This window comes from Rothia nasimurium (assembly GCF_042660305.1).
GTDB classification, from domain to species: Bacteria; Actinomycetota; Actinomycetes; order Actinomycetales; family Micrococcaceae; genus Rothia; species Rothia nasimurium.
Genome location: NZ_JBHSTW010000010.1, coordinates 57,672 through 115,342 on the forward strand (window position 1 = coordinate 57,672; position 57,671 = coordinate 115,342).

At 59.9% G+C, this 57,671-nt stretch carries 45 protein-coding genes and 1 pseudogene (2 of these 46 cut by a window edge); 13 read left to right on the forward strand and 33 right to left on the reverse strand.

Features of this window, described 5'->3' with window-relative positions:
* Positions 1-754: the 5' portion of an alpha/beta hydrolase gene (locus ACFP6B_RS04025; RefSeq protein WP_377127133.1), read on the reverse strand. 230 nt of this gene lie to the left of the window's left edge; the window shows 754 of its 984 coding nt (coding positions 1-754); it begins with the start codon at positions 752-754; its stop codon lies off the left edge, out of view.
* A 129-nt stretch (positions 755-883) separates the two neighbouring features.
* On the opposite strand from ACFP6B_RS04025, the gene ACFP6B_RS04030 reads away from it, so the two are divergent.
* Entirely contained in the window at positions 884-2,539 is a 1,656-nt protein-coding gene (locus ACFP6B_RS04030) for an alpha-keto acid decarboxylase family protein (protein ID WP_377127136.1), read from the forward strand.
* 171 nt (positions 2,540-2,710) lie between these two features.
* A complete protein-coding gene (locus ACFP6B_RS04035; RefSeq protein WP_377127139.1) occupies positions 2,711-3,985 on the forward strand; it encodes an ATP-binding protein in 1,275 nt (424 codons plus the stop codon).
* 105 nt (positions 3,986-4,090) lie between these two features.
* Here the strand turns inward: ACFP6B_RS04035 and ACFP6B_RS04040 are convergent, their stop codons facing one another.
* The 7 genes and pseudogenes from ACFP6B_RS04040 to ACFP6B_RS04070 form a co-directional block, all read right to left on the reverse strand.
* Positions 4,091-5,548 carry an amino acid permease gene (locus ACFP6B_RS04040; RefSeq protein ID WP_237186538.1) on the reverse strand — a complete coding sequence of 486 codons (1,458 nt, stop codon included), beginning with the start codon at positions 5,546-5,548 and terminating at the stop codon, positions 4,091-4,093.
* A 124-nt stretch (positions 5,549-5,672) separates the two neighbouring features.
* A complete protein-coding gene (locus ACFP6B_RS04045) occupies positions 5,673-7,049 on the reverse strand; it encodes an NAD-dependent succinate-semialdehyde dehydrogenase (RefSeq protein WP_377127143.1) in 1,377 nt (458 codons plus the stop codon).
* Between the two features lie 12 nt (positions 7,050-7,061).
* On the reverse strand, positions 7,062-8,408 hold the full coding sequence (gene gabT / locus ACFP6B_RS04050; protein WP_377127146.1) for a 4-aminobutyrate--2-oxoglutarate transaminase: 1,347 nt from the start codon (positions 8,406-8,408) through the stop codon (positions 7,062-7,064).
* A gap of 100 nt (positions 8,409-8,508) precedes the next feature.
* On the reverse strand, positions 8,509-9,996 hold the full coding sequence (locus tag ACFP6B_RS04055; protein WP_377127149.1) for an NAD-dependent succinate-semialdehyde dehydrogenase: 1,488 nt from the start codon (positions 9,994-9,996) through the stop codon (positions 8,509-8,511).
* A 140-nt stretch (positions 9,997-10,136) separates the two neighbouring features.
* Entirely contained in the window at positions 10,137-11,693 is a 1,557-nt protein-coding gene (locus ACFP6B_RS04060; RefSeq protein ID WP_377127152.1) for an APC family permease, read from the reverse strand.
* A 147-nt stretch (positions 11,694-11,840) separates the two neighbouring features.
* Positions 11,841-12,209 (reverse strand): annotated as a pseudogene (locus tag ACFP6B_RS04065) (helix-turn-helix domain-containing protein); the annotation flags it as partial.
* A gap of 69 nt (positions 12,210-12,278) precedes the next feature.
* Positions 12,279-12,644 (reverse strand): VOC family protein, encoded by a 366-nt coding sequence (locus ACFP6B_RS04070; RefSeq protein ID WP_237224429.1) that lies wholly within the window; start codon positions 12,642-12,644, stop codon positions 12,279-12,281.
* 89 nt (positions 12,645-12,733) lie between these two features.
* Between ACFP6B_RS04070 and ACFP6B_RS04075 the strand changes: the two genes are divergently transcribed.
* The gene (locus ACFP6B_RS04075) at positions 12,734-13,717 is read left to right on the forward strand and encodes a helix-turn-helix transcriptional regulator (protein ID WP_377127155.1); all 984 of its coding nucleotides are present in this window, start codon (positions 12,734-12,736) and stop codon (positions 13,715-13,717) included.
* Here the strand turns inward: ACFP6B_RS04075 and ACFP6B_RS04080 are convergent.
* Positions 13,714-14,613 carry a universal stress protein gene (locus ACFP6B_RS04080; protein ID WP_377127158.1) on the reverse strand — a complete coding sequence of 300 codons (900 nt, stop codon included), beginning with the start codon at positions 14,611-14,613 and terminating at the stop codon, positions 13,714-13,716. The genes ACFP6B_RS04075 and ACFP6B_RS04080 overlap by 4 nt on opposite strands.
* 3 nt (positions 14,614-14,616) lie before the next feature.
* Positions 14,617-16,047, reverse strand: a complete 1,431-nt coding sequence (locus tag ACFP6B_RS04085) for a flavin monoamine oxidase family protein (RefSeq protein ID WP_377127161.1) — start codon at positions 16,045-16,047, stop codon at positions 14,617-14,619.
* Between the two features lie 162 nt (positions 16,048-16,209).
* Here ACFP6B_RS04085 and ACFP6B_RS04090 point away from each other — a divergent pair, with 162 nt between their 5' ends.
* On the forward strand, positions 16,210-16,902 hold the full coding sequence (locus tag ACFP6B_RS04090) for a TetR/AcrR family transcriptional regulator (RefSeq protein ID WP_377127164.1): 693 nt from the start codon (positions 16,210-16,212) through the stop codon (positions 16,900-16,902).
* 128 nt (positions 16,903-17,030) lie between these two features.
* Here ACFP6B_RS04090 and ACFP6B_RS04095 read toward each other — a convergent pair whose 3' ends face one another.
* The gene (locus ACFP6B_RS04095) at positions 17,031-17,420 is read right to left on the reverse strand and encodes a hypothetical protein (protein ID WP_377127167.1); all 390 of its coding nucleotides are present in this window, start codon (positions 17,418-17,420) and stop codon (positions 17,031-17,033) included.
* Positions 17,421-18,041: 621 nt separating this feature from the next.
* Between ACFP6B_RS04095 and ACFP6B_RS04100 the strand changes: the two genes are divergently transcribed.
* The 3 genes from ACFP6B_RS04100 to ACFP6B_RS04110 all read left to right on the forward strand — a co-directional run bounded on the left by ACFP6B_RS04100 (position 18,042) and on the right by ACFP6B_RS04110 (position 20,715).
* Positions 18,042-19,523: a hypothetical protein gene (locus ACFP6B_RS04100; protein WP_377127170.1), complete on the forward strand. Its 1,482-nt coding sequence runs from the start codon at positions 18,042-18,044 to the stop codon at positions 19,521-19,523.
* Positions 19,524-19,653: 130 nt separating this feature from the next.
* Positions 19,654-20,217 (forward strand): arsenic metallochaperone ArsD family protein, encoded by a 564-nt coding sequence (locus tag ACFP6B_RS04105; RefSeq protein WP_377127173.1) that lies wholly within the window; start codon positions 19,654-19,656, stop codon positions 20,215-20,217.
* Between the two features lie 36 nt (positions 20,218-20,253).
* Positions 20,254-20,715 carry a GyrI-like domain-containing protein gene (locus ACFP6B_RS04110; RefSeq protein ID WP_237196057.1) on the forward strand — a complete coding sequence of 154 codons (462 nt, stop codon included), beginning with the start codon at positions 20,254-20,256 and terminating at the stop codon, positions 20,713-20,715.
* On the opposite strand, the gene ACFP6B_RS04115 is transcribed toward ACFP6B_RS04110, so the two are convergent.
* The 3 genes from ACFP6B_RS04115 to ACFP6B_RS04125 form a co-directional block, all read right to left on the reverse strand.
* On the reverse strand, positions 20,712-21,917 hold the full coding sequence (locus tag ACFP6B_RS04115) for a type II toxin-antitoxin system HipA family toxin (protein ID WP_377127176.1): 1,206 nt from the start codon (positions 21,915-21,917) through the stop codon (positions 20,712-20,714). The genes ACFP6B_RS04110 and ACFP6B_RS04115 overlap by 4 nt on opposite strands.
* Positions 21,914-22,105 carry a helix-turn-helix transcriptional regulator gene (locus ACFP6B_RS04120; RefSeq protein WP_237196053.1) on the reverse strand — a complete coding sequence of 64 codons (192 nt, stop codon included), beginning with the start codon at positions 22,103-22,105 and terminating at the stop codon, positions 21,914-21,916. Before ACFP6B_RS04120 ends, ACFP6B_RS04115 begins: the two co-directional genes overlap by 4 nt.
* A 215-nt stretch (positions 22,106-22,320) precedes the next feature.
* Positions 22,321-27,222, reverse strand: a complete 4,902-nt coding sequence (locus ACFP6B_RS04125; protein ID WP_377127179.1) for an NAD-glutamate dehydrogenase — start codon at positions 27,220-27,222, stop codon at positions 22,321-22,323.
* Positions 27,223-27,625: 403 nt separating this feature from the next.
* On the opposite strand from ACFP6B_RS04125, the gene ACFP6B_RS04130 reads away from it, so the two are divergent.
* On the forward strand, positions 27,626-29,899 hold the full coding sequence (locus ACFP6B_RS04130) for an NAD-glutamate dehydrogenase domain-containing protein (RefSeq protein WP_377127183.1): 2,274 nt from the start codon (positions 27,626-27,628) through the stop codon (positions 29,897-29,899).
* A gap of 124 nt (positions 29,900-30,023) precedes the next feature.
* Here the strand turns inward: ACFP6B_RS04130 and ACFP6B_RS04135 are convergent, their stop codons facing one another.
* The 5 genes from ACFP6B_RS04135 to ACFP6B_RS04155 form a co-directional block, all read right to left on the reverse strand.
* Positions 30,024-31,346 carry an MFS transporter gene (locus ACFP6B_RS04135; protein ID WP_377127186.1) on the reverse strand — a complete coding sequence of 441 codons (1,323 nt, stop codon included), beginning with the start codon at positions 31,344-31,346 and terminating at the stop codon, positions 30,024-30,026.
* A 148-nt stretch (positions 31,347-31,494) separates the two neighbouring features.
* Positions 31,495-33,612 carry an acyltransferase family protein gene (locus ACFP6B_RS04140; protein WP_377127189.1) on the reverse strand — a complete coding sequence of 706 codons (2,118 nt, stop codon included), beginning with the start codon at positions 33,610-33,612 and terminating at the stop codon, positions 31,495-31,497.
* Between the two features lie 88 nt (positions 33,613-33,700).
* Positions 33,701-35,188 (reverse strand): DUF6056 family protein, encoded by a 1,488-nt coding sequence (locus ACFP6B_RS04145; protein ID WP_377127192.1) that lies wholly within the window; start codon positions 35,186-35,188, stop codon positions 33,701-33,703.
* Positions 35,181-35,588 (reverse strand): GtrA family protein, encoded by a 408-nt coding sequence (locus tag ACFP6B_RS04150; RefSeq protein ID WP_377127195.1) that lies wholly within the window; start codon positions 35,586-35,588, stop codon positions 35,181-35,183. The genes ACFP6B_RS04145 and ACFP6B_RS04150 overlap by 8 nt, the downstream gene beginning before the upstream one ends.
* 3 nt (positions 35,589-35,591) lie before the next feature.
* Positions 35,592-36,602, reverse strand: coding sequence for a glycosyltransferase family 2 protein (locus tag ACFP6B_RS04155; RefSeq protein WP_377127198.1), 1,011 nt, complete (start codon positions 36,600-36,602; stop codon positions 35,592-35,594).
* 95 nt (positions 36,603-36,697) lie between these two features.
* Here ACFP6B_RS04155 and ACFP6B_RS04160 point away from each other — a divergent pair, with 95 nt between their 5' ends.
* A complete protein-coding gene (locus ACFP6B_RS04160; protein ID WP_377127201.1) occupies positions 36,698-37,990 on the forward strand; it encodes a hypothetical protein in 1,293 nt (430 codons plus the stop codon).
* A gap of 44 nt (positions 37,991-38,034) precedes the next feature.
* Here ACFP6B_RS04160 and ACFP6B_RS04165 read toward each other — a convergent pair whose 3' ends face one another.
* The 5 genes from ACFP6B_RS04165 to ACFP6B_RS04185 all read right to left on the reverse strand — a co-directional run bounded on the left by ACFP6B_RS04165 (position 38,035) and on the right by ACFP6B_RS04185 (position 43,254).
* Positions 38,035-38,835, reverse strand: coding sequence for a glycosyltransferase (locus tag ACFP6B_RS04165; RefSeq protein ID WP_377127204.1), 801 nt, complete (start codon positions 38,833-38,835; stop codon positions 38,035-38,037).
* Positions 38,836-38,882: 47 nt separating this feature from the next.
* Entirely contained in the window at positions 38,883-39,995 is a 1,113-nt protein-coding gene (locus ACFP6B_RS04170) for a glycosyltransferase family 4 protein (protein WP_377127207.1), read from the reverse strand.
* Positions 39,996-40,000: 5 nt separating this feature from the next.
* Positions 40,001-40,396 (reverse strand): DUF2304 domain-containing protein, encoded by a 396-nt coding sequence (locus ACFP6B_RS04175; RefSeq protein ID WP_237187425.1) that lies wholly within the window; start codon positions 40,394-40,396, stop codon positions 40,001-40,003.
* A 2-nt stretch (positions 40,397-40,398) separates the two neighbouring features.
* The gene (locus ACFP6B_RS04180) at positions 40,399-41,136 is read right to left on the reverse strand and encodes a glycosyltransferase family 2 protein (protein WP_185173810.1); all 738 of its coding nucleotides are present in this window, start codon (positions 41,134-41,136) and stop codon (positions 40,399-40,401) included.
* Positions 41,137-41,223: 87 nt separating this feature from the next.
* Positions 41,224-43,254, reverse strand: a complete 2,031-nt coding sequence (locus tag ACFP6B_RS04185) for a DUF6541 family protein (RefSeq protein ID WP_377127212.1) — start codon at positions 43,252-43,254, stop codon at positions 41,224-41,226.
* A gap of 241 nt (positions 43,255-43,495) precedes the next feature.
* On the opposite strand from ACFP6B_RS04185, the gene ACFP6B_RS04190 reads away from it, so the two are divergent.
* On the forward strand, positions 43,496-45,163 hold the full coding sequence (locus ACFP6B_RS04190; protein ID WP_377127215.1) for an alpha-keto acid decarboxylase family protein: 1,668 nt from the start codon (positions 43,496-43,498) through the stop codon (positions 45,161-45,163).
* 85 nt (positions 45,164-45,248) lie between these two features.
* On the opposite strand, the gene ACFP6B_RS04195 is transcribed toward ACFP6B_RS04190, so the two are convergent.
* Both ACFP6B_RS04195 and ACFP6B_RS04200 read right to left on the reverse strand, forming a co-directional pair.
* On the reverse strand, positions 45,249-46,655 hold the full coding sequence (locus tag ACFP6B_RS04195) for a GntP family permease (RefSeq protein ID WP_377127218.1): 1,407 nt from the start codon (positions 46,653-46,655) through the stop codon (positions 45,249-45,251).
* Positions 46,656-46,678: 23 nt separating this feature from the next.
* On the reverse strand, positions 46,679-47,197 hold the full coding sequence (locus ACFP6B_RS04200) for a gluconokinase (RefSeq protein ID WP_377127221.1): 519 nt from the start codon (positions 47,195-47,197) through the stop codon (positions 46,679-46,681).
* A gap of 226 nt (positions 47,198-47,423) precedes the next feature.
* Here ACFP6B_RS04200 and ACFP6B_RS04205 point away from each other — a divergent pair, with 226 nt between their 5' ends.
* Genes ACFP6B_RS04205 through ACFP6B_RS04215 form a run of 3 tightly spaced genes read left to right on the forward strand, consistent with a single transcriptional unit; the run spans position 47,424 to position 50,944 of the window.
* Positions 47,424-47,945 carry a flavin reductase family protein gene (locus ACFP6B_RS04205; protein ID WP_237196027.1) on the forward strand — a complete coding sequence of 174 codons (522 nt, stop codon included), beginning with the start codon at positions 47,424-47,426 and terminating at the stop codon, positions 47,943-47,945.
* 40 nt (positions 47,946-47,985) lie between these two features.
* Positions 47,986-49,584 (forward strand): acetylornithine deacetylase, encoded by a 1,599-nt coding sequence (locus ACFP6B_RS04210; protein WP_377127224.1) that lies wholly within the window; start codon positions 47,986-47,988, stop codon positions 49,582-49,584.
* A 34-nt stretch (positions 49,585-49,618) separates the two neighbouring features.
* Positions 49,619-50,944, forward strand: coding sequence for a hypothetical protein (locus ACFP6B_RS04215; protein ID WP_377127227.1), 1,326 nt, complete (start codon positions 49,619-49,621; stop codon positions 50,942-50,944).
* An 82-nt stretch (positions 50,945-51,026) separates the two neighbouring features.
* Here ACFP6B_RS04215 and ACFP6B_RS04220 read toward each other — a convergent pair whose 3' ends face one another.
* The 7 genes from ACFP6B_RS04220 to brnQ form a co-directional block, all read right to left on the reverse strand.
* Positions 51,027-51,989 carry an MIP/aquaporin family protein gene (locus ACFP6B_RS04220; protein WP_377127230.1) on the reverse strand — a complete coding sequence of 321 codons (963 nt, stop codon included), beginning with the start codon at positions 51,987-51,989 and terminating at the stop codon, positions 51,027-51,029.
* A gap of 267 nt (positions 51,990-52,256) precedes the next feature.
* Positions 52,257-52,880 (reverse strand): VanZ family protein, encoded by a 624-nt coding sequence (locus ACFP6B_RS04225; protein WP_377127233.1) that lies wholly within the window; start codon positions 52,878-52,880, stop codon positions 52,257-52,259.
* A gap of 80 nt (positions 52,881-52,960) precedes the next feature.
* Positions 52,961-53,362 carry a fluoride efflux transporter FluC gene (locus ACFP6B_RS04230; RefSeq protein WP_377127236.1) on the reverse strand — a complete coding sequence of 134 codons (402 nt, stop codon included), beginning with the start codon at positions 53,360-53,362 and terminating at the stop codon, positions 52,961-52,963.
* 3 nt (positions 53,363-53,365) lie between these two features.
* Positions 53,366-53,818, reverse strand: coding sequence for a fluoride efflux transporter FluC (locus ACFP6B_RS04235; protein ID WP_377127239.1), 453 nt, complete (start codon positions 53,816-53,818; stop codon positions 53,366-53,368).
* Between the two features lie 9 nt (positions 53,819-53,827).
* Positions 53,828-55,381 (reverse strand): sensor histidine kinase, encoded by a 1,554-nt coding sequence (locus ACFP6B_RS04240; RefSeq protein ID WP_377127242.1) that lies wholly within the window; start codon positions 55,379-55,381, stop codon positions 53,828-53,830.
* Between the two features lie 5 nt (positions 55,382-55,386).
* Entirely contained in the window at positions 55,387-56,133 is a 747-nt protein-coding gene (locus ACFP6B_RS04245) for a response regulator transcription factor (protein ID WP_377127245.1), read from the reverse strand.
* A 476-nt stretch (positions 56,134-56,609) separates the two neighbouring features.
* Positions 56,610-57,671, reverse strand: partial view of a branched-chain amino acid transport system II carrier protein gene (gene brnQ / locus ACFP6B_RS04250; RefSeq protein WP_377127248.1) — the 3' portion only. 276 nt of this gene lie beyond the right edge of the window; only the last 1,062 of its 1,338 coding nucleotides appear in the window; its start codon lies off the right edge, out of view; the stop codon is at positions 56,610-56,612.

Consider the following 57,671-nt stretch of genomic DNA (forward strand, 5'->3'; position numbering starts at 1 on the left):
GGGCCTGGATGTCGAGGCCGCGCTGTAGCTGCCGGTGGGCCCGGCGCACAGCCGCCAGCCAGCCCGCGTAGACGGGTGGGAAGTTGAGGGTTTTCCAGTCGGTGTTGAACTGCCAGGTGCCCGCGTGCTCAGCGTGCAGGGAGCGGGCGTAGGCGTCCTCCTGCTCCTTCTGCACGATGGCGCGCGGCTTGAAGCGGGCGAGCGCCGCCACCGACCCGGTCATGAGGGCACGCTCAACCGGGTTGTTGAAGTGGTCGAGCCAGGGTGAGTTAAGGACGACGGCAGCCAGCTCGGGCGGGGCGGTTCGGCTGGCCCAGAGGGAGGCGATAAGGCCACCGGTGGAGTGGGCCATGAGAATAACCTGCTGGTGCCCGTCGCGGCCGGTGATGAGCTTCCAGGCGGCGGTGAGGTCTTCGAAGTAGTCGTCGAGGTTTTCGGTGTAGAAGGGGGTCTGCCCCGGTAGCAGGGAGCGCCCATATTTGCGCAGGTCAAGGGCGTAGAAGTCGTGGCCGCGGGCTGCCCACCAGTCGCCGAGGTCCTTCTGGAAGAAGTAGTCCACAAAGCCGTGCAGGTAGAGCACGGCAGGTTTTGCTGCCCCGTTTTTCTCCTGCGCGGACGCCGGTGGGCGGGAAGCGGCGTCCTGCTCGCTGGCGGGGCGGTGGACCAGGGTGGCGATGAGGGGGCCTTCGGAGTCACGGCCCAGGTCGATGGTTTCGGCGGTGTAGGGGGCGCCGAGAATGTCTGGCTGTGTCATGGCTCCCAGTCTACGCCTGTTGGGCTGGCGCTCTGTCTAGCGAAGCTAGCCTAGACACACCTATCATAGAGAGGATAATCAGTGACGCCCGCAACACCCCGCGGGCACCCACCAGTAAGGACACCACCCATGACCTACACCGTCAGCGACTACCTGCTTGACCGCCTTGTTTCCCTGGGCACTACCGATGTTTTCGGTGTGCCCGGCGACTTTAACCTGCAGTTCCTCGACCATGTGATTGCGCACGAGCAGCTGACCTGGGTGGGCAACGCGAATGAGCTTAACGCCGGGTACGCGGCGGACGGCTACGCCCGCGTAGGCGGTATCGGTGCCCTGGTGACCACCTACGGTGTGGGTGAGCTTTCCGCTATTAACGCAACGGCCGGTTCCTATGCCGAGCACGTGCCCGTCCTGCATATCGTGGGTGCCCCGTCCAAGGACGCCCAGGCCGCCCACCTGACCATGCACCACACCCTGGGTGATGGCGATTTCACCCACTTTATTCGTATGGCCTCTGAGGTGTCCTGCGCGGTTGCTAACCTTGAGCACGCTACCGCTACCGCCGAAATTGACCGTGTGCTGCGCGAGATGATGATTCAGAAGCGCCCCGGCTACATTCTGCTGGCAACCGACGTTGCGCGGGTTGAGGTGGCCCCGCCGACCGGCCCGCTGGAGGTGCCCAAGGCTCTCTCGTCCCCCGGTGCTGTTGAAGCCTTCCGCGCTGACCTGGCTGAAGTGCTGGCGGGCAAGCAGACCACGGTGCTTGCTGACCTTTTGGTTCACCGCATGGGCGCGCAGGCTAACCTGACCGAGATGCTGGCGGCAACCGGCCTGCCCTATGCCACCCTGATGTGGGGCAAGACCCTGGTGGACGAGTCCAAGCCGGCTTTTGCTGGTATTTACGCCGGGGTGGTGTCGTCGGCCCGCACCAAGGACGCCGTGGAGCAGGCAGAAGCCCTGATCTGCGCAGGCGTGACCTTCACCGACACTACCACCGCCGGTTTCTCCCAGAACCTGCCCGAGAACACCGTCTTTTTGGGGGCCCAGACCGCCAAGATTGGTCGCAAGACCTACGCCCCGCTCACCCTCGATACCGCCCTTGACCTGGTGCGCGAGGTCGCCCTTGAGGTGGGTGCAGCCCCCAAGGAGCTACTACCCTGGGATGAGGAAACCCACGAAGACATCGACATGAACGCCCCGCTGACCCAGGACGTCCTCTGGTCCCTGCTCTCCCGCGAGCTGTCCCCGGGCAACATTGTGGTGGCCGACCAGGGCACTTCCTTCTTCGGTATGGCCTCCCGCCGTTTCCCCGAGAATTCCATGTTTATCGGCCAGCCCCTGTGGGGTTCGATCGGCTATACCCTGCCGGCCATGCTGGGGGCTTCCATCGCAGACCGGGGTGCGCGCGGCGTCCTGCTCATCGGTGACGGCTCGGCCCAGCTGACCTTCCAAGAAATTGGCACCATGCTGGAGCAGAAGACCAACCCGGTGGTGGTGCTGATCAACAATGACGGTTACACGGTAGAGCGTGCCATTCACGGCCCCACCCAGCCCTACAACGATATTCGCCGCTATAACTGGCAGCTGATTCCGGCAGCGCTGGGGGCGACCGAGGACGACGTGCTCATGCTGCGCGTGACCACCGCCGCTGAGCTGCTGGAAGCAACCGCCCTGACCCAGGCCACGCGCGACAAGCTGGTTTTCCTGGAGGTCATGATGGATAAGGACGACGTGCCCGCCCTGCTGGCCGACGTCGCCGCCGCGCTCACCCGCGCCAACTCCTAGCCCCTACCGCCCCCGCTGTGTCATGACGTCCGGGCCCGAGCGAGCGCCTGCAGACGTCGTGACGGGGCGGAGCAAGCTGTTCCAGGACGGAATTTTGGTAGCGTAGAACACGGAATTTTGGTAGCGTAGAACAGGGAATTTTGGTAGCGTAGAGAGCGAAATATTCAGATTATGACCTTGTCAGACGGAACATCACCATATCTGCACAGGACGCTCGACCGCGAGCTCTCCTTCCTCATGCCTTACGCTTCCGCTATTGCGATTGACGGCCCCAAGGGTGTTGGCAAAACAGGCACAGCCAGCCGTCATGCAGACGTCATTTTTTACCTTGATCAGGTAGAACAGCAGAACATTATGCGGGCTGATCCCTCATTCACAGCGGCACCAGCCGGTTCCTTACTCTTTGATGAGTGGCAGTATGTTCCAGAGGTGTGGAACTCAGTGCGTCGCCAGGTTGATCAGGGCGCTCCCCCGGGGCGTTTTTTGCTCACGGGTAGTGCCTCCCCTCTTGAAGGTATCGATACCCATAGCGGGGCCGGGCGCATTTTAAGCCTGCGTATGCGCCCGCTCACCTACTACGAACGCTATCGTCCGCAAGCACCTGTGAGTCTCTCAGAACTCCTTCTTGGGGAGGGCGACCCCATCGCAGGGCAAGCGACTCAGGCAACGCTTGAGGACTACTTCACCGCAATTGTCGGCAGCGGTTTCCCCGGCATTTTCCAGGCCCCGGAGCAGATCCGCCGGCGCCTGCTTGACGCCTACCTACAGCGCGTCATCGACAAGGATTTACCCGACTCAGGGTATGCAGTAAGACGCCCTGAAACCTTCCGCCGCTGGCTAACCGCCTATGCGGCAGCAAGTTCTACCACCACAAGTTATTCTCGAATTCTCGATGCAACGACCTCCGGCGACGGGAACCAGCCTGCCAAAACGACAACCACAATGTACCGGGATTTTTTGACTAAACTGTGGCTCCTTGACCCGGTTCCGGGCTGGGTGCCGGTCAATAATGAGTTCACGAAGCTCGCGGTATCTCCTAAACACCAGTTGGCAGACCCGGCCCTGGCAGCGCGGCTTCTGGGCCTGGGGACGCGGGGTTTAGCCACAAGCCAGGGAGCCCATATGGCGGGTCTGCTCTTCGAATCGCTGGTCACTCTGAGTGTGCGCACAGCCGCCCAGGCTGCTGAAGCCACGGTCAGCCACCTGCGCACGCCCAAGGGGGATAGAGAGGTTGATTTGATTGTTCAGGGGCCCGAGGGGCAGGTACTGGGCATCGAGGTGAAGTTGACCGCGAGCGTTACGGACGCGGACGTCCGCCACCTCCTATGGTTGCGTGAGAAGGCGGGAAGTTCAGTAACGAACCTGGTGGTGGTGACAACCGGTTCTCAGGCCTACCGTCGGCAGGACGGCGTAGCGGTAGTCCCACTGGCCCTTTTAGCTGAGTAGCAACAACCGTCCCAAACTAAACCCCACACCCTGCCACAAACCGCTGCGGGCGTCCGCGCAGTTTCGTGACAGGGCGTGGGGTTGGGAACACCTTGCAAAGGCGATCTAGCTCTTCGCCGCCACCTTCTTACGGGCCAGGGGCCACAGGGCCAGCATGGCTACGGTGACAATGAGCGAGGTGTAGACCTGGGTGCGGCCCGACTCGCTGCCCAGCATCACGATCAGCACGAAGAGAATGCCCACGATGAGCACGATGTTGAGCCAGGGGAAGAGCCACATCTTGAGTTTGAGCCCGGCAACTTCTTCGGGGGTCATCTTGCGGCGCATGTTCCACTGGGTCAGGGCGATAAAGACGTAGACGAAGAGGGCGACCAGGCCCGCCGAGTTCATGATGAACTCGAAGATACCCGAGTTGGGGGCGGCAAAGTTCACGATGGAGGCAATGACGCCGCCGATGGTGGATGCCAGTAGGGCGTAGACGGGCACGCCGCGGCGGGATTTCTTGGCCAGCAGGTCGGGGCCGAAGCCCTGCTGGGAGAGGGCTGCTGCCATGCGGGAGGCAGAGTACAGGCCGGAGTTCAGCACCGAGATAACGGCGGTGAAGATAACCAGCTGCATAATGACCGAGGCCCCGGGCACGCCCAGGCGCTCGAAAACCAGGGTGAAAGGAGCGACAGACACGTTGGTGGGTTCGGGTAGTTCGTCCCAGGGAATCACCATACAAATCACGGCGATAGCGCCGACGAAGAAGAGCAGGATGCGCCAGATAACAGTCGAGGATGCCTGGCGGATACCCTTGGCAGGGTCTTCCGATTCGGCCGCTGCCATGACGGCAATTTCGGTACCGAAGTAGGAGAAGATGACCAGGGCGACGCCGGTGAGCGCGATGCCGTAGCCGTTGGGGGCGAAGCCGCCGTGGCTCCACAGGTAGTTGACGGTGTTGGTGGAGTCGGGCCACAGGCCAAGGGCGAAGAGCAGGCCGGCGGCCAAGAAAACCACGATAGCAATTACTTTGATGGAGGCCAGCCAGAATTCGACTTCACCGAAGGTGCGCACAGAGATGAGGTTGGTGCCCACAAAGATGGCGAGAAGGACGAGGGAGGCGGCCCAGGCGGGCACGCCGGGGAACCAGCCCGCGATGGTTTCGCCACCGAGTACCGCCTCATAGGCGAGCACGCCGACCCAGAAGTACCAGTAGAGCCAGCCGACCAGGTAGGCAGCCCAGTTGCCCAGGCCTACGCGGGCGTATTCCATGAAGGAGCCGATGGCGGGCCGGGCAGCAGCCATTTCGCCCAGCATGCGCATGGCGAGGAAGACCAGCAGGCCGCCGATGAGGTAGGAGATGAGGGCGGCGGGGCCGACGGAGCGAATCACGTTACCGGAGCCCACGAAGAGGGAGGCGCCGATAATGCCGCCGAGGGTAATCATGGTGACGTGGCGGGGGCGGAGTTTGCGCACGGTGGCGTCCCCGGTGATGGGTGGGGCGGTGTGCTGGTTGACTCGCATGCCGACGGAGGTCTCGGGCGAGACCGCGTCGTCGTAGGGTGAGTGGGGTTGTGTCATGTGTTTTCCTAGGGGTGCGCGCTGGGTGCGCTGGGAATTTTTAAGGATGCCGCCGCCCGCCTACTCTGCCGTGGGCAGGGTGGCGGGCGGCTGCGTCCTTGCAACGTATGTTTATTGTACGGCGCTACTTTTGGACGAAGTAGAGGCGCTTATTGACGAATTCGTCCATGCCGTAGGGGCCGAGTTCGCGGCCGTAGCCGGAGTTCTTCACGCCGCCGAAGGGGATTTCGGCACCTTCGCCGGCGGGGGTGTTGACGTTGACCATGCCGGCATCAATCTGCTGGGCTAGGCGGCGGGCGCGGGCCTCGTCCTGGGAGAAGACGGCGCCACCCAGGCCGTACTGGGTGTTGTTAGCCAGCTCGATGGCTTCTTCGTCACTCTCGACCCGGTAAACGGTGGCGACGGGGCCGAAGAGCTCCTGATAGTAGACCTCGGAGCCGACGGGCACATCGGTGAGGACGGCCGGGGAGAGGTAGGCGCTCTTGTCGTCCAGTAACTGCCCACCGACGCGCAGGGTGGCACCGGCGGCAACGGCCTCGTCGAGCTGCTTCTTGAGGCCTTCGGCTGCCGAGCGGGAGGAGAGGGCCATGTAGGTGGTCTCGTCCGCTTCGGCGGGCTTGCCGGGCTTCATAGCCTCGGCCAGCTTGACGAGTTCGGCGACAAACTCGTCGTAAATGTCGGCCATGACGATCATGCGCTTGTTGGAGTTGCAAGCCTGGCCGGTGTTGTACATGCGGAAGCCCCAGGCGGTGGCGGCGGCTTCGGCGACGTTGTCGGTGTCGAGCACGATGTAGGGGTCGGAGCCACCCAGTTCGAGCACGGCCTTCTTGAGGTTGCGCCCGGCAATACCGGCAACGATAGCGCCAGCTCGTTCGGAGCCGGTCAGGGAGACACCCTGAATGTGGCGGTGGCCAATCATAGTCTCGATCTGGTCGTGGCTAGCGAAAACTGCCTCGTAGGCACCGTCGGGCAGCCCGGCGTCCTTCATAATCTCAGCAATGACGAGCGCTGACTTGGGGCAGATTTCGGCGTGCTTGAGCACGATGGTGTTGCCCAGCATGAGGTTGGGGGCGGCGAAGCGGGCGACCTGATAGTAGGGGAAGTTCCAGGGCATGATACCCAGCAAGGCGCCCAGGGGCTTGCGCTGGATGTAGGCCTCGGAGTTTTCGGTCTCTGAGGGAATCGGCTCGTCTTTGAGGTGGTCGGCGGCGATCCCGGCGTAGTAGGCGAAGATGGCGGAGGAGAACTCGGCCTCTTCAATGCCCTCTGAGATGGGCTTGCCCATCTCCTGGGAGATGATTTCGGCCAGCTCCTGCTTGCGCTCTTCGAAGAGCTCGGCGATGCGATTGACGATAGCGGCGCGCTCTTCGACGCTGGTGTTGCGCCAGGAAAGGTAGGCGGCATGGGCACGCTCTACGGCCTCAACAGCCTGCTCGTCGGTGAGGGTGTCGAAGGTTTCGAGCACCTCGCCGGTGGTGGGGTCTTCAAGTCGGTAGCTCATGGGTTTAGTTCCTTACTGTCCTGCGACCTTGCGGATTTCTTCGACGAAGATGTCCAGGGCCTGGCCCAGGAGTTCTTCGGGCATGGTCAGCGGGGGCAGCAGGCGCACGACGTTTCCGTAGGTGCCGCAGGTAAGGATCAGGACGCCGCGTTCGGCGCAGGCTGCTGCGATGTCTTTGGCTGCGGTGGCGTGGGGTTCCGTGGAGTCAGAATCTGCTACGAATTCGACGGCGAACATGGCGCCACGGCCGCGGATTTCGCCGATGATGTCGAGTTCTTCGACCAGGGGTCCGAGCTTTTCGCGGGCGATCTCTTCGATGCGGGCGGCGCGGGCGTTGAGGTCCCACTCTTCCATGGTTTCGATGGTGGCGAGGGCTGCGGCACAGGCGACGGGGTTGCCGCCGTAGGTGCCGCCGAGGCCGCCGGGCTGGACCTTGTCGAAGAGTTCGGCGCGGCCGGTGACGGCTGAGAGGGGCATGCCGCCGGCGATGCCTTTAGCGGTGGTGATGAGGTCGGGTTCGATGCCTTCGTGGTCGGAGGCGAACCAGGTGCCGGTGCGGCAGAAACCGGCCTGCACTTCGTCCGCGATGAAGACGATGCCTTTTTCGCGGGCCCAGGTGACGAGTTCGGGCAGGAAGCCTTCGGCGGGGACGATGAAGCCGCCTTCGCCCTGGATGGGTTCGATGAGGATTGCGGCGACGTATTCTGAGCCGATCTGCTTTTCGATCATGTCGATGACGCGGGTGGCTGCTTCTTTACCGCCGGTGTTGCCATCGCGGTAGGGGTAGCTCATGGGGGCGCGGTAGACCTCGGGGGCGAAGGGGCCAAAACCCTTCTTGTAGGGGGCTGCCTTGGCGGTCAGGGCCATGGTGAGGTTGGTGCGACCGTGGTAGGCGTGGTCGAAGACGACGACGGCGTTGCGACCGGTGGCTGCGCGGGCGATTTTGACGGCGTTTTCTACGGCTTCGGCACCGGAGTTGAAGAGCACGGTGCGCTTGTCGAAGTCGCCGGGGGTGAGCTGGTTGAGTTTTTCAGCCACGGCTACGTAGCCCTCGTAGGGGGTGACCATGAAGCAGGTGTGGGTGAAGTGGGTGGCGGCTTCGCGCACGGCTTCTACGACCTTGGGGGCGGAGGCACCGACGGAGGTGACGGCGATGCCGGAGCCCAGGTCGGCGAAGGAGTTGCCGTCGACGTCAACGATGACGCCGCCGTCGGCGTCCGCTGCATAGACGGGCAGGGTGGAGGCGACACCGGCGGGCACGTTGGCGGAGCGGCGGGCAGCTAGTTCGGCGGATTTGGGGCCGGGGACAGTGCCGGTGAGGGTGATCTGCTGGGGTAGGCGGTAGGCAATCTCAGCCATGATGGGGTTCCTTAGTGATGGATTTTCTTGTAACTACAAAAAGGTGAGGGGTGCGGACGCCTGCCCGAACCGGGCGTGGAGGGCGGGCGTCCGCTGGGCTTTAGTTGGCGTAGGGGTCGCGGATGCCGATGTACTGGATGGAGGAGTATTCATCGATGCCCTCGGCGGCTCCTTCGCGGCCCATACCGGACTGCTTGACACCGCCGAAGGGGGCTGCGGCGTTAGAGACCACACCGGCGTTGAAGCCCATAATGCCGAACTCTAGGTGGTCGCTGGCGCGGTAGAGGCGGTCGATGGACTCGGTGTAGACGTAGGAGGCCAGGCCGTATTCGGTGTCGTTGGCCAGCTGGTAGGCCTCGTATTCGTCCTTGAAGGTGAAGATGGGGGCGATGGGGCCGAAGATTTCTTCGCGGGCGACGCGGGCATCGAGGGGTACATCAACGAGCACGGTGGGCTTGTAGAAGTAGCCTGCACCTTCGCCCTTCTCACCACCGGTGAGCACGCGGGCACCCTTGGCGACGGCGTCCTCAACCAGGGCAACCATGGAGTCCTGGGCTTTCTGCTCAACCAGGGGGCCGCAGGTGACGCCTTCGTCCAGGCCGTTGCCGACCTTGAGTTCACCCATTTTTTCGGCGAACTTCTGGGAGAACTCTTCGGCCAGGGATTCGTGCACGATGAAGCGGTTGGCGGCGGTGCAAGCTTCGCCGATGTTGCGCATCTTGGCGGCCATGGCACCGGCGACAGCCTGGTCGATGTCGGCGTCCTCGAAGACCAGGAAGGGGGCGTTGCCACCCAGTTCCATGGAGGTGCGTAGCACGTTCTCGGCGGCTTTCTTGAGCAGGTCCTTGCCGACGGGGGTGGAGCCGGTGAAGGAGACCTTGCGCAGACGGGAATCGCTCATGATGGGCTCGGAGATAGCGGCTGCCGACTTAGATGAGACGACGTTGAGGACGCCCGCGGGCAGGCCAGCGTCGAGCATGGTCTGGGCGAAGTACTGGCTGGTCAGCGGGGTCAGGCGGGCGGGCTTGAGCACCATGGTGCAGCCTGCTGCCACGGCGGGGGCAACCTTGCGGGTACCCATAGCCAGGGGGAAGTTCCAGGGGGTAATCAGCAGGCAGGGGCCCACGGGCTTGCGGCGGGTAATCATGCGCAGGGTACCCTCGGGCATGTCGAGGGAACGGCCGTAGTGGCGGGGGGTTTCTTCGGCGAACCAGCGTAGGAACTCGGCCCCGTACTTGACCTCGCCGAGGGCTTCGGCGTAGGGCTTGCCCATCTCTAGGGTCATGAGGGTGGCAAATTCTTCGGCGCGTTCGGTGACCAGCTCGAAGGCACGGCGCAGAATCTCAGCGCGTTCACGCGGAGGTGTGGCGACCCAGCCGTGGTCCCCCGCTTCTTTTTCTGCGCGGCAGGCAGCATCGAGGGCAGCTAAGGCGTCCTCTTCAGTAGCAGAAGCTAAGGTAGCGATGACTTCGCCGGTGGCGGGGTTTTCAACGTCGAAGGTTCCCCCATCGGACGCCTCACGCCACTGGCCATCGATGAGTAGGCCGGTAGGCACCTTTGCCAAAAGTTCTTTCACATCTACGGTCATAGCCGGTGTGCACCTTTCGTGAACTATATATGTGATGGGTGCGTCATTAGACCCATTCTTCTGCTTATCTTACGCCCCCTACCGGTCGGCAGGTAGCCTGTCTCACATGCCCTGAGCGGACGCCCGCCCCGGGGCGGAGCTTATTCGGGCAAGTCAAGCATGTGCTCAACATCCATGGGTACTCGGCCTGCGAAGAAGTCGGGGCACTTGAACCGCTGGTAGAACATGACGGCAACACCGAGGGCAAGGAGGACAAGGGAGAGGATGAAGACCAGGCCGATACCACCGATTTCTGAGCCGGAGCCGTAGGCGGGGTCCATGGAATCAACGAAGGTTTGGGCGAAGAAGACCACCAGGATGATGCCACCAATAAGGGGCAAGATGAACTGGTTGAAGAGGTTGCGAGCCCCGCTCTTAAGGGAGGTCTTGCGGAAGTACCAGACGCAGGCGAAGGCGGTAACACCGTAGTAGAGGCAGACCATGAGGCTGAGAGCCGCGATGGTGTCCCAGAGTACCGAGGTGGAGATAAAGCGCATGGCCACGTAGAAGATGCTGGCGATCAGGCAGGAGGCGATAGTGGCGTAGGAGGGTGCCTGGTACTTGGGCGACAGGCGGGCGAATTTGGGGCCCAGTGCCCGGTAGTAGCCCATGGCCAGCAGGGTGCGGGCCGGGGAGACAGCGGTGGACTGTAGGGAGGCAAGCGCTGCGACCATCACGGCAATGGACATGAGGATACCCAGGGAGCCGAGCACGGGGCCGGAGAGGGCGGCAAAGATATTTTCCTGGTTGTCGGGATTCCCCAGGCCCAGGCCGTCCTCGCTGGTGCCCGCGAAGGAGAGGGTGCCGACGGAGAGGAAAAGGTAAAGGACGACGATGGTCAGAATCGTGCCGACGGCGGCGGTTCCGCTGGTGGTGTGCTTACCCTCGGTTTCTTCATTCATGGTGAGCACAGCGTCCCATCCCCAGTAGAGGAAGAAGACCAACGACATGGAAGCGGCCAGGGTTGAGAAGGAGTCGATGCCGAAGGGGTTGAACCACTCCAAGCTGAAGGTCAGGTTAGCAAAGCCGGTGCCGGTGGCGGCCTTGTAGAGGGCGACGGCGGAGAAGAGGGCCAGGACGATTAGTTGGAAGATGATGAGGACGGCCTGGAGTTTCTGGGTGGCGTCCAGGCCGCGGTAGGTGATGTAGCAACCAAAGGCCATGAAGGCGAGGAAGGTGGCGATATTGACCAGGTTGTTGGAGGCGAGGTCGGCGATGTCGGGGTTGCCTAAGGCCTGGGAGAGGAAGAGGTAGAAGAAGTCAACGGCGATACCGGCTAGGTTGGAGAGCACCAGGATGGTGGCAACCAGTAGGGCCCAGCCGCCCATCCAGCCGACGTAGGGGCCGAAGGCCTTGGTGGTCCAGGTGAAGGTGGTGCCAGCATCGGGCATGGCGGCGTTGAGTTCGCGGTAGCCGATAGCGACCAGGAGCATGGGGATGAAGCCGATGAGGAACATGGCGGGCATGTAGATTCCGGCTTCTGCGGCGACGGGGCCGAGGGCACCTGAGAGGGAGTAGGCGGGAGCTACAACGGAGATGCCGATGATGATGGAGGAGAAGAGGGTGACGTTACCCGAGGATAGGCCTTTTTTGTTGGCGGCGCTGACGTCGACGGAGCCGTGGGGTTTGGCTCCCGAGGTAGCTGGGGTCTGGGTCATCGCTGACTCCTTTTCACTATCACCTTCAGAGGTTGCAAGCAGAACAAGAAAACGAACACCATTCGTTTAGTTAGTTAGATTACAACCTTAAGTGATTCTTGTGAAGTGCGTAACGAAACTTTTACACAGCAGGGACCCCAGAATGCAAGGTGCGCCGGACGCGCGGTCGACATGCGACAGGCGGTTCAGGTGCGCGTCCGCCAGGATGCGGTGGACCGTCGACGGCGCGATACCGAGCCGGCATGCGAGCTGGGCTGGGCCCTCACGCAGGCGCAGGCGGAGCTGGATACAGCGCCTGACGGTGGCCTGGCTGGTCTTGTTCGGTGACCGGTGTGGACGTGAGCTGCGGTCCTGCATGGACTGGCTGGCTTGGTAGCGGTCGGCCCAGCGCTTCACGGTGGGCCAGGAGACCTGGAACCTGGCGGCGACCTCGCTAATTGGCCAGCCTTAATCGATAACGAGCTGGCCGACGATCAGGCGATGCCGGGGTGTGAGAGCGGCGTTGGGATGGGACATGGAGCCTCGTGTGGAAGTAGGCGTGGCGGCGAGCTGGTGCTCGCCGCCACGTGAGAGTTGGTTGTCGGGTCAGTCGACGGGACTGACTCGGATGAGGTTGCCGTCGGGGTCAGCAATTACGAAAGTGCGGCCGAACACGTCGTCATGCAGTTCCTCGACCACACGTACGCCCTTCGCGACCCACTCCTGGTAGATGCCATCGACTTTCGAGGAAGGGCCGGGGACCATGAGTCCGATCTCGCTCGTGCGGGGCGTGTCGCGGGTGATGTTCTCGTTGTGGCCGGTCCAGATGGCGAACAGCACCCCATCTGCCACCTCGAAGGCGACATAGCGCGGGCTAGTGAAGGTTGGCTCGATGTCGAACAGGTCGCTGTAGAAGGCGGTGGACTGCTCGGCGTCGCTGACGTAGGTCAGGAACAGGTTGGGTGTGGACATGGATGTCTCCTCGGGTCGGTTGGTCACGTAGCGCCAGTCAATCACCTAAACTGGACATCTTGTGTCATGTTTTCTGGGAGGGTCGGTCCATGAAGTCCTCGAGGCTGTTGTCGATGTTGCTGCTCCTGCAGACCCATGAGCGGATGACCAGCCGAGAACTGGCTCGACGATTCGAGGTGTCACCGCGCACGATCCTGCGTGACGTCGAAGCCTTGTCGGCCGCTGGTGTTCCGGTTCATACGGAGCAGGGGCGGTATGGGGCGATCGTGCTGGACCGTCGGGCCCGTCTCGACCCGGCCCGTCTCGACCCGGCCGAGGTGCAGCTGCTGAGGGTCGCGGAGGTGGGCGCCACAATTCTTGGGCAGATCGGACTGCAGGCAGCCCATGCCAGCGCCCAGGAGAAACTGTCGACCGTCGCCACGCGAGGACAGGCACTGGGTACTCAGCCCTTGTCCGAGGTGCTCCTCATTGATCCGTCAGGATGGTTCTCGACCGGAGGGAATCTCGATCTGACTGACCTGTTGACGGCAGCGCGAGAGCGACGACGCGTCCGGTTGTACTACCGGCGGAGTGGAGAAACCACTGGTCAATGGTTGACTGTCGACCCGTATGGGCTGGCGAACAAAGCTGGCTCGTGGTATCTCGTTGCGGATGTTGATGGGCGACCGCGCATGTTCAATACGATCCGCATCGAAGATCGCCGGTGCTGCACGGATGTCGCGGTTCTCCGATCAGACCAAGACCTGCGGTCGGTGTGGCGAGACCTCGTGACCAGCTTCGAGCCGACTCCCGGCATCGAGGTGCACGCGCTACTGCGTTCAACGCGCCTGGACCTGGCCCAACGAATTCTCGGAACCCGCATGGTCAGCATCGCCCACACCGAGGACGCCTGGACGCCCATCACTGTCCTGTACCCCGATCTTGAATCTGTGCGGCAGCTCCTCCAGTTCGGTGACCACATTCGCATCCTGAGCCCAGCCGACGCGGTCAGACGGTTCCACGACATTGCTGCTGAGATCATGCAGAACCACCCGGTGAGCAAGTCAATCAACGTCCCCGGTCAGTACAACTAGCGACCCACCACGGGAATCGAGCCGGTCCAGGGCTCCTGAGCCGAGCCGCGACGTCCTGGCGAATAATCGCGGGGAACAACCACCAGCGGAATAGGCAGACGGGTCAGGATTTTTGCGGTGTTGGAGCTCAAGAAAAGCTCGCCGCGCTGGGCCAGCTTAGACGACCCAGCCATGAGCACGGACCCGGCAGACCAGTCCACCGATTCCACGGCATCAGGCACACTGGCGCCGTGCCCGACAGCAACGGTGATGAGGTCCGGACGCTCGGGCACCAGGGAGGACTGCTCCAGCAGGTCCCGCACACCCTCCTCAGCTTCACGGGCAGCAGAACCGTCAGCGGCGGCGTCCTCGATGAGGGACACCAGGCGCACCGCAAGGCCGGTGCGGTTGCAGGTAGCCACAGCTTCTTCCACCAGGCCAATCGAGTCGATATCGGGGGAAACCGCACAGTCAATATGGGTGATATGGGTTGCCGCATCGTAGTTGTGGGGCGCAAGAATCACCGGCACTGAAGCCCGGTGCAGCAGGGCATTACCTACTGAGCCGATGGAGTGGAAGAGCCAGCCACCGGTCTTAGCACCACCCACAATGATGGCACCGGCCCCGATAGCGCTAGCGAACTCCATCAGCCCGGCTGCGGTGGACTCCGCCTGGCGCAGGTGGAAACGGGCCTTGAGACTGGTGGGCACCCGCTGCTGGGCCTCCTCAAGCCAGCCCACAGCCTGCTCCTGCAACATGGCTCCGAAGTTAGAACGCGGGGCAGCTAGGCGCGGGTTTTGCTGCTTGAGCACATAGACCACATCGAGCTCAGCACCCAGCGATGAGGCGAGAGCAACCGCCAGATTGAGCGCGTCCCGCCCCCGGGACGAGGGAGAATAGCCGACAACGTAACGCATGTTTTATCCCTTGAGTTTTTCGCTAATCATAGCGGCAGTTTTTTCACCCATACGAACCGCGCCGTCAACATGCTGGTAGCCTTCGGCCGCCAGGTCGGAGCAAGACCAGTGGATGGGGCCAACAGGGTCTGACTGGTAGGCACCGTAGCGAGAGAGGCCGCCCAGGTCGAAGCTGGCGGCGTAGGCGCCACGAGTCCACTCTTCAGCTCCCCAGTCAGATTCGTAGTAGCGGATAGGGTTCAGGGTCTCTTCGCCCAGCATCTCTGCCATGGATTCAAGGATGGTGCGCTTGCGTTCCTCAGCTGAGAGGGTGAACATGCAGTCAGCCTTTTCATCGGAGACGAAGCCGACCAGGGTGCCGCGCTCTTCTTCCTGACCAGTAGCAGGGTCGTAGTTGGTATTGTCGTAGATTTCCTGCACCAGGTTGTCGCAGGCGAAGGAGGTGCCAGACAAGCCCTTTTCGCGCCAGAAGGGGCGGTCGTAGACGGCGTGCACCTTAATGACCAGACCCAGGGACTGGTGCATGTGCATCTGGTGCTGTCGGCGATCCAAGGCGGGCACATAGGAGACACGGTTGTAGAGGTTGGGCGGAACAGCCATGATGGCGTACTTGGCGCGAACTTTGACGGCCCCATCGGGGTTAGCGACGCCATCCTCAGTGAAGTCTTCAGCTTCGGCCAGGACGGGGTAGTCCCCCTCTTCCTGCCAGCGCAGCACACGTACGGGGTGGCCCAGGATAACATTCTCTTCCCCAATTTTTTCAGCCAGGGTGAGAGAGACCTTCTGCATGCCACCGAGCACGCGCTGATCGAGAATGAAGTTTTCGTCCACCAGGTTGGAGAAAGAACCTGCGGAGGCCGCCATGAGGATAGCCTGCAGGGCTGAGAAGGCGTGGGAGGGCTTCGTCAGCATGGCACCGGCGATAAAGAGGGAGATATTGTTGAGGGCCTCTTGGTTGTCGGTCTTGGTCTTGAGCCATTCGCGGAAGCTCACAGAGTCAAGCTCTTTAGCGCGGGGGTGGGTCCAGGGGGCTTCGGCCCCCACTTCGGCGACAATCTCGTCCATCATGTCAATCAGGCGTAGCATTTCTGCCTTGGTACCCTCATCAACCGGGAAGATGTCGCCGGAGTAGCGTTTAACCTGACCATCTAGGGTTTTATAGATGGAGTCACCCTCGCGATAGCGGGAGAAAGTTTTGAGACCGAGCTCTTTGAGCAGGGCTTTGAGGGCGGTCTGGTCGGGCGAGACCCACTGGCCGCCGATTTCAATGAAAGCGCCATCGAGGTCGCCGTTCCAGGTGCGGCCACCCACACGGTGGCGGGCTTCGAGGACGGCAACGGAGTGCCCAGCCTGCTGCAGGCGGTAGGCAGCGGTAAGGCCCGAGGGGCCTGCGCCGATAATGACGACATCGCGGGTGATTTCCTGGGGAGCCATGGTGCCCAGCCTTTCTGCAGCGCTAGCTACACTAAACGAATACCGTTCGTTTTAGTGTAGCTTGAACCCTAAGACCTGTGAAGTACCTTACGAAAATATATAAGCCGGGCACTTCTCTCCTCTGCCAGCCCCTCACCTAGGCGCAGTGCTACCATTATATGCATGACCCTTGCTCCCACTTCGCCGCGCAACGCCGGGCGCCCCAGTGCGTCCCTACTTACCTCGGACAAGATTACTGAAACCGCCCAGAAGCTTATGGCTACAGAGGGTGATTTCACCATGGCAAAGCTGGCGCGGGCACTTGGGGTGGCGCCATCCTCTCTCTATAACCATGTAGCCTCGCGCGATGAGGTACTGGCTGCCATTTCAGACCAGGTGGCGCAGGGAATTGATACGCAGGCACTCCAGGACGCCGCCGAGCGGGTGCGCAGCGGAGGGGTGAGCGCCCTGGGCGCTAGAGCACTCTGGCTTGAAGCTACAGAGCAGTGGGCCCGGTCTTACCGGCAGGCTTTTTCGGTAGCGCCGACGGTGGTCATGACGCTGGCGGTGACGCCGGTACGCAAAGCCCCCGCCACCTTGGCCATGTATGAGCGAGTAACTTCTGCTTTTAGAGACTTTGGCATGAGCCCACGACAAGCACTGCTGACCGTGGAAGCTATTGAGGCTTTTCTTCTGGGGGCAGCAACAGATGCACACGCGCCGGTGAACATCTTCGATCCCGGACAGCTCACTCCTGAGCACCCCGTCATGGCAGAGGCCTACACAGCCCTGGGGAGCAACCCTCAGGACGAGGCTTTCACCATTGGTCTCTCAGCCCTGCTCACCGGGCTGAGTGCAACGCTGATACCCCGCTAAAGAGTCAGAACCAATACCCAGCAGCTCGTTGTATCTTCGAGAGACTAAGCCTTAAAAAGTCTGGGTCGCACCTACCCTCTTTTCAAGAAAGAATGATCACGCGACCCGACTATTAAGATACATACCACCTAGTTGGAACCGACGGTACCCCACTCGGCGAAGGTGGAGGAGAAGCCACACTGCGAGTTGTTAATGGTGTAGGTAAAACGCAGAGTGAAGCCTCCATCATTGGTTTGATCCTGAGGCACAAGGGCGGTTGCAGAGAATTCCAAAGGGCCAGAGCCAGCAGGAATAGTGAGGGTCTTACGGTCAGCAGAAAGGGTAGCCCCGGCAATGCCAGTGGGTTCTGTCAACTCAGCGTTGGAAACAAGAACAATCTGGGTGTAGGAACCAGCATCAGGGAAGCTGTAGGAGGCAGTTACCTGATGAGTATTACCCGATAGTGTGCGACTAAAAGTAGGCGCAAGGTCAGGGCAGGTGAAAGAGGCTGCGTAGGCAGGAACAGCTGCAGTAGCCACCACAACGGGGGGCAGCCCATGCGCTACCCTTGACCACATTACGGCGCGAGAGTGTGTGAGTCATGTTTTTAATTTCCCCTAAAAGTAATAAAAATCTTATTCATCCTAACACCCAGGGCAGGTCTTATCGGTGGAAATTTTCGATAAAAATTGACACCAACCCAGACCTAAAGGATTAAGGAGCTAGAACCCATCTCCAACTTGTCTATTAATGGAGGCCAAAACTTGTATCATAAAAACATTCAGGAACCCCTGTATAGCTAAGAAAATTTAATACACCCGCCCCACTATTCGCCCGCATCCTCAACTCCAACCCACCGCCCTCACAAACCTTATCTTTCCCACCCGCTTAAGCATGCAAAAATAGAGTCTATGAGTTTTGATTCGCACTCCGAGCTCCCCCCGCATCTTTTAGCTCTCGCACACCTTACCCAGTGGCATTCAGAGGCCCATCAGCGACCCCTGGAGGTCCGTTTTACCGTACACAACACCACACTAGATAGTGTTGCCTGTGCCATCACGGGCTCTTTAGGCACTCCACCCCCAGCTGATTATGCCCGCTCAGCCACCGTCGCCATCTACGAACTAGCTCGCAGTGGAGCCTTCAAAGGTTCCTATAACGTGCGTATCAACTCATCGCCAGGTGGCCAGGCCATCATCAAACAGATACCCTTCTCCCCTGCATCTGAACATGGAACTGAACACATCGACACACCCGTCGAAGACTCAGGGGCCACTGTCTCAAATAATGGGCTACGCCTGCGCTCTGCTTTACTTGCCCGCGGGCATAACTCTGGTTATTCTCCCGCTGAGGTCACCGCCGAAGAGAAGCAGCGCGGTCTTACCTTCACCCCCGAGCTCAAGTTCTATCGGGCTCTAGTACGCAACGGTGTGGTTGCTGAGGTGGCCGGGCAGAAGGTTATTGCCTCTACCCCTCAGGCCGATTTTGGGGCAGCCACCCTGGATTCTGCCCCCTGGAAGGCACCGGAAAAGACGGACGGCACCGTCCAAGCCGTCCTGAACCACACCCTCTGGCTTGAAATTGCCAACTCGCCCAGCCACCTCTACGCCATTGATTTAGCCCCCGGCGCCCAGGGCACCGTGGGGCAGGTGATTGCACGCAAGCGGGGTGAGGCGTCAGTTCCAGTGCGGGTTGCCCTGTCATTGGCAGATTTTGTGACCGGTGAGCTGGTAGGTCAGGACGCCGTTAGCAGCTCTCCCGTCGCAGCCGCACCCACTGCCCCCCAGACTTCAGCAGGAGCATCACCTCTAGCGCAAACCATCGCCTGGGTAGGCACCGTTGAGCCTATCGCGCTACCCGGTTTCCTGGGCTGGACTTTAGCTCCCACTGAGGCTCGCTACCGTGCGGTTCTGGCTGAGGTTAATCCCGAATCAGCAGCAGAGCCTGAACCCGCCGTGGCCCCAGAACTCACCAAGGGCGACGAGGCACCTGCTGCTGAAGCAGTACCGGCCCCCGCTCAGATTGATGATTCTGAGCCGGTTATCGCTCCCGCGGCGCCGGTAGTTATTAAGTCCACTACGACCTCAGAAAACGCTTCGAGCCTCTTCGCGACCCAGGAGGCAGACGAGCCTGCCCCCGCGCCGTCCGCCACGCCCAACTCTGAAACCTCCCCGGTGCCGTCCGCTGAAAAGCAGGGCGAGGCGGGCGTCCGCACCGATGAAGAACCTGCGGCCCCCGCAGCAGACGGTCGGGGCTCTACCGACGAGGGCGCTTCCACCCCCCTCAGCCGGGCGGCAAGCGCCTACGCCGCAGCGGCTTTCCCCAATGACTTGCCCGTCACCATCGGTGAGAGGGCTCAGGATATCCGCGATATCGACCCGGGTGTAGCCCGCGTCCCGGCCTCCCCCGAGCAGAAAAATATCGCTAATACCATCGGCACCCTGGCTTTTGGAACCCCCGAGGAGCGCAAGGAGTATCGAAGCACTGATACCGATGCTATTCCCAGCATCGCGGCCCGGGCTAAGAAAGTTTCGCTGGCATCTAGGCAGGTGGAGCCTCAGCCCCCGGTAGCAGAGGACGAGCAGAAGCAGGACGAGCGTGGCCTGCGTTCAGCCCTGCGCAAGTTCTTTATCGGCGACTAGATTGCTGAGAGCTTGCTGATAAGGCGCAACAGGCGGCGCACCCGTAACCGAGGTGCGCCGCCTGACCTTTTCTGCGAGCCCCAGCAGGCGTAGGCTTGGTAGAGCACACGAATCAACGAACGGAGCAGTAGTGGCACGCTCATCTCGCGACGCCCTGGGGAGCACCCCCCTTGAAGTTTTCATTCCGGCTGCCGGCGAAAACCCGGACGACCCCGGCGACACCCAGCGCGACGCCTTCCTTGCTGAAGCCCAGGAGCTGCTTGATGAGGGTCTTGATATTGCCGTCTACTCCACCGACTCCTACCCCTCTGCTTTTGTGGACTGTGAGCCGGTTGCCGATCAGCTTGCTATGGCGGGGCAGGAGGTCCTGCCTATCTTGTTGGTAGAGGGCCTGGTCAAGGTGTCCTACATGTACCCCACTGCTGAGCAGCTGCGCCGTTTTTCCCGCTTTGGTGAGGTCAAACAGCCCAAGGTTAACGCAGCTGCAGCCGCCTGCGGCACCGGCGGCGCAGACGCCCCCACCACGGTTCCTGGCGCTGAGCCAGCTGGTTTTGCGGCCGTCCTGGCAGGGGTAACTCCCAAACCTGCCGGAGGGCCCGACATTGGCAACCGGGTCAACCTGATGGGGGGCCACGATTCCACACCGACTTCACAGGGCGCCTCATGCGGCTGCGGTTGCGGCTGTGGCAACTAAAATAGAGCCGACACACATTTTTCTAAGGAGTAGTCGATGATTGGTGCGCGTGTAGAGCACAAAGATGAGTTCTTTATTGCGGGCTTCCGCGAGACCGTGAAGCAGGGCGCCGGTATTGGCGAGCTCTGGAAGAAGCTCACCGCCCATGCCGAGGCGCGGGGGGTGACCATGCCCGAGGTGCACTCGATGGGTGTAATTGTGGGGATGAACGCTTCCGGCGAGTTCGACTACATGGCGGGGATTCTGGTGGAGAACCTGGAAACCGCGCAGGCTCTGGGCCTCAACGCCCTGAAGGTAGACGGCGGTGAGTTCGCGGTGACGACCGTTGAGGGCCCGGTGCCCATGAGCACCATGGCCGGGGTGGACCACCTGATGGGCACCTTTCTGCCCGCATCAGGTTTCAAGCCTAATGGCCCGGTCTTTGAGGCCTATGGGCCGGGCGACCCGTCCGCTGACGATTTTCAGATGCAGGTCTGGGTGCCGGTGAAGGCTGCTTAGAGCCCGGCCGATAGAGATAGGCGACGGTTCTTCAGAATTTTGACTAGCTGCTTACGGCGAGCAGAGTCAAAAGGAAGGCCCGTCGCCCCTTCAATAAGCCCCTCTGTTTCGTGAAGCATTTTACGTAGTAAGAGGGCAGTTGCGGCAGGACGCACCCCAAGTTCCTGTCCAAAATCGAGAAAAGTTTTTGCAGAAAGCCCTCGCTCTTTTCCAAATAGCTTAAGTGCCATCGATTGGTCGCCGTAGGGTGCAGTTGAGGGGATGTCATATACCGGCGCTAGTCGATATTTTCCAGAAGACTCGATAATGGAAATATTTTTTGCATGAAGGTCGCCGTTGCCAGTAAGCCACGCAAAAGCAAACTGTCTCACTAATTCTTGGGCCACTAGAATAGGCTGGCTTGTTTTCTCTACCACCGCCTGCGCTAATCGTAAGGCTGTGACTTCATACTTATCAGCAGGATAGAGATTAAGAAGCTGACAAGCGTCTTCTACCGCATAGCGAGCCAGATGGCCGTTTCCATCTATCCCTCGATCAAATCGTTGTATCAAAAGGCCCGAGCGACCAGTAATATCACGCACTAAGTGAGAACTAACAACACCGTTACGAAAAGATATCCGACGTGCGCACTCTAGGAAAAAATGTTCATTTTCTACGAGTAATGGGTATTCAGGCGGCGTGAGCTTCAACAGATAGAAATTGTGGTTATGACGAAGAGGGATGGTCAACATCTTGCCCGACACTTTATCCTGAACTCCCGGAAGGGCGGCGTAGTCCAGTAATCCCTGGGCCGAGAAAAAATCAGCAAATGAGATCGACGCTAACTGAGTCGGGTCGAACTCCGTTATAGGTTCAGCATACTCATTATCGGGGGCAGCTCCGGGCGGCAGCACCCTCACATCCCCCACGGTATCAGCACCCACCGCTAGTAGAAGAGAAAGTTCATCGTCCTTCGATACCTTCAACACATTTCTCAAGCTCGTTAGGCGGCGCCCCTCAGGTAAAAGACCTGTGAAAAATGGAGGTAATGCGCCAGCTTGATACACAAAGGGCTCATCAGTAAGCGGCAATGTGGTTGCTACAGGTGCATGATGAGAGTCAAGATAATCAGCAGAATAACGAAACTCAGTAGTATGAGGTGTTCTGAAAAAGTGCCCGGCAAGAGTATCTTGCTTGTACACATCAGCTTTGAGTTCGCTCATGCCTCAATCACCTGAATTTTCAGACCCAGCACATCAGCAACAGCTACAGCTTTCTCCAAAGAGACACTCAAACGCCCTTTCTCCAAATCACGTAGAGTGCGTTCAGAAATACCACTGAGTGCAGCCAACTCTTCCTGCGACATTTTGAGTTTTTTACGATAGGCACGCACAACTTTTCCTAGCTCCACAGCATCTCCCAACCGGCAAAATCTCGCCGATACACTCAATTTATCTATAATTCTAGGCCACTATCCCGCAAAACGGCAGAATATTGCCTATTTAAGAAAGATAGACCCGAGAAACACCACTGAGACAAAGAAGCCCGCCCCGACCCTCTTAAGTTCCTGCTAATCAGTCGCAGGATTTAAGAGAGAGGGGCGGGCTGCTGTGTATAAACCGAGGTCTAGCTGACCGCGCCGCGCAGGGTGCGCAGGGCTACCTGCAGGACGGCCAGGCGGGGGCGGCTGTCGGCGCCGGGTGCGGCGTCCTGAATCTCCGCCAGCATGGAGTCCACACGGCCCATACGGACGGGGTGGCTGTCTACCCAGCGAGCCAAGGCGGCGTCGCCGCTTTCGGTTCCGGCCGCTACCCCTTCACCGGTTTCCTGCACGACCTTGAGTGCCAGGGAGGCGGCAATCTCGTAGAGGTCATCGCGCAGGGATGAACGGGCCAGGGTCTCCCAGCGGTCATTGCGAGGCAGCTTGGAGATAGTGGTCAGCAGCAGATCAACCTGGAAGCGGTCATAGACCGAGTAGTAGACGCGGGCGACCTGCTCGGTGGAGAGGCCGTGAGCTTCAGCAATGCGGACTACGTCCATGAGGGCGAAGGCTTCGAACTCACGAATCCAGTTGACAATGAGTTCCTCGGGCAGGCCCCAGGCTTCTGCCTGGTCACGCATGGCGCGGACGCGGGCGCGAGTATCGTCCGCGAAGTAGTCCTTGAGTGAGGGGATCAGCTCGGCAACGGGCTTGAATCGCTCGATCATCTCGGCGATAGGGGTGCCCACGACGACTGAGCGTTCAGCTGCAAACCAGCGGGCCAGGCGGTCGAGCACACGCTGCCAGTCCTTGATGACGGCCTGCCAGCCTTCCAGAGGAACAGAAGCAGGGAGCTCGCGATGCAACCGTGCAGAGTTGCCAATACCAAATGTTTCACGTGAAACGTAGAAGGCTCGGGCCAGGGCGTCTACCCCCACACCGGTTTCTTCCACCGCACGGAAGACGTGGGTGATGCCGCCCAGGTTGACCATCTCGTTGGCTACGCGGGTGCAGATAATCTGCTTGCGCAGGGGGTGAGATTCTAGGTGCTCGCCGAAGCGTTCAACCAGGGCGGGTGGGAAATACTCGGTGAGCACACGGGCCAGGTAGGGGTCATCTGCCAGGTCGGTCTTCTCGAGCTCTGCGGTGAGGTGAATCTTCACGTAGGCTGTGAGGACGGCCAGCTCAGGCCCGTTAAGGGTTTCACCGGTGGCTTCGTAGCGTTCGCGGATTTCCTCGTCGGTGGGCAGGAATTCCACCTCGCGGTTGAGGCCGGCGTTCTCTTCCAGGTCGTGAATCAAACGGATGTAGGCCTCAACACCGGGCACCACACCGTGGCGCTCGGCCTGCAGCAGCACGTTCTGCTCAACGTTGGTGCGCAGTACCTGGGCGCCGACGTCCTCGCGCTGGGCTTCGATGAAGCCTGCGCGTTCTTCGGCAGAGAGCTCACCGGCGGTGACCAGGCGGTCAACCAAAATCTTGATGTTGACCTCGCGGTCTGAGGTCTCTACACCGGCGGAGTTATCGATGGCGTCGGTATTGATGAGGATGCCGGCGCGGGCAGCTTCGATACGACCCAGCTGGGTGAAGCCCAGGTTACCACCTTCGCCCACGATGCGAGCGCGCAGGTCGCGGCCGTTGACGCGGATGGCGTCGTTGGCCTTGTCGCCTACAGCGGCGTGGGTTTCGGTGAAGCCCTTGACGTAGGTGCCGATACCGCCGTTGTAGAGCAGGTCGACGGGGGCCTTGAGGATGGCGGAGAGCAGTTCGGGCGGGGCCATTTCGGTGACGCGTTCGTCGAGGCCTAGGGCCTGACGTACCTGCTCGGAGATTGGGATGGACTTAGCGCCGCGCGAGTAGACGCCACCACCGGCTGAGATGAGCTCGGGGTTGTAGTCCTGCCAGGAGGAGCGGGGCAGGTTGTAGAGGCGTACACGCTCGTTGAAGGCGACATCGGCCTTGGGGTTGGGGTCCAGGAAGATGTCGCGATGGTCGAAGGCCGCAACCAGTCGGGTGGCGCGGGAGCGCATGAGGCCGTTGCCGAAGACGTCGCCGCTCATGTCGCCAATGCCGACGGCGGTGAATTCTTCGGTCTGGCAGTCGATGCCCAGCTCAGCGAAGTGGCGCTTGACGGACTCCCAGGCGCCGCGAGCGGTAATGCCCATGGCCTTGTGGTCGTAGCCGACGGAGCCACCGGAGGCGAAGGCATCGCCCAGCCAGAAGCCGTAGTCTGCGCTGATGGCGTTAGCGGTGTCTGAGAAGGATGCGGTGCCCTTGTCGGCAGCTACGACCAGGTAGTGGTCGTCGCCGTCGCGGGCGATAACGCGGGGGTTGTGTACGACGGTTTCGCTGCCGTCAGCCTCGATAGCCAGGTTGTCGGTGACGTCGAGCAGGGAGGCGATGAAGACCTTGTAGGACTCGCGACCTTCGGTAATCCAGGCGTCTCGGTCGAGGGCCGGGTTGGGGAGCTGCTTGGGGTAGAAGCCGCCCTTGGCGCCGGTGGGGATAATGACGGCGTTCTTGACCATCTGTGCCTTGACCAGGCCGAGCACTTCGGTGCGGAAGTCTTCGCGGCGGTCAGACCAGCGTAGGCCACCGCGGGCAACGGAGCCGAAGCGCAGGTGCACGCCCTCAACACGGGGTGAATAAACGAAGATTTCGAAGGTGGGGCGGGGCAGGGGCGCGAAGTCAATCTGACCGGGTGCCACCTTGAGGGCAAGAGCCGGACGGTCCAGGTAGGCGTTGGTGCGCAGGGTCGCCTTCATGACGGTGGCCAGGGAGCGCATGAAGCGATCCACGTCGAGGGTGGGGATGGCGTCAAGGACGCCGCCCAGTTCACGCCAGACCTGCTCACGGGCGTCCTCGCGCTGCTCGTCGCTTGCGAACTGAGCGTCGGGGTCGAAGGTAGCTGCGAAGTAGTCGGCGAGCAGGCGGGTAGCTGCGGGGTAGGCCAGCAGGGTGTCAGACATGAACTCGGCCGAGTAGACCTGGCCCAGCTGTACCAGGTAGTGGGTGTAGGCGCGCAGTACGCGGACCTGCTCCCAAGTCAGACCTTCTGCCAGAATCAGGCGGTCGAGGCTGTCGGACTCGCGCTTACCTAGCAGGTAGGCGTTCAGGGCGTCCTCGTAGAGGGCAGAAACCTTCTCTGCTTCTACGCCTTCGGGCAGTTCAACGCCGAAGTCGTAGAGGGAGAAGCTGCGGCCGTCTGCCGGAGTAATGTCGTAGGGCTTCTGGTCGATAACGACCAGGCCCATGTTCTGCATCACGGGCAGCAGTTCGGTGAGGGTATGGGCGCTAGCCAGGTAGGTCTTAATGCGGGTGCGGCCCTGGCGCTCACCCATGCGGATAGCGGCCGGCTGAGCATCGCTGAGCGATTCGAAGATGTTGATATCTTCAACGGCGTTTTCGACCTCGTAGTCGGCGCGGTAGGTCATGGGCACAGCCTCAGACCAGGCTGAGGCGGCTGCGCGGCCGTCCTCGGCACTCAGGCCTTCGCCTGCGGCGGCTGTCTCAACGGCAGCGGCGGTTGCCTCACCCCAGGAGCGGGTAGCTTCCTGCAAGCGGCGCTCAATTGCCTTGGCATCCAGGGCAGGAATGGTGTTAGAGGTTGTCAGGCGCAGACGGAAGAAGATACGAGCCAGGGACGAGGTGGAGAGGTAGACCTCGAAGTCTAGGCTTTCAATGTCGATGAATTCGTGGAAGACAGCCTCAAGGCGCTGACGTACATGGGTGTTGTAACGGTCGCGCGGCAGGAAGACGGTGGCGGAGACGAAGCGGCCAAAGGCGTCCGGACGCAGGAAGAGACGGGTGGTGCGGCGCTCTTCCAGACCCATGATGCCGCGGAAGGTGTCGGTAAGTTCCTGCAGGTCGGCGTGGAGAAGTTCGAGGCGGGGGTAGTCCTCAATGATGCCGGCCAGGGTCTTGTCGGAGTGGGAGCCCGGCTGGTAGCCCAGGTGGCGGCGCATAATAGCTACGCGCTCACGCACGATGGGGGTTTCGACGGCGGGCAGGGAGTAGGCCTGGCGGGAGAAGAGACCCAGAATGACGTATTCGCCCACAATCTTGCCGGAGCGGTCAAAGTCGCGCACACCGATGTAGTCCAGGTACTCGTGGCGGTGCACGGTGGAGCGAGAGTTGGCCTTGGTGATGTAGAGGGGCTTGGGGTCGCGGGCATTTTCAAGACCCAGGCCGGTGAGGACGATGGGGTCGCCTTCGCCGGTATCGGCCAGAATGCCCAGACCGGAACCGTCGCGGTCGGTCAGCAGCAGGTCACCTGAGTGACCTGAGAGGTCGCGCTCCTTGATGCCCATGAAGAGGAAGTTGCCGCGGGTGAGCCAGCGCAGGAATTCCTGGACCGATTCGATGCGGGTCATAGGGTCGGCGTCGGAGTTGATGGAGCCGGTGTAGTGGGCAGCCCCGCCCAGAGTAACGTCGGTGAGTTCTCCCAGTTTTTCTGCGATGTCGAGGGTGCGGGCGGCCATGGCGTCGTTGTCACGGGCTGCGCGGCGCACGTCGATCAGAATGGAACGGATTTCCTGCTCAAGATGGGTAACGTCTTCGCCCTCAACGCGGGAGGTGAGGCGGACGGCAATCCACGACTCAATGGTGGCCCCAGCACCGATGTTGCCGGTGGCAGCATCACGCAGAATGGGCATAGAGACAGTGTCACCGCTTGCTACGGGCTGCTTAAAGCCAGTGCCGGTCACGCTGGTCAGGCGGCCGTTTGAGTCTCGTTCTACGACAAAGGTGGGGTGGATGAGCCCTGAAATACCGCCCCAGTTTGCGGCAATCTGAGCGGTGATAGATGAGACCAGGAAGCTGGTGTCGTCTACAACGATAAAGAGAGTGCTGCCAGCGTCATCGTTGCTCACTGAAATCAGGGCTTCACCGGCTACCCGCTGATCTGCCAGGGCACGGTGGGCCTGGGCAAGGTTGGTTAGCTGCTGGTCACTCAGACCTTCGAGTTCGTCAGCTGAGCTGTGACGGTAGTATTCGTTGATCCAGTCTTCGCTACCGGACCAGTGGGCTGAACGATCGTTCGTGAGCAAGGGTTTGCCTTTCGCTGGGCGGATGTCACTCCGTTGTGATACCTGGGTGCGCGGGTCTGCGCTCCACTTACATAGTAGTCGGGAAGACGGTGGGAGTGAACCGCAACACCGAGGTGCTCAAAGCCCTTTAAGTACAGACTTGAAACACTTGTCTACTATCGCTTGCCTTGAATATTTCTTACCCACAACTTTAGAACAAATATTCCCATTTATCTCGAATCTGTGTACTATTTTTTGACAGGCAAATTAAGTACCCCCCCTAGGAGGCCCACCCCAGCAGCTTCTCTTCACATACGAGATACACAGTCTCACATTGCAAAAACACTATCGCCAGGTTTCTTTCCCGCTCTTATGCTGGAATTTCCACCGGGCGCCAGCGCCCCTACCCCAATCAGAAGGGCAGATGATGTCAGCTACTCCTACTTCAGCTCTCTCAGCCAAAGTTCTACACGCCTACTCCCGCTACCTCCTGCAGCTCGGAGTCAGCTTCAGCGCAGAATTCATGGCCCAGGCCCTTTCCAGCAACCCCGGCGTCGCCGCAGGTATCGCCGACATCTTCAGCACCGGTTTCGATCCCGCCCTCGGAAAGGACGCGGACGCCCGCCGCACCTCCCAGCGTGCAGCGGCCGAAGATGTGCGCACCGATATCGAAAAGCTGGATGCTGAAACCCAGGATTTCTTCACCAAGCTGCTTGAGGTCGTCCTCGCAACCGTGCGCACCAACGCCTATCAGGGCAAAGAAACCATCGCCCTAAAAATCTCAACCCGCGACGTTTCTTTTGCGCCCCTTCCCAAGCCGCTCTTCGAAATCTTTGTCGAAGGTGAAGCCCTAGAAGGTGTGCACCTGCGCTTTGGCAAGGTTGCCCGCGGTGGTCTGCGCTGGAGCGACCGACCCGAGGATTTCCGCACCGAGGTGCTCGGTCTGGTTAAGGCTCAGGTCACCAAGAATGCCGTCATTATCCCCACCGGCTCCAAGGGCGGCTTTGTTCCCAAGAACCTACCCGACCGCGACGCTGAGCAGGATAAGTACAACGAGATGGGTGTAGCTGCCTACAAGCTCTTCATCTCTTCCCTGCTCGATGTCACCGATAACCTGGTGACCGACAATGGCCAGCAGACCATCGTGCGCCCCGATGCGGTGGTGGCTCTCGATGAGGACGACCACTACCTGGTCGTTGCCGCCGATAAGGGCACTGCCACTTTCTCAGACATCGCTAACGGCATCTCTCTAGACCGTGGCTTCTGGCTGGGCGATGCTTTTGCCTCCGGCGGCTCGGTGGGTTTTGACCACAAGGAAATGGGTATTACCGCCCGCGGCGCCTGGGAGTCGGTCAAGCGCCACTTCGCTGCCCTGGGGCACGATTCTCAGGCTGAAGACTTCACTATGGTGGGTATCGGCGGCATGGCCGGCGATGTGTTCGGCAATGGCGCCCTGCTCTCAGAGCACATCCGCCTGATTGGCGCCTTCGACTCCCGCCATATCTTCATCGACCCCAACCCCGATGCAGCTACTTCTTTTGCCGAACGTCAGCGCCTCTTCAACCTGCCCCGTGCCTACTGGACCGACTACAAGCCCGAACTGATTTCAGAGGGCGGCGGCGTTTACTCCCGTAAAGACAAGGCCATCGAGGTCACTCCCCAGATGCGCGAGGCCCTCGGCCTTGATAGCGCCGTTGAAACCATGAGCGGCGACCAGCTCATTACCGCCCTGCTCAAGGCCCCCGTAGACCTGCTCTACACCGGCGGAACCGGCACCTACGTGCGCTCCACCGAAGAAAGCAACAGCCAGGTGGGTGACTCCACCAACGACAAGCTCCGTATCACCGCACCCGAGCTACGGGCACGCGTCATCTCCGAAGGTGGCAACCTGGGTCTCACCCAGCGAGCCCGCATCGAGGCAGCAGCGGGTGGCGTCCTCGTCAACACCGACGCCATCGACAACTCTGCCGGTGTTGAAACCTCAGACCGCGAAGTCAACCTCAAGATTCTCATGGGTCGCGCTATCGAAGCGGGTCAGTTCAAGGAGGGCGACCGCGCCGACTTCATCGCTGAGCAGGTCGAAGAAGTAGGCCGCCGCGTGCTGCGCTCCAACCTGGAGCAGAACGTACTCTTGCAGGCAGAGCGCACCGAAGCTTTCAACACCAACGACATTGCGGGCGAGTTCATGGACTACCTGACCGAGACCGTACACCTGGACCGCGAGGTTGAGCTACTCCCCTCAGATGCCGAACTAGCAGACCGGGCCGAAGCCCACGTCCCCCTCACCAGCCCCGAACTCTCGGTACTCACCGCCTACGCAAAGATCGGCCTCACCGTAGCGCTCGTTGACAGCGGCTACGCCGACGAGCCCGACCTCGACCTCAGCGACGTCCTGGCTGACTACTTCCCGACTCCCGCTACCGAGAAGTTTGGCTCCTACTTCGACGAGCACCCCCTGCGCAGCGAAATCATCGCAACCCGCGCAGCCAACCGTATGATCAACCACGCAGGTATCACCTTCGTGTACGAGATGAAGAAGAAGCACGGGGCTTCAGTGAACGATATCGCCCGCGCCTTCCGCGCAGCCCGTCTCGAAGCAGGTGCCCTGCCCGATATTGAGGGTAACGGCGACTTCGACGCCTGGGTCGAAGGAGCACAGGCCCTCCGCAAGGCCATCGAGGCCAAGCTCGCCCGCTAGACCCGCGGCAGGTATCGGCAGCCCCCAGCAAGCGCTGGCTCTTCTACCGACTAGCACCTAAAACCAGGGCGCCCGCCCCACCTACGAACGGTGGGGCGGGCGTCCTTATCTCTTGCGAGAAAATCTAGTGGTCCTGCACCCGGTCAACCTCAGCCAGGGTCAGCTTTCCGGTCTCGCGAGCGGTCAGCGCACACAGGCAGGCCAGGGCCGCCATGCCCAGGGTAAAGGCGGCGGGGCCTGCCCAGTTGGCAAAGTCGTCCCCGGCAAGCGCGGTAGCTGCTGCAGGAGCGATACCACCCGACAGGGCAAAACCAATCTGGGTGCCCAGGGCCAGGCCGGTCACCCGCACCCGAGTGGGGAACATTTCAGCGTAGAAGGACGGCCAGATACCGTTGGCCATAGAGTAGAAAGCCCCGTGCATGAGCACACCAAAGACGAAGACCAGGAGCACGTTGCCGCTCGTAATAGCGTGCAGGTAGGGGAACATTAGCCCGCCAGCAACCAGGGCGCCGGTGGCAAAGATAGGCTTACGACCCACCCGGTCGGCAAGCATGGCCCAGAGCGGGATAGCAAGAAGACTCAGCCCATTTGAGGCGATGGGAACCCAGAGCATGACGCCCGAATCAATCCCGTGGCCTTTGGCGGCAAAAGAGATAGAGAAGGTTGTGAAAACCATGTTCACGGTATTGACCATGGCGCACATGGCCACCACAGCAACTGCTCGCTTATGGCGGGTAAATACAAGGGTCAGGGGTGCCTTGCGGCGGGCCGGATCCACCACCTGCTGCGCCTGAGTCTCAACAAAGGAAGGGGCTTCTTCAAGACGGCGGCGGATCAGCCAGGCAGCTACCAGTACGAAGGCGGAGAGCCAGAAAGGCACACGCCAGCCCCAGGTCAGCAGGTCCTCTTCAGGCAGGGCTGCAAAGGGCAGAAAGACCGCTGTTGCCAGCAGGGAACCAAACTGGGTGCCGTGCAGGGTCCAGGAAGTGGTGAAGGCACGCTGGTGGTCGTGAGCGTGTTCCAAGGACATCGAAATAGCAGAGGCCTGCTCACCCGAGGCAGACAGACCCTGGAAAACCCGGCACAGCACCAGCAGGGCGGGGGCAAGCAGCCCCACCTGGTCGTAGGTGGGCAGGCAGCCGATGGCGAAGGTGGCCCCACCCATCATGAAAAGGGTCAGCATGAGCACGAAGCGGCGTCCGAACCTATCACCCAGCGGGCCCATCAGCATGGCACCAAAGGGGCGCACCACATAGGCGACACCCAGCACCATCATGGATTTAAGGATTCCAGCGGCATCCGAATCCTCGGGGAAAAAGACGCGGTTCAGTACCAGGGCCGCAGCCGTACCGAAGACCGCGAAGTCGTAGTACTCCAGCGCTGAACCAATCCAGGAGGCCAGGGCGGCCTTACGCGGGCGTTTGTGAGAGGTTGCGGGTGCGGTCATAGTTTTCCTGCAGGGGTGCGGACGCCCGGCTCAGCTCTACGGGCCCGGCGTGTGTGCGTACAGTGCTACCCCTGAGCGTATGCGGGGGTGCCCCAGCTGGTCAAAGCCGGGGCACCCCCATTCCGTATGGTGGTTATTGGTCAGCTGGCTAAGGAGCAGAGGGGTCCCAGCCTTGGGCCAGTAACTGACGTTCCATTTCAGAGGCCATGGTGGAACCGTAGGCCTTTGAAAGATGATTATCGTCAATATAAATAAAGACGTTTCCTTCAACCGGTCGGCACATACCCTTGGGGCAGATTTGCTCGGTCAGATCTACGGTGTAGACGCGGGGGTTAAACTCCCCCAAAGCCAGTGAGGGGTTAACCGGTGCTAGCTTCTGACTAACAGGCATAGAACAGTTAGAGAGCTTGCGCAGGTTAAGCTGGCCGCATACATACATGTTGTAGTCATAGCGGGGGTTATCGCGCAGGGCAATCACGTTAATTCCGGCAGCGGTAAATGTCTCAACGGTCTTCTCTAGCCCGTCAATGAGGGTTTCATTGGCGTCGGTGGGGCTAGCGGCAGTACCCATCAGCAGCAGATTGGTGGGTTTGAGGTCAAGAATCTCCTGGGTCAGGTTGCGGTTAAAGTCTGCACATTCTGCCCAGTCTTGAGGTTGCGTGGGAAATTTACAGCCTCCCTTGAGAAAGGCCATCATATTCTGCCGATTGGCTTCCGCCAGGGGGCGATACATCGAAATAGCCTGTTCTGCATGGGAGTCGCCTACAACGATGGTCAGGGGTGCGTCCTCATCCCCCCAGTAGTCGATGGAGCAGTAGTCTGTCAGGTCGGGGTTGATGTTGGCCCCGTAGCTGGCACACTGCTGGCTCAGGCTATCGAACTGGGTGAGAATATCGCCCTGAGGAATAGGTAGGTTGCGGTAAAGCTGGTTGCTTCCTGCCGCCAAGGCTCCAGGGTAGGCAGCGGTGCCAGCTAGGAGGGCAAGTTCCTCAGCCTGCTCCTGCTGGTAACGCACCCAGACCTGCCCGGCAGTCACACTGCCGCCTATCAGGGCCAGGCAGGTAGCAATAACGGTAAGGGGGCGCGCCCAGGAGGGGCGGCCGTCCTGCTTTTGGCCCGTCCAGGGAGCCTTACTCTCTTGGATATGACGCAAAAGCCGGCGGCTAGGCTTCCTATCCCAGGCGCGCAGGGGTTTTTCCACGAGATGATGTAGGGCCCAGGCAGCTGCTATGGAGAGGAGAATAATCAGGGTTCCATCGAACCAGCCAGCCTTAGGTTCTCCAATAGCGGTGGTGTAGAGAATAAGAATCGGCCAGTGTACCAGGTAGAGGCAGTAGGAAATAGCGCCCAGCTTCTGTAAAGGTCTAGCCGAGAGCAGGCGATCTGCCCCCCAGGGGGAGCCGGTCTGACCAGCAGCAATCACAAAAGCGGCCGAGAGCAGGGGCCAGAGGGCCAGGTAACCGGGGAAGGCACGCTCAACAGGCAGGAGCCAACCGCAGGTGACAAGGCCGATAACGCCCACCCAACCCATGGGTACCTTCAACCAGGACGGCACTCGCCAGGCTAGTACGAGCATGGCGAGCAGGGTGCCGGCTGCGAACTCCCAGAGGCGGGTGCGGGTGTCGAAGTAGGCAAAGGACTGGTTGGTAGAGGTCTCGATAATGGAGAAGGTAAGAGAGGTAACGAAGACCGTACCAAAAACAAATAGGGCGGTGGGGAGAACCTTCAGACGCAGATAACCCACCAGGAAGGCTACGAAAGCAAACAGCAGGGGCCAGAGAATAAAGATTTGGCCCTGCATGGAGAGAGACCAGAAATGCTGGAAGGGGGTTTTGAGGGTGGCGTCTTGGGCGTAGTAGTCCACCGAGTTGAAGGCTAGTCGCCAGTTGAGGAAGTAGAAGAGCGCTGCTTTGGCGTCAGCTAAAAGGGATGCCCAGCGTGAGGGAGCAATGACGAAATAGGCGGCGACCAGGGTAGCCAGGATGACGGTTGCAGCCGCCGGCAGTAGGCGCTGGAAGACGTGGAGCCAGTAGCTGACGACCTTGAGGGGCTTGCCGTCCTGAATCTTACGTAAGGACGACAGCGAGAGCAGGAAGGCTGAGATGAAGAGGAAGACATCGACACCGCCAGACACTTTACCGAACCAGACGTGGTACATAACCACGAGAAGGACTGCCAGGGACCGGAGGCCTTGCACTTCTGGCCTGAATTTGGGTTGCTCAATGAAGCTGCCCAAGGGCTTGTGTCTGTGGCGAGTTCGGTTCATCTATGCTGCTTCTCTGTGGTGCGGTTGCTACCCGATGGCTGGGCAACTTGGGCAGTCTACCACAGGCACCGGTTAGGTCTCCGAGAGCTTACAAGGCGGGGCAGGTAAGGTCTGCTTTCACAAGATGACTAGCGGGAAGGCAGTAATCGGCAGGCTCGGGAATAACTACTACCCGGCTAACATCGTCGACTCCGTACCAGGTACTGATTGCATTGATGACCCACTCGATTTGAGGGGCCCCTGCAGGTTGAAGATCTACAGCCTCACTAACGAGTGCAATACGCACGGGGACAAACTCGATAGGTTCATCGGCGCCCTTCTCAGCACGCTGTTGGGCAATAGATTCGCCACGAAGTTCCAGGTGCTCTGCGCGCAGGTTGAGGGCCGCAGCGGTGGTGGCGGTGTAGGAAGTAGCAGGCAAGAGCGTAAGAAGCGCGAGGACGCCAGCCCCCAGCAGGGCAGGAACTTTAGCTTTGTGAGGGCTTACGAGGCGCACTAGGGCAAGAAGACCTAGCAGGCTAGTGATAGCCGTAGCGAACGCAGGGTTGGTGAAGGTGCGCAGGGCGATGGTGGGGCTACCTGTTTTTGCAATAACGGTGTGGGCAAGGAAGTAGATAGCAAAGACTGCTAAAGCCAGCCCCATGAGTCGTAGGGGATGCAGGGACGCCCTCCAGGTAGGAGCGCTCAGGGCGTAGAGGGAAAGTGCCGAGATAGCAATGAGCAGATATCCCCAGTCAGAGGAGTGCCCGAAGAAGAGGGAGAGGTCGGAGGGTAGATTTTTGAGGATTCCAGTGAGAGATATTTCTGTCCCATAATATTCCCTGCGAGCCATAGTTCCAGGTGAGAAATAGATGAGGGCAAAGCCCAGAAGGGACCCCAGCCAGAGAGACCCTCCTACGAGACGTAAAGTTGCTTCGCGCCTAAGAAGGCCAGCGACCAGCAGAAGGAAACCAGCGATACCGGTGCAGATAGTCAGCGGCTCTGTGAACATACCTGCCCAGGTTGCAGCTAGGGCCAGGGCAAGAGCCCCTCGGATAGTGATTTTTCGTTCTGCAAGAAAGAAAGCTAGGCAAAAGGTCAGAGCGGTAAAGGTAAGCCCGCCCAGATAGACGGTGCTCGATGTTAGCCACAGGTAGGAGTCAAACATACTGGGTGAAAGCACAAGTCCACCGGCAACGATAAGGGTAGCTAAGCTGTGTGAGACAACCATGGGCGACTGCTCAAAACTTACCAAACGCCTCATCATGTATGCCACTGCAACTACGAGGGTAAGGAACATGAGAGCAGGGACGAGTTGTATAGCGCTTTGACCTAGAAGAGCGTAGGTGAAGGCGAAGAGGGAGGCCTGCCCGATACGCCCATTATGGGTGAGGTAGTGGTCTACGACGTAGGTAAAAGGGTTCCCCTGGTGAGCGTAGACGTTGAAGTAGCTAAAATCGTCCGCAATGATACTGGCACGGGCCGCGAAATAAAGGAAAGTACCGGCAATCAGGGCAGCGAGAACGGCAAGAGCCACAATGGGCAGAAAGTTTCGGCGCATAGGCTCAGTCTGCTGAGAAATGAGAGTTTTACGCATTGCCAGTCTTCCTAAAGATAATGAACTTGTAGGCAAAGAAGTTCCACCCGGTGGTAATGACAAGAGCCACCATGCGCGCTAGGTAGACACCCAAGAAGGCCGCCGTGAAGTGTACGAAGACAAGAGTGAAAATGTAATTGACTGCGAGAAGTACACCAAAGGAGACCGTCTGATACCCCACAGACTTGACCCGGACGTCCTTATTTTCAAAAGCAAAGAACTTTTGAAGCAGGAAAGAGAAAGTTACACCTAGCCAGTAGCTGGCAGTAACGGCAGCGGCGTCGCTGGCAGAAAAAACCTTAACTGCCACAAAGATCACGGCAAGTTCAAACAGCACACCGGTTCCGCCCACAAGAATATAGCGGACCAGGGTTTTATTGCGTTGTAGGAAATCTAGCATGGACTAGCCAATAAGGTTTCGTGATGAGGTGCGGTCAATAACGTAAAGGGGGCGCCCCTGGGCTTGGACATAAATGTGAGACAGGTAGATAGCCAATATTCCTTGCGCTACCAAAAGCACACCAACGAGGAAGGCTACGAGTATTCCGACCATGGCGGAACCGGTGATGTCCCAGCCAAGGGGATCCCCCATCAGGAACTGTTGCACAATAATCGTCAGCCCCGCGACAAAAGCTAGCAGGGTGATAAAGAGCCCCAGATAACCGAAAGCAAAAAGAGGCTTAATACTCATCGTGGTGAAACTGTTGAGGGCAAGCCCCACTAGCTTACGCATGCTGTAGGTAGCTTCACCTGCCAGACGGTCGGGAGCTTCAAACTCTATGTAATCGCGTTTAAAGCCCAGCCAGTCTATGAGGCCTCGAGTTATGCGATTTCGTTCGCTAAAGCGAAGAAACTCGTCTACAACAACTCGATCTAGCAGCCTGAAGTCTGTAGACCGGGGTACCGTCTGACTCTCCGAGATCGAGTTGAGGATTCGGTAAAAGAACCTTGACCCTTGGGTCTTGAAGAAGCCACCAGCATCGTTCGAGCGCACACCCACCACAACCTGGGCGCCAGCTTCCCAACGGGATAGAAAATCACTGATATAGGCAGGTGGGTGTTGGCCGTCCGCGTCCATAATAAGGACGGCCTGCCCGAGGGCAACTTCGATACCTGCCGTTGTAGCGATTTCTTTACCAAAGTTCCGCGACAGATTAACTACTCTTGTCGTAGCGCTCCCCTGGGCAAGTTCCTGGAACTTCTCAAGGGTGTTATCTGTGCTGCCATCGTTCACATAGATAATCTCGTAGGGGTCAGCCCCCATGGAGCGCTCAGCAAGACGCTCCGCAACAGCAGCTAATGCTGGAAGTAGAAGTGTCTCATGAAATGTTTGAATTCCCGCGCTTTCGTTATACGCGGGCACGACGATTGAGAGCACAGGGGCAACGGGTGAACGATGTGAGGAGTGTGGCACAAAACCATCATACGGCATACCCTAGAACGCTTTCTGGAGTGGCAAGACGGATAAGCTAGAGATACTTTCCTTATCGTCATAGAAGAAGAGATTCCGTGAGCGAAGAACATACCGAAGCTGTGATTAGTCGCGGCCAGTCGCTTTTTATTACGGCTTCATCCATTATTAGCGCGGGTACTACTTTCTTGGTGACCTGGCTAGCTGCCCGATCTTTAACGGTCGAAGACAACAAAGATTTTTTGGTTTTTTGGTCTCTTACTTCTTTGGTGTTCGCGACTTTGTTGGGGGTTCAACAAGAGTCAGCGCGCCTCATCGGCTCTCATCATTTGAGCAAGGGTAATTCTGCTTCTGTCCCCCGTCAGAGAACCTACAACCCGCTCGTGGTAGCGACCTGGGTGGGCCTCACCTGTGCTCTCATTTTTGCGGCTCTTACACCGGTGTGGCTCGGCACCGTTCTACCGGCAGGGGACTGGAGAACAGTACTTCTGATTACCCTGGTGACGGCTGTATACGCCTGCCACGTCTACTGCATCGGGGCGATGTCCGGCACCCGTTCCTGGACAGAATATGCCCTGTTGATTTCAACCGGCGGTATTTTCTGTTTCCTATGTACCCTGCTTGTATCTGTGGTTGGGGGCGGCCTGCTTGCCTTTCAGCTCTCTTTCTTGGCAACGGCCTTCCTCTGGCTCATTTTTGTGGCTTTCTCACCCCGGGTACGCTCAGCGACCCGTTTGCGTCTGGTAGGACGCCCAGGCGCGGCGTACCGGAGCATGCTTTTAGCTGTGGGGACCGCGGTAGCTATGGCTGCTATGTCTACGGGCTTTCCTATCTTCTTGGAAGCAACAAGTTCGAAGGCCGAAACAGAGTCCGATGCACTTCTGGCCGCGATTATTTTGGGCATCTCCATCACTCGCGCGCCCATCATGATGCCCCTGCAAGCTTTTCAGGGTGTCGCGGTGTCTTATTTCCTGGCCCATGCCCAGCGCCCTACCGCTGCCCTGCTTAAACCTGTAGGGGCTTTGCTAGCTCTGGGGGCGGTAGGAGCCGGAGCAGCTTATCTGCTGGGTCCCTGGCTTTTCGATGAAATCTACGAGAAGTATACCGGGCAGCTCGACGGTGCTTTCCTTGCGGCTCTCACTTTTGCTGCGGCCCTTCTAGCGGTGACAACGCTGTCAGGCACGGCGGCCCTGGCGATGGGCGCCCACCGCATCTACCTTGCAGGCTGGGTAGTTACCGTTGTGGTTGCTTTTGGCTGTCTGCTACTACCGTTAGATCTTGAAACTAAAACCATTGTGGCCTTGATGGCTAGCCCGGTCATCGGTGCGGCAGCGCACCTTGCCGGCATGGAGGTACTGAGCCGAACACAGACGTCCGCACCAGCCATCTAACAGTGCATACAACGTGAGGGGCAGCTGAGCTGCCCCTCGATGTTTTAAGAACGTTTGAAGTAGGTGAAGTACTCGTGCAGGGGGCGGATAAGCCCGGACGCCCGCACAAACTGGACGCTGCGCCACAGCAAGTGCGGGGGTAATGCCAGGACGGCGGGAACGCCAAGAGTCTTCGCGAGCTGGCGGCGGCCACTGGTAACTGCCTCGATGTGATCGCCGCGAGCTCCCGCTCCCTTACTGATATTGGTAGTGTGCACTCGGTACTGGATTTCATTCCCCTGCAACGTCGCTACAGGCCCCAGCGCTGCCAAACGCAGGAAGAGGTCATAGTCTTCGAACTGAGTGAGATCCTGGCGGTACTCTTTTGCCTGGTGGTAGGCTGCAGCCCGGAACACCACCGATGAATGCGGGATAGGGTTGAACAGCAACATGCTACGCCGAACATCGTCACCGGTTGGAGCTTTGAGTTCACCCGTTACTCGGCCATTTTCGTCAATGAGGTCTCCCCCAGTACCCACAAGAACACATTCAGGGTGGACGGCTAGATAGTCTAACTGACGGCGGAACTTTGTAGGAGTGATGAGGTCGTCCCCGTCAACATTGGCGATAAAAGCTGCTTGGGCGGCATCGCAGCCTGCCCGCATCGCGTTACTGACACCAATATACCGATCAAAGCGCAGGACGGTCAGGCGCGGGTCTACGAGCCAGGGGTAGGCTTTTTCGTCGGTGGCGCGGCCTTCGGAGTCAAGAGTAATCGTAGGGCCGTTAAGCACCAGAATTACTTCGAGATCAACATCGTAGCTAGCCAGCACCGAATGTACCGTGCTTTCAAGCCACTTATTCAAAGCCCCACTTCGTATAACAACAGATAGCTCAGGCAAAGATGTCATTTCTAAGCTCCTGCCCCGTTAGTGAATGTACGCAAAACCTGCTCATAGGTCTTACCCTGGCTAGCCCAACCCCACCGCTGGAGGTCTTCTACAGGGTACGCCTGGGGGCCCTGCGCGAGCTCAGCACGTACGGCTGCTACCAACTGGGGTACGCCCTGCTGCCCGACAATGTGAACCCGCACCCCGGCGTCCTTAAGCACCCGGGCGCTCGACACATCGTAGGTGACGATTGCTGCCTGTGAAACGTAAGCATCGATGATGGTGGTTTGGAACCCTTCGGCCGCCACGGTGGGATTGACTAGGGTCGCCCCGCGAAGCTCACGAGCTACAGTTGCGTGATCAACAAAGCCCTTGAAATCTACTGCATCAGAAATACCCAGCTCAGCGGCATACGCTTTAGCCTTCTCTAAATCAGCCCCAGCACCCAGCACTACACCGGTAATCTCAGCATCTTCTGCATGGAGTTGCTGAACAGTTTCGAGAAAAGCCCGCCAACCCTTCACCTCAACTACACGGGCTAAAAAGACAAGCTTTTTCCGCTGGAAGACAACATCTTCAGGGGCAGCCATAGGCAAGGGAGAAACGTTATAAAAAACCTCCGCATCTACACCTGAAAGCTTTTTAACAAAATCACAGGAGGGCTGAGAAACACCCAAAACCTTAGAAGCTGCACGGAGTGTCAGCACACCCAATGTACGGTCTACCAGCTGACTTGCTAGGCGAATAACAGCCTTCTCCGAGACCACAAAGCCCGAACCGTGCTCGGTATGGACTACGGGAATCTTCATCATTCGGCCTAAAGCAACCCCAAACCAGCTCATGCTAAAGAAGCGGGTATGAACCGAGATGACATCGATATTCTCGCGCTTCAGCACCTTAGCGAGGCGGGTAAGACCCACTAGAGATGGGAAACCGAGGATGCCGTCGACGGTGAGGTATTCCTTAAGCCGATAAACCTTGATACCGTTTTCAAAGCTCACACCGGGTGCATCTGAGAGGGTCACGATAGTGACCTTATGCCCTAGCCTGTGCAGCTCGGCTGACAGGGCAGAGACATGCTGCTCAAGGCCACCCACCTTAGGGGGGTAGTTATTGATAACGAAGGCGATATTCATAGTCTCTATTTGCCCTCTTCTTCTGGGCGGCTTTCAGTAGGCACGGGGTGGCGGGGGTGCTCAGCGTTTCCCTGCTCTAGCTGGGCTCTGAGCATCGCCACTTCTTCAGCCAAGGTTCTGGTATCTTCCCCCAGTCGTGAGAGATCTAGAGTCAGGTGCAGGCAAATACCGATAAGCATAATAATTGCCAGCATGAAAAGCAGGTTAACTGGCACGATGACGCCTGTCAGGTCAGCAAGTGTGCTCAGCAGGTGGGGGAAGAGAGCCAGCACAATAATAGCTGCAGACACTAGCAACCACAGGGCAGCGTACTTTTCCTTCATCTTCTGGTTGCGCACCTGGGCGAAGACCATAACGAAGATGAGAACCGACAGGATCAGAAAAAAGACATTTGACGGCATGCTTAGCCCTCCCCGGCTGTTTTCTTACGCGTCATGGAGATACCGAAGGCGAAAAAGGATCGCACCAGGTAGATAGCTGATTTTAGAGGCCCTGATGAGGGAGTGCCACCCTGTCGTTCCCGCATTTCCACCGGTACCTGAATGACCTTGCAGCCAGAACGAATAGCCATCACGGTTGAGTCGATGGTATCCCCTAGATACTCAGCAGGGAAAAATTCACAGTACTGCTGAATGCCCCGGCGGTTTACCGCACGGAAGCCGCTGGTGACATCGGTAAATTTCTCACCCGAGATACGGGTGAAGAGGAAGGAGAGCAGGCCCATTGCCCATTTACGGGGGCCTCGTACCTTGTAGGTATCAGAGGCTGCAAAGCGGGAGCCGATAACGATATCGGCCCGGTTCAGACCTTCAATGAGGGTGTCGATAAACTCAGGTGGGTGCTGGCCGTCCGAATCCATTTGCATAGCAATGTCGTAGTCCATACGGCGGGCGTACCGGTACCCGGTTCGCATGGCAGCACCAACCCCCATGTTGTAGGGCAGGTCAATGACGAAAGCACCGGCCTGGCGGGCCACTTGAGCCGTACTATCTGTAGAGCCGTCATTAATGACGACCAGGTCAACCCAGGGAGCCTTGGCCCGAAGGTCAGCAATCGTCGCTCCGATAGCCTCTTCCTCATTCCAGGCGGGCATAATCACCAGAACGCGCGGACGCTCCTGCGGTGCAGATTCACTGTTCATCTGTGGGCTGGCTTTCCTGTCTCGTGCATCTATCGGCCGATAGGTAACATGCGTATGGCCCAGTCTATCAGTTTGGGATAGCCCGCCTTAGGGCGCTGAGCAGGCTGTGATCTTGTATAGAACAGCATCACCTTCGCGGTGAACCTCGGTCAGCACTCCAGATTCAGCTAGCCCCTCAAAGCCTGCGTACCAGCTACTGTGGTCATGCCCGCTGACTTCTGCACGACCGAAGTCAAGATAGTAGTCAGCATTGAGGTTATCCAGAGCACGGCAGACCTGAGGGTCTGTGAGAGCCTGATTCAGATGATCCTGGACGTACTTCACATCATCATCTGCGGAATAGATAGTGTGGTAGGCGGTCACGGGACGGTCTGCTATTGCATAGGCCAGAGCAGCGCCAGTGAAAGGCTGCACTACAACGGTCTCACCTTCGGGCACATACTCATCGAGCACCTCAAGCATGTCGAACTCATCGGTGTTCAAGAGGTCAGATTCAGGGTCAGGAGCATACTCGTAGTAGTTCGCCTCAACCTGGTTCTGCAAAGCGGTGCTAGTTTGGCCAAACCCAGCTACAGCAAACAGGGCTACAGCACCGACTACTAGCATGCGTCGGGCGCTCTCCCACTGGGTTCGCTGCCACCACTGGCTAGCAACCAGTTTTTCCGCTACCCAGTGCACAGCCAGGGCCAGCATAGGAACGCTCATAACGGGCAAGAGGGCGGCCAGACGGAAAGAATCGTGGTACCAGAGGCCTACGACTTCATAGCGTCCGTCCTCCCATGCCAAGGAGCGGGCAGCTACATAGAAGTAAACAACCACAGCCCAAGCACCAAGCACCCAGAGGGAGTAAACATTGGCACGGCGGGTGAACGTATACAGGCCAATGACAAAAACAATGGCCAGGAACCACTGGGGCTTAAAGCCCATCGCGGCAAAGGCAAAGGGTTCCCCAAGAGCCTGCCCCTGGGTGAGGACGGGGCCCCACACTTCGCCTGCGGCCTGGGGCGGACGGACCACACCCCACAGAATGTTCATCACGATGAAAATCAGCGCAACGCCCAGGGCTGTGGCTCCCGCCGCATCCCAGTAGGCACGGTGCTTAAAGCTAGTAACGAAGTTAAGAATGACGCGGCCAAGCAGCAGAGGAATAATCATTACCAGGAGCGACATGATTGCGTTGGGGTGGGCAATCGCAATAGCCAAAGCTACCCAGACCCCTAAGACCACCGACTGCAGGGTTGAGATACGGCGAACCGCTACCATGCGGAAGAGCTGCGCTACCAGACCGATACCGGCAGGCATCAGGGCAATACCTAGAAGGTTCGGGTACAGCACACCGAAATCAAGCAACAGAATAGGGTAGGCAGTAAAGGCAGCTGCGAAAGCTCCCACCACCACGACGCCTGCGGTGTTCAGCTTAAAAATTTGGCGCACCATAAAAACTGTGCTGAGAGGCCAGATAATAGCCGAAACCACTACAGCCATAGTGTTAGTTGCCACCGGTATGTCAGCGCCTGAGCCCATCGTAATGAGCGAAACGATAGCGTGCCAAGCTCCGGGGTAAAAGGTAGGTTCCCCTTCAACCGTTGTCATTGCACCCAGGGTGAGGGGCGAGGCGCTACCTGTATCTTCAATGAAACGCACTGCGTTGAGATGGAAGCTGTTATCCCAGGTCTGAGAAATCCATTCAGGCTGGCCAATAGCATTCGTAACGTTGCGCCACAGCAGGAGGGCACCCACAAGGAAGCTGCCCCAGTAGGCTATCTGATCTTTCGACCACCAGGCGCTAGCCACTACAGAACGTTGAGGAGGAAGCCACCTCCCCTGATGTGAACGAGCTGGAGCAGAGCCAAGCCCAGCCCAGCGTCCTACTAGAACCACAAGCAGAATAACGGCAGCCAGCACTACAGCCGAGGCAAACGGAACCCATAAAGCCCAGCGAATACCGAGCATAGGAGTCACGGTTGCACCCAGCATAATAGCTGCCACAGAAAGCGCCGGGGCTAGACCAAAAGCCTCAAACCCGCGTAGCCGGGCAGCCGCCGAAATCAGCAGGCCCGGAACAAAAAGATAGATAAGCCCAACCAGTAGAGGCATTGCAATCTCGAACCAGCTCATCGTTCTCCTTGTTTGTGGCCACAGCGGGGGGGTAAAGCGTCCTCCCCAAGTCTAGTAGTAAAGCCCGGTAAGGAGGTGCTGAAACCTTTAAACAAAGGTCACAGGTGCTAGATACAGTGATTCTGCACGCCAGGCTAAGACTCAGGCGCTCGGCGCCCAATGGCGGGGCGGGCGAAACCCACTACACTGGAAGGTAAATGGCGCAGGTCACACGGCCTGTTTTACCTAGTACAAGGAGTCAATGATGACCTATACCGTGGGTAACTATATTCTCGATCGTCTGGCTGAGCTGGGCGTAGATAAGATCTTCGGTGTGCCCGGGGACTTTAACCTCTTCTTCCTCGACGATGTGCTGGCACACGAGAAGCTGGATTGGGTGGGCAACGCGAATGAGCTCAACGCCGGATATGCGGCGGACGGCTACGCCCGCGTCAAGGGCCTGGGCGCCCTGGTGACCACCTACGGTGTGGGTGAGCTGTCAGCTATCAACGCAACTGCCGGCTCCTACGCTGAGAATGTACCCGTGATTCACATTGTGGGTGCACCCAGCCTGTCGGCCCAGAATTCTCACCTGCGCATGCACCACACCCTGGGCGATGGGGATTTCAAGCATTTTATGCGTATGGCGTCCGAGGTATCTGCTGCGGTTGCGGCCCTGCACCCGGCGACCGCTGCGACCGATATCGACCGCGTCATCCGCACCGCCGTCATCCACCGTAAGCCCGGCTACCTGATGCTGCCGGTTGATGTGTCCACCATGCCAGCTACCCCGCCGTCGCGTCCGCTTGATGTAGATAGCCACGTTTCTTCCCCCGACATCGAAGCCCTCTTTAAGGAGGCCGTCACCGACTTTATGCGCGGTAAGAGCGTGACGGTGCTGGCAGATATCATGGCTGAGCGTCTGGGGGCCGTGCAGGACGTCCGCGCCCTGGTGACCGAGACCAAGTTCCCCTTCGCGTCCCTCATGTGGGGCAAGGCCGTACTGAACGAAACCAAGCCCAACTTTGCAGGCATCTACGTGGGTGGACTGTCGGCTGAACACACCCGTGCGGTAGTGGAAGATGCCGAGGTTTTGGTCTGCGCTGGCGTGGAATTTACAGATACCACAACCGGCATATACTCACATCAGATAGACTTTGGGCGGGTTATTAACATCGGCGCTGAGAGCACCAGCATTGCCGGTCGCCACTATGCCCCGCTCACCATGGCCAGCGCCCTGAACATCGTTAAAGAGGTGTCCCTAGAGCTCGGCCTCAAGGGCACCCCCTTTGAGGCACCCACCACCGATGAGTCCCTACCTGAGATCACCGACGAAGCCCTGACCCAGGACGTCCTGTGGCGGGTTCTCTCATCAAACCTGGATGAGAAGAACACCGTTGTGGTCGATATGGGTACCTCTTTCTTCGGCATGGCAACCCGCAAGTTCCCGCGCAACTCCCGCTTTATCGGCATGCCCCTGTGGGGTTCTATCGGCTACTCCATTCCGGCCCTGCTGGGTGCGGCTATGGCCGATACCGATTCCCGTGGCGTGCTGATGGTTGGTGACGGCTCAGCCCAGCTGACGATTCAGGAGATTGGCACCATTATCCGCGAGGGCGTGAACCCGGTGGTCTTCTTGATTAACAATGACGGCTACACCATCGAGCGGTCGATTCACGGCGTCGAGGCCCAGTACAACGACATCACCGCCTACGACTGGTCGAAGATTCCGGCGGCCTTCGGTGGCACAGACTCTAACACCGTCACGCTACGCGCTGCTACGGTTCGCGAGTTCGACGAGGCCTGCCGAGTGGCTAAGGAGAACCGTGACAAGCTGGTTTTCATTGAGGTAGTCACCGCGCCCATGGATATGCCTGAACTGCTTGAGAAGTTCGGCGCCCAGGCAGCCCAGCTCAACAAGAAGAAGTAGTACTACAAGAGCCCGCAAGGACGCGCCCGCCCCGCCTTCACGCACGAAGGCGGGGCGGGCGCGTCCGGCTATAGGCCACAGGCAACTAAAGCAGGCTAGCGACCCCAAACACGGCCACAGCACCGGCAAAACCTACGACACCAATGAGGGTTTCCATTACCGTCCAGGTTTTGAGGGTGGTCTTCTCGTCCATATTGAAGAAGCGGCTGACCAGCCAGAAACCTGAGTCGTTGAAGTGCGAGAGCACCACAGAGCCTGCGGCGACCGAAACGACAAGGGCAGCCAGCTGGATGGAGTTGAAATCTGCAGCCAGAACACCGGGGGTGATGAGACCTGCGGCGGTTGTCAGGGCTACGGTCGCTGACCCCTGGGCAACGCGCAGAATTGCGGCAATGAGGAAGCCCGCAACAATGAGGGGAACACCCAGGTCACCCAGCACATCGGCGAGAGCATCGCCGATTCCTGAGGATCGTAGCACGCCACCGAACATACCACCGGCGCCGGTAATCAGGATGACGGAGCAGACCGCGGGAAGTGCTCCGTCCATAGTCTGCTGGATACCCAGCGCGTGATCCTTACGTTTGAAGCCGAGCAGGTACATGGCAACGAGGGAGGTAATGAGTAGGGCAACAGGGGTCTCGCCGAGCAGGCGCAGGGTTTGGAACCAGGTTTCATCTGCTGCGCTTTCAGGTAGCACACCTCCCTTTGCCAGAGTGTTGAGGCCGGTGTTGAGGAAGATGAGGAACATGGGGAGCAGCAGCACGAAGAGAACGGTGCCGAAGGAGGGCGGGTTGAGGGGCTCGTCCTGGGTTTCTTCGTGGCCCATGAGGGCAGGTACGGGAAGGTCGATGCGCTTACCGATGAACTTTGAGAAGAGGTAAACGGCAAGGTACCAGGTCGGTACCGCGATGATGAGGGAGACGAGCAGTAGAGTACCGACGTTGGCTTCGAAGAAAGAGGCTGCGGAGACCGGTCCGGGGTGGGGCGGCACGAAGACGTGCATGACGGAGAATGCGCCCACAGCGGGGATTCCGTAGAGCAGAAGGGAGCCGCCAACCCAACGAGCGACAGAGAAGACGATGGGGAGCATCACGACAAGGCCGGCATCAAAGAAGATGGGGAAGCCAAAGAGCATAGATGCCACGCCGAGGGCGATGGGGGCGCGGTCTTCACCGAAGACCGAGATGAGTTTGTGGGCAAGTACCTGGGCACCGCCGGAGTATTGGATGAGAGCCCCCAGCATGGCTCCAAGGCCAACGAGCAGGGCTACAGACGCCAGGGTTGATCCGAATCCGCTGAGCATGACGGGCACGACGCTGGCGACGGGGATTCCGGTGGCGACGGCGGTGAGCAGGCTGACGATAATAAGTGCAGGGAAAGCGTGGAGTTTGAATTTGATGATGAAGAGCAGCAGGAGCAGGATTGCGCCGGCGGCGATAGCGAGCAGGGGCCCGGCGGTGAGGGTTTGAGCCCAGTCTTCGGGGAGAGGCATAGTGGTGTGCTTTCGTGTGGGGCTTATAGGGTAGGACGCAGGGCGGCCAGTGCCGCGGTTGCGACCTGTTCCGGGGTGCCAGAGATATCAACGAGCACCCCGGCTTCGTCAGCTTCGAGGGGTTCGAGGATGGCGAATTGGGAGTCGAGTAGGGAGGTGGGCATGAAGTGGCCTTCGCGGTGCTTCATGCGTTCTGCAATAGTTTCTCGAGAGCCAGTCAGGTGTACGAAAAGGACGCCGGGGGCGGCTTCGCGCAGCACGTCACGGTAGGTACGTTTGAGGGCGGAGCAGGTGACGATTGTGTGCTCGCCGCGGGCGTCCGCGTCCTTGATCCAGGTGGCGATGCGGGCAAGCCAGGGGGCGCGATCGTCGTCGGTGAGGGGAATCCCGGCGCTCATTTTCTGGATGTTTTCAGCAGGGTGCAGGTCGTCGCCTTCGACGAAGGACCACCCTAGCTGGTCGCGCAGGGCGTGGGCGATGCTGGTTTTGCCGGTACCGCTCACACCCATCACGACAATGTGATGTGTGTTTTCCTTTGTCATGTCTATTATTGTGCACCCATTTAGTCTGTATGCCGAATAGACGGGGCACTCAAGACATACGACTTCTACCCTTTGTTACAGCAGGTTGGCGTAACAGTGTCACAGTTCTACTCATAGGGGCAATATGTGAGAAAGGCTAGGGTTTGGTGCATCTGAAGTCCTAGGCTGAAGACCAAGCGCTCCCGGCGCTGTAGTCCCCAAGCAGCCGCACAAAGGAAAACCGACCATGACCACCCAGGTAAATATCAGCGAGAAGACCGCCACCGAACTTTTCTGCGAGGCTTTCGGCGCCCAGGCAGCCGGCGTTGCCATCATCACCGCTGAGGGATCCGACGGGCTGCCGGGTGGCCTAACCATCTCGTCCCTGTCATCGGTTTCCGCTGAGCCTCCCATCGTGTCTTTTTCTTTCAAGGACCGCACCGGTTCGGCTGCCCGCATCATCGACGCTGATTCCTTCCTGATTCACCTGATTGGTGCCGATAACATCGAGGTCGCCAAGCTTTTCTCGGTCAGCAAGGCCGATAAGTTTGGCGATACCTCCACCTGGGACCGCCTGCCCACCGGCGAGCCCCTGCTGCACGGGGTAAGCCGGGTGCTGCGCGTCCGCCCCCTGGGTACCCTCAATGCGGGCCCTGCCGTGGTCTTTACCGCTGAGGTCACCGACTTCATCCGCCACGACGCCAACGCAGCCCCCACCGTTTACCACGCTCGCCGTTTCCACGGCTTGGGCGACCATTCAGCCCTGTAATCTAGCGCCCCCGGCAGGCCCGGGGTTTTAGACTGGTGCTATGACACTCCCTGCATCTCTTCCCTGGATTGAAAAGCTTATTGCCGCGCAGTCCATCAGCCAGACCAGCAACCGCCCCGTGCTCGACCTGCTGGCGGCTGAGTTTGAGGCTCACGGCCTGACCCCGCACTACACCTATAGCGAGGACGGCGAGCGCGCCAACCTGTTTGTAACCGTGCCCGCCGCTGATGGTGGTACGGACGGCGGTGTGGTGCTGTCGGGGCATACGGACGTGGTGCCGGTTGAGGGCCAGGCCTGGACGGTCACCGACCCTTTCACTCCCCTGGTGAAGGACGGCAAGCTTTACGGGCGCGGGGCGTCGGATATGAAGTCTTTTATTGGGTCGGCTATGTGGCTGCTGCCCCAGTTGCTTGAGGCGGATCTGGTGAAGCCCGTTCATTTCGCTTTTTCCTACGATGAGGAAATTGGCTGTGTGGGTGCGCCTGCTATGGTCAAAGATTTTAAGGCCCGCGGTATTAACCCTGATTTTGCGGTGATTGGTGAGCCGTCCATGATGCAGGTTATTTCTGCCCATAAGGGTGCCCACCGCGGCCGGGTGACTTTCAAGGGTATTGCCAAGCATGCCTCCCTGGGCCCGCACGGGGTTAACGCCCTGGCGCAGGCGGCGGAGTTTATTACTTTCTTTGAGCAGTTGGCTGGTACCTGGCGGGCTGAGGGTCCCTTTGATGAGGGGTTTGTGGTGCCCTATTCCACCGGCGGGGTGAACTTTGCCCGCGGTGGTATTCAGTACAACATTGTGGGTGAGCACGTGGTGCTGGAGTATGACTTCCGCACGGTTCCCCAGATGACTACCGACGAGGTGCTGGCCCTGGTTGAGGCGAAGATTGCCGACGACCTGCTGCCTGCACTGAAGGCACGGGCGGCGGACGCTGAGGCCCTGGTTGGCGCTGCGCCCGGCGAGTTTGTGGATGCCGTGGGTATTACCCATGAGCTTCTGGCTGCCGTCCCTGCCCTGGGTACTGCTGACGGTGCTGAGATTATTGCCCTGGCCAACGAGTGGGCGGGGCGCCCCGGTTCTGTGGAGGCCCAGAAGGTTACCTACGGTACTGAGGCTGGCCAGTTTGCCCTCTATGGCGGGGTGCAGGCGGTGGTGTGCGGTCCCGGCGATATCGCCCAGGCTCACACCCCCAATGAGTGGATTGAGCTGGCCCAGATTGAGGCCTGCGACCGCTTCATGCTCAAGGTACTGGAGTGGGCTAGCCAGGAACAGGAGAATACGATGACACCCCAGGACGCAGGTGCGCGACCCCGTCGGCGTATTCGGGTTTTTCCGGAATGGGGAATTGATTTCCCCCTGTGGGGTGCTCCCAGTGAGCTAGAGCAAGCCGGAGAGTACCCCTACCCTTATGACCCGGACGATTTACCCCAGGTTCCGTCTGACCTGGTGGAAGAGCTTGCGGCTTGGTCACAGGCGTGGGTGACTCGGGCAGCTGAAGAGATGGGCGAGATCCCTCCCCGTCCCCTCACCCAGCAGGAGCGCCACCAGGAAGAACTGGAGTGGAAGAACCAAGGTAAGGCCCTGGTGGAGAACCTGCGGGCAGTTTTAGGGGATGACTTCGAGATTATCTATAAGGGCTAGCCAGGAATAGGGCCGGGTATCTAGACTGGGACTTATGAGTGCCCCATATCACTTTATTCCCTACCCGGCGGCGCCGGGCCTACACCCGGCCCTGGCCGGTATTCTGACGGTTCCCGTCAGCCTTGAGCGGGCGGGTGTGCCCTCCCTCCTGGTCTATCTTCAGGGAGAGGTGGAACAGCACCTGCCCCAGCCGCCCGGCCGGGGGAAGATTACCGTCACCTACCGCCCCGACACCGTGGCGGGGGTGCAGGTCAGTGCCCTCTATCGCGCTGGGCACGGAGAGTGTGCGGACGCCGGCACCTGGCAGATTACCGCTTCGTCGGCTCCCCTACTCGGTGGGGAGGGGCTCCCCGTCCTGACCGAAACTAACCCGGGTGTCTTTCAACCTGCCGTTACGGGTGATGAACTCACCGAGGAGCTGGAGCTTCTCGCTGGCTTTTGCCGGGGCGTCCGAGCCCTGATTGACCGAGAACTGGGCAACCAGCCCTACCCGGCGACCTGGCCCCGGCTCACACCCGGGGTGGTGACCCGCTGTAGCAACCTGCCCTATCTCACCTCTGCCACCCAGACGGTATCAGAGGCCGATCTAACCCTAGCCCTGCCCGCCTCTCCGCTGCGCTGGTGGGGGTTCGCACCCGTCCGCCCCTCCTGTGACAATGTGCGGGGCCTGGCAGCAACCGCCAGCAGGGCACGGCCTGAGAGCCTGTGGCCCGGAGAGTTCTACAGGGACTACTCCCAGGCACAACAGGGCTACCGGCCCGCAACCTTGCGTCGTGTGGCCAGCACCGATACCGATTGCTGGGTACTGAAGCTGAGTTGGCTCAACAGCATGACCCTGTATGTTCAGCGCAGCGGCAACTGGGATATTGTCTACGGCTCCCCGCTGGTAGGGACCCAGGAAAACCTCCCCTTTACCAGGGGCAAGTACGAGGTGGCGGACGTCCGCGCCGCCTCTTCCCTAGAACCCCTGGTGCGGGCGATTCACCGGGATCTCTACGAAGAGCCCGGACTGCCCCCGGTGACCCAGTGGCGTATCGGGCCGCATTCGCAGACCGTGCACCTGGCCCTTGCCAATGACTGGGGAGAATTCTTCCCCCTCTGGTACGCCGACGGGAAAGGTCTGGCCGAGGATCTTGAGCTGACCCAGGCCACCCGGCAGTTGCTGGGCAAATGGGCCAGTCTTTGGGAAGACCTGGACATGGGCCCGGAAGACCCCACCAACCCCACAACCCGGGCCTGGCGGCAGCTGGGTGAGAGACTGCGCGAGACCCTCACCAGCGAACTGGGTGCGGGCTACACTGTCAAACTCCATCTGGTGAGCCGCAGCCAGCCCTGGAGTGAGCTGCGAGACCGCGCCTAGATAGGGTCGGTGCAGACTTCTTGGGCTGTGTGCAGAGAAAACCCTGCACACAGCCCAAGAAGTCTGCACAGCACCGAGTGGGTTACTCCCAGAAGGCCCTCTTCTGCACGACCGGGATTTTGCCGGTGGGCACGTAGGTGGCGGCGGCGGACGCGGCGGTAGCCTCGGTGTCCTCACTCTGGGGCAGCACCTCAGCCGACTTAGACCGGTACATGTGCTTATTAGCCCACAGGCCAAACCCGAGCACAGCCAGGGCCAGCACGACGCCGACCACCTGGAAGATAGAGAACTGGCCGTCGTAGTAGAGCTTGAAGAAGGACCCACCCATCATGCCGCCTGCGATGGGGGCGCACACCGGCACCCAGGCGTAGTACCAGCGGGAGCTACCCTTACCGTGAATAGGTAGCAGGGCGTGCATGAGGCGGGGGCCGAAATCGCGGGCCGGGTTGAGGGCAAAGCCGGTCTGGCCACCCAGACCAATCACCAGCACAGTGACCAGGAAGCCAAAGGCCAGGGGCTTGAGCACATGGTTCAGGTTGAGGGCCAGGGCTGAACCTTCAAGGACGGGGGTGAAGTTAACCCCCACGTAGAGGGCCGAGAAGACCAGCAGGAAGGTCCCGATAATCTCAGACAGGGCGTTGGTGAAGTAGTTGTGAATAGCCGGCACGGTAGCAAAAACGCCGAGTTTGATCTTGCGGTCGGCGGTTGCCTTCCAGTGGGGCAGGTAGTTGAGGAAGACGAAGCCCGCGCCCACCATGGCACCGGCGACCTGGGCGATGATGTAGCCGGGCACCATGGCCCAGTCGAACTCCCCGTAGGCTGCTAGACCGATGGAAACAGCGGGGTTGAGGTGACCGCCGGAATAGGCGTGGGAGGCGTAGACGCCGAAGGTAGCGGCAAAACCCCAGCCGAAGGCGATGGTGAAGAAGTTGTCGCCGTGGCCTTTGGAGCGGCGCAGTTCGACGGTGGCAATAACGCCACAGCCAATAGTCACCATAATCATGGTGCCCAGGAATTCAGCGAGGTAGGGGCTGATGGTGTTCACGTGCTTCTCCGCAAGTATCGGGGGCTAGTACGCCCAGGCAGGTGCCGGATCCTTCAGCCCATAGTTTGCTTCACTTGGCTTTAAGTGTGAATGATTGGGTTTTATGCGGCAAGGCTTAAGGGTAAAAGTGCCCTAACACTTAAGCGGTTTACCGCCCTCTTTTCCAAGCGCTGTGACCAAGCACCCACCAGCCCCGCCCACCAGCTAAGACGGCTATGGGCGGGGCGGGCGTCCGCGCGGGGCAAAGAGGCGGACGCACCCGCCCCACTAGCGCCCGAAGAGGCGGCGCAACTGCCCCGGCAGGGTATGGCGATACTGCCAGGCGGCAAGGGCGCCCCAGCCCAGTACGGCACCCAGGGTGTTATTGAAGATGTCTTCGGCGTCAAAGGTTCGGATAGCGCAGTCGTAGTAACCCCAGATACCGGTCAGCTGGGTCAACTCAATCGCGAGCGAAGTTCCAAAGGCAGCAAAGAGCACGGTGCGAAAACTGGCCCCCCAGCGCCAGCGGGCCAGCACACCAAAGGGCACAAAAAGCAACACATTCAGCAGCATCTGCAGCACGTAGATCGAAAAAAGGGCGCCGAGCAGGCCGTCATTGGCAGCGATCGCAAACTCAATACTCCAGCCCAGGAAGAAGCGGGGGTAGGTACTGCCCCAGCCGTCGGGGCAGACAAAGACGTCGTTATCGGGCAGGGGCAGGAAGGTGTAGGCGATAACCCCGGTAGCGTAGAGCACCAGGACGCCCGTGGCAGCTATGCGGCGCAGGAGCCTGCGGGTAGGCAGGTGGCGGCCAAACCACCAAAGGGCGGGCACGATAAACACCATGAGCAGGGCCCAGAGGGAAAGCGCCTGCTGGAGCACAGGAATCGAGAAGTAGAAGTAGTACCGCATAGCCTTATATATCAACAAGAATCTGAGTGATTGAGTGTACCGGGTTTAGCTGGGTCATAGCAGAGAAGAATAACGAGCGACTAGATGAGGGTGGTCAGGGTCAGCCCGGCCACGGCGGCAGCGGTTGCGGCAAGTAGTTGGCCGACGGCAAGGACGACGGTGGCCAGCTTACCGGAGGCTCGTAGGGTTTCGAGCAGGGCGGTGGAGAAGGTGGTGTAGCCACCTAAAAAGCCCACTCCCAGAATGAGGGTGAGATTTTCTGTAATTACAAAAGTTTCCGCACCGGGAATGGGCCTGCTATGAGCAGCAAGAAGGCCGGTAAGGCAGCCCAAAAGAAAGGATCCAGTGACATTAATAAAGAATGTCCCAAGCGGCATAGATACTTGCCAGAGCCTTGATACGAGCGCCTTAACCCAGCTATCAACCCACAGGCGCAGGGCGGCGCCTGCGCCACCAGCAAGAAAGACTAAAAGGTAGACCATGCCCTACTCCCCCGTTCCACGAGCTGGCCTACCGGCGTGGGGCGGGCGTCCGATCCTCCCCCATCTGCCCCCGAGCTGCCAACCAGCCCAGGCCAACAGGTAGCCGCCAACCAGCGAGAGCAGGGCATAGGCGGCAGCCACCCCCCAGTGCCCATCCAGGGTCAGCTGAGCCAGGGCGAGGGCGAAGGTGGAGTAGGTGGTGAACCCACCCAGAAAGCCGGTACCCAGCGTAAGACGGAGCTCCTCAGCACGAGCCGACAAGACCCCTCCCGGGGCAGCGGCAAGCAGGGTGCCCGTCAACAGAGCCAGCAGGAAGGCCCCTACCCAGTTCACCACCAGCACGGTCACTGGTAGGGTGCCAGAGACGGGAAAGGCAGCCAGAAGCAAGGCCCGCACCAGGGCACCTGCTCCACCACCCAGAAAGACAAGCCAGGTTGCGCGGAATGTAGGGGTCATTCCCCCAGCCTACGCCCCCAGCAGGGGCAAACGCACCGTAAACTCGGTACGCCCCGGGCGGGAGACTACATCGATAGAACCTCCGTGGGCTTCCACAATGGCCTTGGCGATGGGAAGCCCCAGGCCGGTGGTGCCATCGGAGCCGGAGCGGGCAGCGTCCGCCCGCGTAAAGCGGTCAAAAATCTTGCTCTTGAACTCGGGGTCAATGCCGGGGCCGTTATCGCTCACGCTCATGATGGCCTCGCGGCCGCTGGCAGAAATCGACAGGGAGGCGGTCACCGTGGTGCCCTCGTCCGTATGCTTCCGGGCGTTCGAGAGCAGGTTCAACAGCACCTGCTGAAGCTGGGAGCGGTCACCGCGCACCTCCACCACGTCCTCGGGCAGGTTGAGCTGCCAGATATGAGAGGGGGCTGCCACCTGCAGGTCCATGACGTTTTCGACCAGCAGTTCGGTCAGGTCCACCTCGGTCATCTCGGGCTCGCGCCCTTCGTCGAGGCGGGCCAGCAGAAGCAGGTCTTCGACCAGGCGCGACATGCGTTCGGTCTGCGAGTTCACGCGCTCTAGCGACGTCTTACCCTGGTCGGTGAGGGTTTCGGTCCAGCGAATCATATCGGCATACCCCCTGATAGCCGCCAGGGGCGTCCGCAGCTCGTGGGAGGCGTCCGCCACGAAGACCCGCATCTGCTCCTCGGTGCGCGAGCGTGCTTCAAGGGCAGACTGCACGTTGTCTAGGAGCTGGTTGAGGGCATACCCGACCGCTCCTACCTCGTCGCCGGGGTGGGCGTCCGCAGGCTGCACGCGGGTTGCCTCGGGCAGGGTTTCGAGGGCCAGGTCCATATGGGCAACACCCGCTGCTACCTGTGAAACCCGCTCAAGGGGTTGCATGGTGCGGCGGATAATCCAGGAGCCCAGCACACCGGCACCAATCATCACGGCAACCGAGCCTGCAGCGATCACAGCTACCAGCACAGCCAGGGTGCGGTGGGTTTCTGCCAGGGGCACGCCGGTAACAATGACGCCCTCGCTAACCGGGTTATCCTGCATGACAACCAGGTATTCGCCCACCTCAAGGTCTACTTCAACGGTTCCGTCAGAAGTGGAGAGCGCCAGCAGGGTCTGCTGGTCGGCGTCACTGAGGGTCTGGGTGGAGCCAACCGAGTCAAGTAGACCAGCCACCACGGTCTGGCCGTTGGCGGTGCACAGGCTCAGAGTACCGGGCCCTTGGCCGGGGGCGTCGAGGGTGGTGCGGCCGTTGAACTGCTGGCAGCCGTCTACCTCAGTGTTACCGTTTTGCCCGGCGGGACCACCGGGTTTGAAAGAAACCGCTCGGTGGGCAGCTTCGTCGAGCTGCCCGTAAGCCCGGTCCATGAGAGAGCTAGAGAGGGCAATGTAGCTCGAAACGCCAATAATGAGGCAGGCGATACCCAGCATGGTCACCAGAATGGCGATGAGCTTGGTGCGCAGGTGGGGGGCGGTGCGCAGCCCGGTGGGGGCTGCGTCCTGGGCCTGCTCCTGCCCTGAAGCGGGCGCAGGACTGCCCGCAGGCTGTGAAGGTGCTGCCATGGGCCCTACTGGTTGGCGGGTTTAATGACGTAGCCTGCGCCGCGCACGGTATGAATCATGGGCTCACGGCCCGCATCAATCTTTTTGCGCAGGTAGGAGATGTAGAGTTCCACGATGTTGGCCTGGCCGCCGAAGTCGTAGTTCCAGACGTTATCGAGAATCTGGGCCTTAGAGACCACGCGCTTAGCGTTTTCCATGAGGTAGCGCAGCAGGTCGAATTGGGTTGCGGTGAGCTGGATTTCTTCGCCGCCGCGGGTAACTTCGCGGGTGTCCTGGTTGAGCACCAGGTCGCCGACTACGAGTTCAGCGTCGCTAGCTGCTGCTACGCCGGAGCGCTGCACCAGGCGGTGCAGGCGGATGATGACCTCTTCCATGGAGAAGGGCTTGGTGACGTAGTCGTCGGCGCCGGCTGCCAGGCCGACGATGCGGTCGTCCACGGAGTCTTTGGCGGTGAGGAAGAGGCAGGGCACCTCGGGGTAGAGCTTGCGGATGCGGGAGAGCAGCTCGACGCCGTCGAAGCCGGGCATCATGATGTCGAGCACGAGGACGTCGGGGCGCCAGTCGCGGGCGATAGCCAGGGCTGCGGGGCCCTCGCCCGCTGATTTGACCTCCCAGCCAATCATTTTGAGTGCCACGCTGACCAGCTCTTCGAGCATGCGCTCATCGTCTACCACGAGGGCGCGAATCGGCGACCCGTCGGGGTGTTCAAGGGCCGGAAGGTTCTTGGCGATATCGGTTGCTGTGCTGCTCATACTTCTAAGGGTAGCCAACCGTGGGGGTTTAGAGGTCTCTTGACCCCTATTTGAGGGGATTTGGGGGCTGTTTTCACAGGCGATTCTTATATGAGTGTGAGCGGGAGCAAACCGGGGTGGGGCTATCTTGTATGGGCAGGTGAGAGAACATTTAGTGTCAGGAGGATGACACAGAGATGTAATGTTTCACAAAGACCTGCCTTTACGAGCACCGCGGGTTTATTTCCTGGACTTCATCGGGTAGAGTTCTGAACAGGCTGTCAATTGTTTATTTTTGAAGAAACTTTATGACGGGTTGCCTAGAGGCTTTCTAAATTTGAGTTGAATGAACCACCTCGCAACTCGTTAGACGGGCTCGCGTTGATGGTTGTGGTTCCCCTCAGCGCGAGCCTCTCTACAGCAAAGGGTCTTGCCCCGCAGATGCGGGAGCAAGACCCTTTCTTTTTGCCCTCCTAGGGGCCGGTTCGGTGCCCGGCTTAGCGGGCAGACGCGTGGCGGTGCTGCACCAGGTCGATAGCGGCGCCGATGAGGGCGGCAACCAGGGTGGGTACGAACCAGCCCAGGTCGTAGGCGTGGGCGGGGGCCCAACTGATAAGGGGCTCGATGACGTTTGAGCCAAGCCCCTGGGAGTTGAGGGTCATGAGCAGGGCCCAAATCACCGAGACCAGCAGGGCGAAGCGGTGGGTGAGGTTCATCCAGGGGGCGCGCAGGGCGGCCTCAAGGAGGGTGAGGACGACCAGGGTCAGGGCCGGCGGGTAGAGGGTGGTGATGATGGGGATAGCGAAGCTCATCAGCCCTTCAAGACCGAAGGACGCCAGCACGAAGGCAATCAGGGTGAAGATGATAGCCCAGGTGCGGTAGGAGACCGAAGGGACCAGCTTATTGAAGAAGGAGCTGGTCGCACCGATAAGGCCCACCGAGGTGGTCAGGCAGGCCAGCAGCACGATGAGGCCGAAGACGACGGCACCGGGGCCGCCCATGGTCTGGGCTGCGGCGTCGGTGAGCAGGGCTGCGCCGTCCTTGTATCCCTGGCCGTCCGCGATGTGCTCGCCAATGTAGCCCAGCCCCAGGTAGACCGCGCCCAGCAGCACACCGGCAATACCGCCGGCCAGGGCGACGCTGCGGAGCATCTCGCTGCGTCCGGTCACCCCTTTTTCACGCAGGGAGGCAATCACGATGATGCCGAAGGCCAGAGCTGCCAGGGAATCCATGGTCATGTAGCCGTTGACGAAGCCGGTGGCAAAAGCGCCGGTGGCGTAGTCTTCAGTCGGTGCAGCCGAGGGAGTGCGCAGGGTAATAAAGCTCATCACGACCAGCACACCCAGCAGGATTACCAGGGCGGGGGTCAGGTACTTGCCCAGGGTGTCGACGATACCGGTGGGGTTCATGGCCAGCAGGTAGGAGATGCCAAAGAAGACGGCAGAGAAGATGAGGGTGGGCACCATGCCGTCCACCGACAGGTAGGGGTCTACGGCCATGGCATAGCTGACGGTGCCGGTGCGCGGCAGGGCGTAGAGGGCGCCGATGGAGAGGTAGAC

Bases quoted from the DNA above. Each gene is read 5' to 3' on its own strand.
- ACFP6B_RS04030 (WP_377127136.1), top strand. From the start codon at position 884: ATGACCTACACCGTCAGCGACTACCTGCTTGACCGCCTTGTTTCCCTG.
- ACFP6B_RS04035 (WP_377127139.1), top strand. From the start codon at position 2,711: ATGACCTTGTCAGACGGAACATCACCATATCTGCACAGGACGCTCGAC.
- ACFP6B_RS04040 (WP_237186538.1), bottom strand. From the start codon at position 5,548: ATGACACAACCCCACTCACCCTACGACGACGCGGTCTCGCCCGAGACC.
- ACFP6B_RS04045 (WP_377127143.1), bottom strand. From the start codon at position 7,049: ATGAGCTACCGACTTGAAGACCCCACCACCGGCGAGGTGCTCGAAACC.
- gabT (WP_377127146.1), bottom strand. From the start codon at position 8,408: ATGGCTGAGATTGCCTACCGCCTACCCCAGCAGATCACCCTCACCGGC.
- ACFP6B_RS04055 (WP_377127149.1), bottom strand. From the start codon at position 9,996: ATGACCGTAGATGTGAAAGAACTTTTGGCAAAGGTGCCTACCGGCCTA.
- ACFP6B_RS04060 (WP_377127152.1), bottom strand. From the start codon at position 11,693: ATGACCCAGACCCCAGCTACCTCGGGAGCCAAACCCCACGGCTCCGTC.
- ACFP6B_RS04070 (WP_237224429.1), bottom strand. From the start codon at position 12,644: ATGTCCACACCCAACCTGTTCCTGACCTACGTCAGCGACGCCGAGCAG.
- ACFP6B_RS04075 (WP_377127155.1), top strand. From the start codon at position 12,734: ATGAAGTCCTCGAGGCTGTTGTCGATGTTGCTGCTCCTGCAGACCCAT.
- ACFP6B_RS04080 (WP_377127158.1), bottom strand. From the start codon at position 14,613: ATGCGTTACGTTGTCGGCTATTCTCCCTCGTCCCGGGGGCGGGACGCG.
- ACFP6B_RS04085 (WP_377127161.1), bottom strand. From the start codon at position 16,047: ATGGCTCCCCAGGAAATCACCCGCGATGTCGTCATTATCGGCGCAGGC.
- ACFP6B_RS04090 (WP_377127164.1), top strand. From the start codon at position 16,210: ATGACCCTTGCTCCCACTTCGCCGCGCAACGCCGGGCGCCCCAGTGCG.
- ACFP6B_RS04110 (WP_237196057.1), top strand. From the start codon at position 20,254: ATGATTGGTGCGCGTGTAGAGCACAAAGATGAGTTCTTTATTGCGGGC.
- ACFP6B_RS04115 (WP_377127176.1), bottom strand. From the start codon at position 21,917: ATGAGCGAACTCAAAGCTGATGTGTACAAGCAAGATACTCTTGCCGGG.
- ACFP6B_RS04130 (WP_377127183.1), top strand. From the start codon at position 27,626: ATGATGTCAGCTACTCCTACTTCAGCTCTCTCAGCCAAAGTTCTACAC.
- ACFP6B_RS04135 (WP_377127186.1), bottom strand. From the start codon at position 31,346: ATGACCGCACCCGCAACCTCTCACAAACGCCCGCGTAAGGCCGCCCTG.
- ACFP6B_RS04140 (WP_377127189.1), bottom strand. From the start codon at position 33,612: ATGAACCGAACTCGCCACAGACACAAGCCCTTGGGCAGCTTCATTGAG.
- ACFP6B_RS04145 (WP_377127192.1), bottom strand. From the start codon at position 35,188: ATGCGTAAAACTCTCATTTCTCAGCAGACTGAGCCTATGCGCCGAAAC.
- ACFP6B_RS04150 (WP_377127195.1), bottom strand. From the start codon at position 35,588: ATGCTAGATTTCCTACAACGCAATAAAACCCTGGTCCGCTATATTCTT.
- ACFP6B_RS04170 (WP_377127207.1), bottom strand. From the start codon at position 39,995: ATGAATATCGCCTTCGTTATCAATAACTACCCCCCTAAGGTGGGTGGC.
- ACFP6B_RS04175 (WP_237187425.1), bottom strand. From the start codon at position 40,396: ATGCCGTCAAATGTCTTTTTTCTGATCCTGTCGGTTCTCATCTTCGTT.
- ACFP6B_RS04180 (WP_185173810.1), bottom strand. From the start codon at position 41,136: ATGAACAGTGAATCTGCACCGCAGGAGCGTCCGCGCGTTCTGGTGATT.
- ACFP6B_RS04185 (WP_377127212.1), bottom strand. From the start codon at position 43,254: ATGAGCTGGTTCGAGATTGCAATGCCTCTACTGGTTGGGCTTATCTAT.
- ACFP6B_RS04190 (WP_377127215.1), top strand. From the start codon at position 43,496: ATGATGACCTATACCGTGGGTAACTATATTCTCGATCGTCTGGCTGAG.
- ACFP6B_RS04195 (WP_377127218.1), bottom strand. From the start codon at position 46,655: ATGCCTCTCCCCGAAGACTGGGCTCAAACCCTCACCGCCGGGCCCCTG.
- ACFP6B_RS04200 (WP_377127221.1), bottom strand. From the start codon at position 47,197: ATGACAAAGGAAAACACACATCACATTGTCGTGATGGGTGTGAGCGGT.
- ACFP6B_RS04205 (WP_237196027.1), top strand. From the start codon at position 47,424: ATGACCACCCAGGTAAATATCAGCGAGAAGACCGCCACCGAACTTTTC.
- ACFP6B_RS04210 (WP_377127224.1), top strand. From the start codon at position 47,986: ATGACACTCCCTGCATCTCTTCCCTGGATTGAAAAGCTTATTGCCGCG.
- ACFP6B_RS04215 (WP_377127227.1), top strand. From the start codon at position 49,619: ATGAGTGCCCCATATCACTTTATTCCCTACCCGGCGGCGCCGGGCCTA.
- ACFP6B_RS04225 (WP_377127233.1), bottom strand. From the start codon at position 52,880: ATGCGGTACTACTTCTACTTCTCGATTCCTGTGCTCCAGCAGGCGCTT.
- ACFP6B_RS04230 (WP_377127236.1), bottom strand. From the start codon at position 53,362: ATGGTCTACCTTTTAGTCTTTCTTGCTGGTGGCGCAGGCGCCGCCCTG.
- ACFP6B_RS04235 (WP_377127239.1), bottom strand. From the start codon at position 53,818: ATGACCCCTACATTCCGCGCAACCTGGCTTGTCTTTCTGGGTGGTGGA.
- ACFP6B_RS04240 (WP_377127242.1), bottom strand. From the start codon at position 55,381: ATGGCAGCACCTTCACAGCCTGCGGGCAGTCCTGCGCCCGCTTCAGGG.
- ACFP6B_RS04245 (WP_377127245.1), bottom strand. From the start codon at position 56,133: ATGAGCAGCACAGCAACCGATATCGCCAAGAACCTTCCGGCCCTTGAA.